General features: G+C 58.8%; 59 protein-coding genes (2 of these 59 cut by a window edge). 29 read left to right on the forward strand and 30 right to left on the reverse strand.

The features are described from left to right. On the forward strand, nt 1-92 hold the end of the coding sequence (locus RBB49_RS23155; protein ID WP_306145277.1) for an ABC transporter substrate-binding protein. Its footprint begins 844 nt before the window's first position; only the last 92 of its 936 coding nucleotides appear in the window; its start codon lies off the left edge, out of view; the stop codon is at nt 90-92. A 93-nt stretch (nt 93-185) separates the two neighbouring features. Beyond that, a complete protein-coding gene (locus tag RBB49_RS23160; RefSeq protein WP_306145354.1) occupies nt 186-1,181 on the forward strand; it encodes an iron ABC transporter permease in 996 nt (331 codons plus the stop codon). A gap of 209 nt (nt 1,182-1,390) precedes the next feature. Here RBB49_RS23160 and RBB49_RS23165 read toward each other — a convergent pair whose 3' ends face one another. Then, on the reverse strand, nt 1,391-1,864 hold the full coding sequence (locus tag RBB49_RS23165) for a hypothetical protein (RefSeq protein ID WP_306145278.1): 474 nt from the start codon (nt 1,862-1,864) through the stop codon (nt 1,391-1,393). Nucleotides 1,865-2,237: 373 nt separating this feature from the next. On the opposite strand from RBB49_RS23165, the gene RBB49_RS23170 reads away from it, so the two are divergent. After that, on the forward strand, nt 2,238-3,140 hold the full coding sequence (locus RBB49_RS23170) for a DNA/RNA non-specific endonuclease (protein ID WP_306145279.1): 903 nt from the start codon (nt 2,238-2,240) through the stop codon (nt 3,138-3,140). A gap of 65 nt (nt 3,141-3,205) precedes the next feature. Here RBB49_RS23170 and RBB49_RS23175 read toward each other — a convergent pair whose 3' ends face one another. Beyond that, nucleotides 3,206-4,435: an MFS transporter gene (locus RBB49_RS23175; protein WP_306145280.1), complete on the reverse strand. Its 1,230-nt coding sequence runs from the start codon at nt 4,433-4,435 to the stop codon at nt 3,206-3,208. Between the two features lie 152 nt (nt 4,436-4,587). Then, the gene (locus RBB49_RS23180) at nt 4,588-5,442 is read right to left on the reverse strand and encodes an SDR family oxidoreductase (RefSeq protein ID WP_306145281.1); all 855 of its coding nucleotides are present in this window, start codon (nt 5,440-5,442) and stop codon (nt 4,588-4,590) included. 197 nt (nt 5,443-5,639) lie between these two features. On the opposite strand from RBB49_RS23180, the gene RBB49_RS23185 reads away from it, so the two are divergent. Next, a complete protein-coding gene (locus RBB49_RS23185; protein ID WP_336623436.1) occupies nt 5,640-6,011 on the forward strand; it encodes a helix-turn-helix domain-containing protein in 372 nt (123 codons plus the stop codon). Nucleotides 6,012-6,019: 8 nt separating this feature from the next. On the opposite strand, the gene RBB49_RS23190 is transcribed toward RBB49_RS23185, so the two are convergent. Both RBB49_RS23190 and RBB49_RS23195 read right to left on the reverse strand, forming a co-directional pair. Then, nucleotides 6,020-6,898, reverse strand: a complete 879-nt coding sequence (locus RBB49_RS23190) for a hypothetical protein (RefSeq protein ID WP_306145283.1) — start codon at nt 6,896-6,898, stop codon at nt 6,020-6,022. A 9-nt stretch (nt 6,899-6,907) separates the two neighbouring features. Next, nucleotides 6,908-7,714 (reverse strand): helix-turn-helix domain-containing protein, encoded by an 807-nt coding sequence (locus RBB49_RS23195; RefSeq protein WP_306145284.1) that lies wholly within the window; start codon nt 7,712-7,714, stop codon nt 6,908-6,910. Nucleotides 7,715-7,823: 109 nt separating this feature from the next. On the opposite strand from RBB49_RS23195, the gene RBB49_RS23200 reads away from it, so the two are divergent. Beyond that, complete coding sequence (locus RBB49_RS23200) at nt 7,824-8,210, forward strand: MAPEG family protein (RefSeq protein WP_306145285.1); 387 nt, start codon at nt 7,824-7,826, stop codon at nt 8,208-8,210. Nucleotides 8,211-8,279: 69 nt separating this feature from the next. On the opposite strand, the gene msrB is transcribed toward RBB49_RS23200, so the two are convergent. From msrB to RBB49_RS23215, 3 genes are all read right to left on the reverse strand, one after another. Continuing rightward, nucleotides 8,280-8,738 (reverse strand): peptide-methionine (R)-S-oxide reductase MsrB, encoded by a 459-nt coding sequence (msrB, locus tag RBB49_RS23205; protein WP_306145286.1) that lies wholly within the window; start codon nt 8,736-8,738, stop codon nt 8,280-8,282. Between the two features lie 81 nt (nt 8,739-8,819). After that, nucleotides 8,820-9,788 (reverse strand): PAS domain-containing protein, encoded by a 969-nt coding sequence (locus RBB49_RS23210; RefSeq protein ID WP_306145287.1) that lies wholly within the window; start codon nt 9,786-9,788, stop codon nt 8,820-8,822. 83 nt (nt 9,789-9,871) lie between these two features. Next, nucleotides 9,872-10,036 (reverse strand): hypothetical protein, encoded by a 165-nt coding sequence (locus RBB49_RS23215; protein WP_306145288.1) that lies wholly within the window; start codon nt 10,034-10,036, stop codon nt 9,872-9,874. Between the two features lie 179 nt (nt 10,037-10,215). Here RBB49_RS23215 and RBB49_RS23220 point away from each other — a divergent pair, with 179 nt between their 5' ends. The 8 genes from RBB49_RS23220 to RBB49_RS23255 all read left to right on the forward strand — a co-directional run bounded on the left by RBB49_RS23220 (nt 10,216) and on the right by RBB49_RS23255 (nt 16,921). Further along, on the forward strand, nt 10,216-12,612 hold the full coding sequence (locus tag RBB49_RS23220) for a putative monovalent cation/H+ antiporter subunit A (protein WP_306145289.1): 2,397 nt from the start codon (nt 10,216-10,218) through the stop codon (nt 12,610-12,612). Continuing rightward, nucleotides 12,612-13,031: a Na(+)/H(+) antiporter subunit B gene (locus tag RBB49_RS23225; RefSeq protein ID WP_306145290.1), complete on the forward strand. Its 420-nt coding sequence runs from the start codon at nt 12,612-12,614 to the stop codon at nt 13,029-13,031. Before RBB49_RS23220 ends, RBB49_RS23225 begins: the two co-directional genes overlap by 1 nt. Further along, on the forward strand, nt 13,031-13,408 hold the full coding sequence (locus RBB49_RS23230) for a Na+/H+ antiporter subunit C (protein WP_306145291.1): 378 nt from the start codon (nt 13,031-13,033) through the stop codon (nt 13,406-13,408). Before RBB49_RS23225 ends, RBB49_RS23230 begins: the two co-directional genes overlap by 1 nt. A gap of 5 nt (nt 13,409-13,413) precedes the next feature. Next, on the forward strand, nt 13,414-15,018 hold the full coding sequence (locus tag RBB49_RS23235) for a Na+/H+ antiporter subunit D (RefSeq protein ID WP_306145292.1): 1,605 nt from the start codon (nt 13,414-13,416) through the stop codon (nt 15,016-15,018). Further along, nucleotides 15,015-15,491, forward strand: a complete 477-nt coding sequence (locus tag RBB49_RS23240) for a Na+/H+ antiporter subunit E (RefSeq protein ID WP_306145293.1) — start codon at nt 15,015-15,017, stop codon at nt 15,489-15,491. The genes RBB49_RS23235 and RBB49_RS23240 overlap by 4 nt, the downstream gene beginning before the upstream one ends. Then, nucleotides 15,488-15,844, forward strand: a complete 357-nt coding sequence (locus RBB49_RS23245) for a cation:proton antiporter (protein ID WP_306145294.1) — start codon at nt 15,488-15,490, stop codon at nt 15,842-15,844. Before RBB49_RS23240 ends, RBB49_RS23245 begins: the two co-directional genes overlap by 4 nt. Next, nucleotides 15,841-16,185 carry a monovalent cation/H(+) antiporter subunit G gene (gene mnhG / locus RBB49_RS23250; RefSeq protein ID WP_306145295.1) on the forward strand — a complete coding sequence of 115 codons (345 nt, stop codon included), beginning with the start codon at nt 15,841-15,843 and terminating at the stop codon, nt 16,183-16,185. Before RBB49_RS23245 ends, mnhG begins: the two co-directional genes overlap by 4 nt. Nucleotides 16,186-16,504: 319 nt before the next feature. Further along, nucleotides 16,505-16,921, forward strand: a complete 417-nt coding sequence (locus RBB49_RS23255; RefSeq protein ID WP_306145296.1) for a MucR family transcriptional regulator — start codon at nt 16,505-16,507, stop codon at nt 16,919-16,921. 62 nt (nt 16,922-16,983) lie between these two features. Here RBB49_RS23255 and RBB49_RS23260 read toward each other — a convergent pair whose 3' ends face one another. Together RBB49_RS23260 and RBB49_RS23265 are read right to left on the reverse strand one after the other, a co-directional pair. Further along, nucleotides 16,984-17,415, reverse strand: coding sequence for a SufE family protein (locus RBB49_RS23260; protein WP_306145297.1), 432 nt, complete (start codon nt 17,413-17,415; stop codon nt 16,984-16,986). Nucleotides 17,416-17,689: 274 nt separating this feature from the next. After that, a complete protein-coding gene (locus tag RBB49_RS23265) occupies nt 17,690-18,142 on the reverse strand; it encodes a DUF5330 domain-containing protein (protein ID WP_306145298.1) in 453 nt (150 codons plus the stop codon). 462 nt (nt 18,143-18,604) lie between these two features. Here RBB49_RS23265 and RBB49_RS23270 point away from each other — a divergent pair, with 462 nt between their 5' ends. The 3 genes from RBB49_RS23270 to RBB49_RS23280 all read left to right on the forward strand — a co-directional run bounded on the left by RBB49_RS23270 (nt 18,605) and on the right by RBB49_RS23280 (nt 21,436). Further along, nucleotides 18,605-20,209 (forward strand): hypothetical protein, encoded by a 1,605-nt coding sequence (locus RBB49_RS23270; RefSeq protein ID WP_306145299.1) that lies wholly within the window; start codon nt 18,605-18,607, stop codon nt 20,207-20,209. Between the two features lie 8 nt (nt 20,210-20,217). Then, nucleotides 20,218-20,985, forward strand: coding sequence for a peptidoglycan-binding protein (locus RBB49_RS23275; protein WP_306145300.1), 768 nt, complete (start codon nt 20,218-20,220; stop codon nt 20,983-20,985). 70 nt (nt 20,986-21,055) lie between these two features. After that, nucleotides 21,056-21,436 carry a DUF1491 family protein gene (locus RBB49_RS23280; RefSeq protein WP_306145301.1) on the forward strand — a complete coding sequence of 127 codons (381 nt, stop codon included), beginning with the start codon at nt 21,056-21,058 and terminating at the stop codon, nt 21,434-21,436. Nucleotides 21,437-21,481: 45 nt separating this feature from the next. On the opposite strand, the gene RBB49_RS23285 is transcribed toward RBB49_RS23280, so the two are convergent. Beyond that, nucleotides 21,482-22,453 (reverse strand): DUF2336 domain-containing protein, encoded by a 972-nt coding sequence (locus RBB49_RS23285; protein WP_306145302.1) that lies wholly within the window; start codon nt 22,451-22,453, stop codon nt 21,482-21,484. Nucleotides 22,454-23,110: 657 nt separating this feature from the next. Here RBB49_RS23285 and RBB49_RS23290 point away from each other — a divergent pair. Both RBB49_RS23290 and RBB49_RS23295 read left to right on the forward strand, forming a co-directional pair. Continuing rightward, nucleotides 23,111-23,974: a hypothetical protein gene (locus tag RBB49_RS23290; RefSeq protein WP_306145303.1), complete on the forward strand. Its 864-nt coding sequence runs from the start codon at nt 23,111-23,113 to the stop codon at nt 23,972-23,974. 163 nt (nt 23,975-24,137) lie between these two features. Next, entirely contained in the window at nt 24,138-25,709 is a 1,572-nt protein-coding gene (locus RBB49_RS23295; RefSeq protein ID WP_306145304.1) for a tetratricopeptide repeat-containing sulfotransferase family protein, read from the forward strand. 14 nt (nt 25,710-25,723) lie between these two features. Here the strand turns inward: RBB49_RS23295 and RBB49_RS23300 are convergent, their stop codons facing one another. The 3 genes from RBB49_RS23300 to RBB49_RS23310 are packed head-to-tail and all read right to left on the reverse strand — an operon-like array spanning nt 25,724 to nt 29,171. Then, entirely contained in the window at nt 25,724-26,284 is a 561-nt protein-coding gene (locus RBB49_RS23300; RefSeq protein ID WP_306145305.1) for a hypothetical protein, read from the reverse strand. After that, nucleotides 26,281-26,970: a DUF1214 domain-containing protein gene (locus RBB49_RS23305; RefSeq protein ID WP_306145306.1), complete on the reverse strand. Its 690-nt coding sequence runs from the start codon at nt 26,968-26,970 to the stop codon at nt 26,281-26,283. Before RBB49_RS23305 ends, RBB49_RS23300 begins: the two co-directional genes overlap by 4 nt. Further along, complete coding sequence (locus tag RBB49_RS23310; protein ID WP_306145307.1) at nt 26,967-29,171, reverse strand: transglycosylase domain-containing protein; 2,205 nt, start codon at nt 29,169-29,171, stop codon at nt 26,967-26,969. Before RBB49_RS23310 ends, RBB49_RS23305 begins: the two co-directional genes overlap by 4 nt. A gap of 238 nt (nt 29,172-29,409) precedes the next feature. Between RBB49_RS23310 and RBB49_RS23315 the strand changes: the two genes are divergently transcribed. Beyond that, complete coding sequence (locus RBB49_RS23315) at nt 29,410-29,871, forward strand: YcgN family cysteine cluster protein (RefSeq protein WP_306145355.1); 462 nt, start codon at nt 29,410-29,412, stop codon at nt 29,869-29,871. Nucleotides 29,872-29,880: 9 nt separating this feature from the next. Here RBB49_RS23315 and RBB49_RS23320 read toward each other — a convergent pair whose 3' ends face one another. Next, complete coding sequence (locus RBB49_RS23320) at nt 29,881-30,498, reverse strand: TetR/AcrR family transcriptional regulator (RefSeq protein ID WP_306145308.1); 618 nt, start codon at nt 30,496-30,498, stop codon at nt 29,881-29,883. 115 nt (nt 30,499-30,613) lie between these two features. On the opposite strand from RBB49_RS23320, the gene RBB49_RS23325 reads away from it, so the two are divergent. Further along, nucleotides 30,614-31,195 (forward strand): NAD(P)H-dependent oxidoreductase, encoded by a 582-nt coding sequence (locus RBB49_RS23325; protein ID WP_306145309.1) that lies wholly within the window; start codon nt 30,614-30,616, stop codon nt 31,193-31,195. 20 nt (nt 31,196-31,215) lie between these two features. On the opposite strand, the gene RBB49_RS23330 is transcribed toward RBB49_RS23325, so the two are convergent. The 4 genes from RBB49_RS23330 to RBB49_RS23345 all read right to left on the reverse strand — a co-directional run bounded on the left by RBB49_RS23330 (nt 31,216) and on the right by RBB49_RS23345 (nt 34,931). Further along, complete coding sequence (locus RBB49_RS23330) at nt 31,216-32,679, reverse strand: transglycosylase SLT domain-containing protein (RefSeq protein ID WP_306145310.1); 1,464 nt, start codon at nt 32,677-32,679, stop codon at nt 31,216-31,218. Between the two features lie 99 nt (nt 32,680-32,778). Continuing rightward, nucleotides 32,779-33,294 (reverse strand): DUF3833 family protein, encoded by a 516-nt coding sequence (locus tag RBB49_RS23335; RefSeq protein ID WP_306145311.1) that lies wholly within the window; start codon nt 33,292-33,294, stop codon nt 32,779-32,781. Nucleotides 33,295-33,357: 63 nt separating this feature from the next. Then, a complete protein-coding gene (locus RBB49_RS23340) occupies nt 33,358-34,362 on the reverse strand; it encodes a P1 family peptidase (protein ID WP_306145312.1) in 1,005 nt (334 codons plus the stop codon). 50 nt (nt 34,363-34,412) lie between these two features. Further along, nucleotides 34,413-34,931, reverse strand: coding sequence for a flavin reductase (locus RBB49_RS23345; RefSeq protein ID WP_306145313.1), 519 nt, complete (start codon nt 34,929-34,931; stop codon nt 34,413-34,415). A gap of 213 nt (nt 34,932-35,144) precedes the next feature. Between RBB49_RS23345 and RBB49_RS23350 the strand changes: the two genes are divergently transcribed. After that, the gene (locus tag RBB49_RS23350; protein ID WP_306145314.1) at nt 35,145-36,248 is read left to right on the forward strand and encodes a branched-chain amino acid ABC transporter substrate-binding protein; all 1,104 of its coding nucleotides are present in this window, start codon (nt 35,145-35,147) and stop codon (nt 36,246-36,248) included. Nucleotides 36,249-36,333: 85 nt separating this feature from the next. Here the strand turns inward: RBB49_RS23350 and RBB49_RS23355 are convergent, their stop codons facing one another. Further along, the gene (locus RBB49_RS23355) at nt 36,334-36,948 is read right to left on the reverse strand and encodes a YceI family protein (RefSeq protein ID WP_306145315.1); all 615 of its coding nucleotides are present in this window, start codon (nt 36,946-36,948) and stop codon (nt 36,334-36,336) included. Between the two features lie 322 nt (nt 36,949-37,270). Between RBB49_RS23355 and RBB49_RS23360 the strand changes: the two genes are divergently transcribed. Continuing rightward, a complete protein-coding gene (locus tag RBB49_RS23360) occupies nt 37,271-37,792 on the forward strand; it encodes a L,D-transpeptidase (protein ID WP_306145316.1) in 522 nt (173 codons plus the stop codon). Nucleotides 37,793-37,803: 11 nt separating this feature from the next. Here RBB49_RS23360 and RBB49_RS23365 read toward each other — a convergent pair whose 3' ends face one another. Further along, entirely contained in the window at nt 37,804-38,373 is a 570-nt protein-coding gene (locus RBB49_RS23365) for a hypothetical protein (protein ID WP_306145317.1), read from the reverse strand. Between the two features lie 355 nt (nt 38,374-38,728). Between RBB49_RS23365 and RBB49_RS23370 the strand changes: the two genes are divergently transcribed. Further along, on the forward strand, nt 38,729-39,346 hold the full coding sequence (locus RBB49_RS23370; RefSeq protein WP_306145318.1) for a sulfite oxidase heme-binding subunit YedZ: 618 nt from the start codon (nt 38,729-38,731) through the stop codon (nt 39,344-39,346). Nucleotides 39,347-39,377: 31 nt separating this feature from the next. Beyond that, nucleotides 39,378-39,683, forward strand: coding sequence for a PepSY domain-containing protein (locus tag RBB49_RS23375; protein ID WP_306145319.1), 306 nt, complete (start codon nt 39,378-39,380; stop codon nt 39,681-39,683). A 1-nt stretch (nt 39,684) separates the two neighbouring features. Here RBB49_RS23375 and RBB49_RS23380 read toward each other — a convergent pair whose 3' ends face one another. Next, nucleotides 39,685-40,890 (reverse strand): VWA domain-containing protein, encoded by a 1,206-nt coding sequence (locus RBB49_RS23380; RefSeq protein WP_306145320.1) that lies wholly within the window; start codon nt 40,888-40,890, stop codon nt 39,685-39,687. Nucleotides 40,891-40,901: 11 nt separating this feature from the next. Next, nucleotides 40,902-41,840 carry a MoxR family ATPase gene (locus RBB49_RS23385; RefSeq protein WP_306145321.1) on the reverse strand — a complete coding sequence of 313 codons (939 nt, stop codon included), beginning with the start codon at nt 41,838-41,840 and terminating at the stop codon, nt 40,902-40,904. Nucleotides 41,841-42,083: 243 nt separating this feature from the next. Between RBB49_RS23385 and RBB49_RS23390 the strand changes: the two genes are divergently transcribed. After that, nucleotides 42,084-42,431, forward strand: a complete 348-nt coding sequence (locus tag RBB49_RS23390; RefSeq protein ID WP_306145322.1) for a cytochrome c — start codon at nt 42,084-42,086, stop codon at nt 42,429-42,431. Nucleotides 42,432-42,579: 148 nt separating this feature from the next. Then, the gene (locus tag RBB49_RS23395) at nt 42,580-42,852 is read left to right on the forward strand and encodes an usg protein (protein ID WP_306145323.1); all 273 of its coding nucleotides are present in this window, start codon (nt 42,580-42,582) and stop codon (nt 42,850-42,852) included. A 12-nt stretch (nt 42,853-42,864) separates the two neighbouring features. Here the strand turns inward: RBB49_RS23395 and RBB49_RS23400 are convergent, their stop codons facing one another. Together RBB49_RS23400 and RBB49_RS23405 are read right to left on the reverse strand one after the other, a co-directional pair. Then, nucleotides 42,865-43,665, reverse strand: a complete 801-nt coding sequence (locus RBB49_RS23400; RefSeq protein WP_306145324.1) for a tRNA1(Val) (adenine(37)-N6)-methyltransferase — start codon at nt 43,663-43,665, stop codon at nt 42,865-42,867. Nucleotide 43,666: 1 nt separating this feature from the next. Next, nucleotides 43,667-43,903, reverse strand: coding sequence for a DUF2007 domain-containing protein (locus RBB49_RS23405; protein WP_306145325.1), 237 nt, complete (start codon nt 43,901-43,903; stop codon nt 43,667-43,669). A 258-nt stretch (nt 43,904-44,161) separates the two neighbouring features. On the opposite strand from RBB49_RS23405, the gene RBB49_RS23410 reads away from it, so the two are divergent. Continuing rightward, entirely contained in the window at nt 44,162-45,097 is a 936-nt protein-coding gene (locus RBB49_RS23410) for a polyprenyl synthetase family protein (protein ID WP_306145356.1), read from the forward strand. 59 nt (nt 45,098-45,156) lie between these two features. Here RBB49_RS23410 and RBB49_RS23415 read toward each other — a convergent pair whose 3' ends face one another. Continuing rightward, complete coding sequence (locus tag RBB49_RS23415; protein ID WP_306145326.1) at nt 45,157-46,038, reverse strand: 4-(cytidine 5'-diphospho)-2-C-methyl-D-erythritol kinase; 882 nt, start codon at nt 46,036-46,038, stop codon at nt 45,157-45,159. Nucleotides 46,039-46,048: 10 nt separating this feature from the next. Next, nucleotides 46,049-47,833 carry a tetratricopeptide repeat protein gene (locus RBB49_RS23420; protein ID WP_306145327.1) on the reverse strand — a complete coding sequence of 595 codons (1,785 nt, stop codon included), beginning with the start codon at nt 47,831-47,833 and terminating at the stop codon, nt 46,049-46,051. A 278-nt stretch (nt 47,834-48,111) separates the two neighbouring features. Between RBB49_RS23420 and ppdK the strand changes: the two genes are divergently transcribed. Both ppdK and RBB49_RS23430 read left to right on the forward strand, forming a co-directional pair. Next, nucleotides 48,112-50,784, forward strand: coding sequence for a pyruvate, phosphate dikinase (gene ppdK / locus RBB49_RS23425; RefSeq protein WP_306145328.1), 2,673 nt, complete (start codon nt 48,112-48,114; stop codon nt 50,782-50,784). A 41-nt stretch (nt 50,785-50,825) separates the two neighbouring features. Then, on the forward strand, nt 50,826-51,770 hold the full coding sequence (locus RBB49_RS23430; RefSeq protein WP_306145329.1) for an ArgK/MeaB family GTPase: 945 nt from the start codon (nt 50,826-50,828) through the stop codon (nt 51,768-51,770). A gap of 40 nt (nt 51,771-51,810) precedes the next feature. Here RBB49_RS23430 and RBB49_RS23435 read toward each other — a convergent pair whose 3' ends face one another. The 3 genes from RBB49_RS23435 to map form a co-directional block, all read right to left on the reverse strand. After that, the gene (locus RBB49_RS23435) at nt 51,811-54,090 is read right to left on the reverse strand and encodes a bifunctional diguanylate cyclase/phosphodiesterase (protein ID WP_306145330.1); all 2,280 of its coding nucleotides are present in this window, start codon (nt 54,088-54,090) and stop codon (nt 51,811-51,813) included. Between the two features lie 171 nt (nt 54,091-54,261). After that, nucleotides 54,262-54,963, reverse strand: a complete 702-nt coding sequence (gene radC / locus RBB49_RS23440; RefSeq protein WP_306145331.1) for a DNA repair protein RadC — start codon at nt 54,961-54,963, stop codon at nt 54,262-54,264. A gap of 187 nt (nt 54,964-55,150) precedes the next feature. Next, nucleotides 55,151-55,233, reverse strand: the 3' portion of a protein-coding gene (gene map / locus RBB49_RS23445) for a type I methionyl aminopeptidase (RefSeq protein WP_306145332.1). It continues 748 nt past the right edge of the window; only the last 83 of its 831 coding nucleotides appear in the window; its start codon lies off the right edge, out of view; the stop codon is at nt 55,151-55,153.

The raw sequence follows: 55,233 nt of genomic DNA on the forward strand, positions 1-55,233 counted from the left end.
GCTTCGTGACGCTGGAATATGTGGAGGCAACGCCCGGTCCGCGGAACATCAAGGCGGTGAAGAAACTCGCCGAAGCCTTCTGGGGAGAGTGAGCCTTGCTGCAACGGCCCGGAAGAAGTGACACGGCGGGCAGCCTGGACGCCAGCCACAAACGATCGTCAAGGCAGGGTTTCGGCCTGTTCCTGATGACAAGTAGCGCTTTCCTGGTCGCCTCCATCGTCATTGCGGTTTCGGTCGGAGCGGTCTCCGTTCCGTTCGGGACCGTATTCGGTGTCGTTGCCAACAAGATTTCACCGGGACTGGTCGAGGTCGACTGGTCGAAGGGAAGGGAGGCGATTGTCTGGGACATCCGCCTTCCGCGCACCCTGCTGGCCGGACTGGTCGGCGCCGGTCTCGCGATTGTCGGGGCGGCGCTGCAATCCGTCACGCGCAACCCGCTGGCCGATCCGCATCTGTTGGGCATTTCATCCGGCGGGGCGGCCGGTGCCATCCTGGCGTTGTTGCACACCGGCCTTTTCCTCGGGCTTCTGACCGTGCCGCTGCTGGCTTTTGCCGGGGCGCTGGTGGCAACGCTTGTGGTGCTTGGCGTAACGCATTTCGCCTCGGCAACAAGTGCCGACAGGCTGGTTCTTGCAGGCGTTGCGGTCTCCTTCATCATCATGTCGTTCGCGAATATCCTGCTGTTCATGGGAGATCCGCGCGCGACCCACACGGTTGTCTTCTGGATGCTCGGAGGGCTTGGCCTGGCGCAATGGAACCATCTGCTGTTTCCGCTCGTGATCCTGGTCCTGACCGTGCCTTACCTCCTGGCCAAGGCAGCGGATCTCAACGCCATGACAATCGGTGATGAAACCGCCTCAACGCTTGGCATACCGGTGGCGCGGTTCCGGCTGGTCGTGTTCGTCGCCGGTGCCCTGATCACCGGCGTCATGGTGGCGTTTTCCGGGATCATCGGATTTGTCGGTCTCATGATCCCGCATATTGCAAGGTTTCTTGTGGGCGGCAGTTACAATCGCGTGTTGCCGGCAAGCCTGCTTCTCGGGTCGATTTTCCTGATCTGGGCCGACATCCTTGCCCGGACAATCATGGCACCGGAAGACATGCCCATCGGCATCCTGACCGGCCTGATCGGCGGCGTGTTCTTCATCTTCCTCTTACGCTCGCGCGCGAAGGACAGGTAGGGGATGGCCTCTTATATGAGCGCGCGTTTATGACCGTTTTCGGCGGAAGCTTCGATGGACTTCAACCAACCACACAGGTCAGCACGGCAGATCAAGCCGCTGAACAACGATGCGTTCGTTTCGGCCCGAAGCGGGCATTGGTTCCAGCTGCGGCAGATGACCGAAAGGAGCCCTTCGCGACCAGTTTCGCAATGGTGCACGAAATATGGCTACATTCGGTCAACAAGTGCATCGCACCGGCTCCCCATGACAAACTCTAGTCCCGTTAAGAAACCCTCCACATTGCTATCTTGGCTGTGGTTTTCCCTTATCATGCCAATCATGCAATCTCCTGGTTCTCCATCCGAGATACGAATGTCGCACATAGTTGCCCATACGGTGGTGGTTCTAAAGCCAAAATTATCCATGGCTTTCTTCACGGATCGACCTTCTGTAGGCTCTTCATACAACCAGGCGGATTGTTGTTTCAGCAATAATTCTGCCTCTTCTCCCTTCACGTTGTAAAGGAAGGGATACTCGAATTTATGATCAACGCGTTCGCTCTTTACAATGGCCGAGAACGCTTCGAGGCACTCATCCGGATCCAGATAAAACCTTGAGTGTTCAGCGTCAGCGTGTCCGTAGGTCCAATTGCAAGTGAAAAAAACCGCTGCAAGCAAAAAGCAAGCTACTTCCTGGGCCAAGCCTCAATTCTCCAAAATTAGTTGAAAAACGACTAAATCATGCAGTTGATTGTATTTCAAATTCAGCTTTTTCCCATTCCAGTCATTCCAGTCATTCCAGCGAACCGCAGCAATCGTCCGCTTTCCACCCATTTCGGTCTTCAAACGCAATGAATGATGGTCTCGAACAGGCTCTCGGCAGACCTTCGCTGCCGCAAGGAAGGGGCGAATGATCCCATCCCTCCAAGCTATCCCCGCTGCTGCACAAATCTCTCATGGCGCGAAAAAATATATGTCATACAACTTTTACTTGTTCAAGTGGGTGAAATCAGCATAACCAAGATGGCCTGAGGCAACTGGGCCTCAGGGTTTGTCCAGGTATGGGGAGGGTATGATGGACGAGACTTTTCAAATTCAAAGAGAGCTGCGTTACGGAGCGCCGGTTTGCGATCAGGTCCTGATCGGGCGGCATTTCACCATCGGGTACTCGTGGTATTTCCGGCAGGCCAAATGGGTGCTGGAGATCATCAAACCCAACGAGTCCTTGCTCGGTATCGAATTTGCCGATGGCGAACGGCTCGATAATTTCCGCCCTGATCAACGCATTCCGAGACGGTTCCGAGCGAGCCTGGAGGCGTATAAGGGCAGCGGCTTTGACCGTGGTCACCTTGCCGCCAGTGCCAATTTGAACGAGACCGACATTCAGAACAGTGAGACATTTCTGCTCTCCAACATGTCGCCACAGAAGCCCGATTTTAACCGGAAGATCTGGCGTGAACTGGAAATCGCAATCCGTGAACTCAACGAGTATCACAGCGTGCTGGAAACCTATGTTCTCACGGCGCCCGTGTTTGATTTCGAAAAGAAGATCGAGGTCATCGGGGACAAAGACAACGAATTCGGGATCGATATTCCCATACCCCATGCCTTCGTCAAAAGCGTGCTTGCTGAGAAGAGAAGCGGCGAATTCATTCTGTTGACGTTCAAGATCGAAAATGAAGAGCAAGATGCCGATCTGAGCACTTTTCTGGAGAAAACCTATGACGCTGAACAATATGTCGGCGGCCGGTTTTGGGATCGTGTGTCCGGCGGTGATCTGCACAAACATAAGGGGGTCAAAGGGGAGATGTGGATGAGAAAAGACGAAATGCGGGGGCCGTGGACCGAGGCGAAGTTGTCGGCCTTGAAGGAGGAGCTTGTCGTCGATATCGCCATCATGAGAGGGCTGGAAGCATCCGTAGATGATCGGAAAGCGGATACGATCGCAAAAATCCTGGCCTCGCGAAATAGCAATTGACGTAGCTCAGAGGTACTCGCTTCCGCAGTCCGCTTCAGCTTGCCTTGCTGGTCTGGTGTGAATGCTCAGGTGACGGCGGCGCGGGGTCTGCCTCTGAACAGGATAAACACCATGATCGCCATGTTGAGGAAATTCCAGGCGATGCCGTTCATGAAGGCCGCCTGATAGGACCCGGTCAGATCGTAGATCAGTCCGGACAGCCAGCCGCCGAGCGCCATGCCGAGGATTGTCGACATCATCACCAGGCCGACACGGCGGCCAGCTTCGCGCGCCGGGAGATATTCGCGTACGATCACCGCGTAGCTCGGCACGATGCCGCCCTGCGACAGGCCGAAAATCAGGGAAACGAGATAAAGAGATGCCAGTCCATTGAAGGGAATGTAGAGAAACAGCGCGGCGCATTGCAGAACAGACCCGATCAGAAGCGTTCTGATCCCGCCGATCCTGTCCGCCAGCATGCCGGATATCAGTCGGCTGACGACACCCATGCCGGTCATCAGCGCGATCATGTCGGCTCCCGGGGCAATGCCGTAGCCGAGGTCGACGCAATAGGCGACGATGTGCACCTGGGGCATGGACATGGCAACGCAGCAGCTCAGGCCAGCGATCACCAGAAGCGCCTGAAGAGCCGTCGGCGAAAGTCCCGTCGATTGACTGCCGAAGCCGGGTCCGGACGGGCTGGACGCCAGGGCGGATTCCGGCGGTGGCCGGCGCAGGATCAGGGCGAGCGGTATCATTGTCACAAGACAGATGATGCCGATGACAAGATAGGTCTCGCGCCAGTCCGCGGTCTGGAGGTTCCATTGGATGAATGACGGCCAGAGCACACCGGCCAGATAGTTGCCGGAAGCGGCGCAGGCGACGGCGAGACCGCGGCGCTTCAGGAACCAGTGCGAGATATCAGCGACAAGCGGTCCGAATGTTGCCGCCGTGCCAAGCCCGATCAGGACACCCTGTGCGAGCGTGAACAGCAGGACATTCCGGCTGACAGCCGCCAGCCCGAACCCGGCGGCCAGGAAAATCGCCGAAGCGATCACCGGTGGCACAATCCCGTAACGGTCGACGAAACGCCCGAGAATGTAGTTTCCGATGGCAAACCCGGCCATTGTCGCCGTGTAGGGCAGGGAGGCTCCGGCCCGGTCGACCCCGAAGTCCGCCTGGACATCCGGCAGTACAATCACAACGACCCACATCCCGGCTCCGCCTATGGTGCTGAGCAGGATCGAAATCGCCAGGCGGAACCATGCGTATGGACCGTCCTGCGCGTAGGGATCGGCTGTATCCGGATTGGACATATGAAACTTTCAAGAAATATTCCCCGTTCTGCGTAGCAGGTTCGCCAAAGCCGGGCCAACAAATATCCTTGAAGTGATTGAACAGCATCTTGAATGAATGCCGGGGGCAGCCTGTGTCCCCGGCCATCGGCGTCGCACGTTCAGCTGCCGCCTTAGGACGTGCTCAGGACTTCTGCGACATAGTCCGAAAGTGGTCTCGTCGGACGTCCGATGATCCTGCTCAATGCGGTTGAGCTGTTGTAGAGTTCACCATCGGCTGTCCTGGCGCTTGCGTCGGCAATCGCCTTTGCAAAGCCATCCGGCAGGCCCGCACCGGCCAGGATCCCGGCGTAATCGTCTTCCGTCAGGTTTTGAAACGGGATCCGGCGGTTGGTCTGCCTGGCGATTTCGTTCGCCAGATCCGTCAGCGTGATGGCTTCATCGCCTGCCAGTTCCACGGCACGGGTCGAAACGTCACCACCGGCAACCGTCCGCGCTGCGGCTTCTGCATAATCGTCGCGTGCGGCAACCGAGGTCTTGCCGTCACCGGCTGCGCCGACAACCGCACCATGTTCCAGCGCTGCTGCGATGGTGCCCGCGAAATTCTCCAGGTACCAGCCATTGCGCAGGGTCGCGTGGGCAATGCCGCTTTCTTCAAGGAGCTTTTCCGTCTCTATGTGTTCCGCGCCCAGAATGAGCCGCGATTTCGGAACATTCAGGAGGCTCGTGTAGGTGATGAATTTAACGCCAGCCGACTTTGCCGCGTCGATAACGGCAGCATGTTGCGGACCGCGCTGACCGACCTCCGAGCCTGAAATGAGAAGAAGGCGATCGACGCCTTCCAGCGCTCCGGGCAGACTTGCCGGATCATTGTAGTCGAAGCGGACGACGCTTGTGCGCGTGGAGCCGAGATCCTGCGCCTTTTCGGGTGTGCGCACCAAGGCGCGAACCGGTTCGTCGGTCAGGTCTGTCAGAAATCGAATTACGCTTCTGCCGAGCTGGCCATTGGCACCTGTGACTGCGATCATTTCATAGTTCCTCAAGCTGGATTGACGAGATGTGTCGAACGCAGCTGATGTAGACTCCATACTTACTTTTTGTTAGTACGTACCAAAAGGTTAGTTTTAAGGTTTTTTGAGAAATGACCGAAAACAGGCAATCAGAAACGGCGAAACCGTCCACGGAAGCGCTATCCGATTGTAGCTCGGGTGTCGCTCTTTCGGAGATGATGCGGCGTGGTGAGCTCTTCAATCAGGACTGTCCGTCCCGGGAAATCCTCAAACACCTGACCAGCCGCTGGGGTGTTCTGGTGCTGATTGCACTGCTGGAGCGCGATCAGAGATTTTCCGAGCTTCGGCGAACCGTTGGAGGTGTCAGCGAAAAGATGCTGGCGCAAACGCTGCAGACCCTGGAAGCCGATGGTTTCGTCGACCGGTTTTCGCATCCCGTCGTCCCGCCGCACGTGGATTACAGCCTGACGCCGATCGGGCGCGAGGTCGCCCTGCAGGTGCGGCAGATTGCAGACTGGATCGAGGTCAATATCGGTCGGATTCTGTCGTCCAGGGCTGAAAAAGAGGCTGGCCGGGCAAGCGCATAGTCCACCGCCTAGTTCTCACGGCAAAGCCGGCCGGTCCCGCCGTTGGTCAGTCTCATGTCGACACATCCGTTGCCCGATGATCTTCTCGATTTGACTGCTGCGGGAAACCGCACATGGTGAAGCTCCTTCGCCTGGCCATCTTCGATAGCAACGATCCTCAGTGTTCGGCGGTCATTCGAGGGAACCGCGATATCGGGTCGACCGTCTGCGTTGAAATCGACATCTGCCGAAAGGTTCTGCTCGCGTGCGCCGATCCTGTGATTTGAAAACCCGGCGATGGATGCAATCGGGACAAGCGCCTTGCCGCGCCATTCGACGAAATAGAGCGTTCCGCCGATATGCGGCGTCTCGACATAGGCAATCTGCGGTTTGCCGCGTCCGGCATAGTCTGCGATCCCGGCTATGTTGAGCCACCGGTTCGCCCTGCCGATCGGTTTCGTTGACGCCAGTTCGACAAGCCTTCCGCCGCGCAGTCCATAGATGGCAACGCTGCCGCCGGCATTTGCAAACGAGCGGATCGTGATCACTTCAAAGCGGCCATCTCCATCCAGGTCCGTGATCCTCGGTGTCCTGTCCTCGAAGACCTCGCTTTCCGGCAGATGGACTTCGAACATGCGCCCGTCGCGCAAGGCCACATGCAGCGAACCGGCTTCAATGTCATCGCCAAGGATTGCATGTCTGTAGCGGCGGGTCGGTGTGCCGTACCAGGCGGCGACCGCGTCTTTCGAGCCGGGGTTAAAGACTGCATAGCTGCCATCCGGCAGGCCCCCGGCGGGGCGTTTTTTGGCACCGGCCCAGATGCTCTCGGGGATTTCCGAAGCGCCGGACGGCAGCGACAAAAGGAACAGGCATGCAACGAAGCATGCAAGTGTGGACAGGATTTTCAAGAAACACTCCTATTCGGCGGCATCCAGATCCCGGGGCGGTTTGGCTGCGGACAGCAGGCAGTTTTCCGTCGCGGCGTCCATCGGGACCATAAGCTCGATCGTCATGCCTTCGACCACCGCGTCCTGAACCGAGGCGAGTTGCCCCAGCATGGAGGTCAGCCGCAGCCGGCTTCCGTCGGGACCGAGAACCTCGACGGGCACGAACACCGGCACGTCTTCGCGGAACGTTTCGTCCAGACCGTCGAGCAATCCGCTCGCATGTGCCTGATCCAGCAGATCGGCAAGTTCGGGATCGTCCGCCGCTTCGCGGTAAAGACGCGCTGCGAAGATGGGCGCTGCTTCCTGCCAGTTCAGGATGCGTTCGCGAAACTGCTGCGACAGGAATATGCGGAACATGTTCGGCGGTTCGTTCTGATCTCCGATCACACCGGCCAGAAACTGCTTGCCGGGCAGGTTGTGACGCAGAATGGTCCAGCGCTTGTCGAGAACGAAAGCGGGGAAGGGCCAGTTTGCCAGAAGGCGGTTTTCAATCAGGTTCAACGCCTCCTGGACATCAGCTGAGTCCTCCGCGCGGCGTTTGTAGGGGCTGGCGAAACCGGCAGTTTCATAAAGTACATGCGCCCGTGTAACCGGTAACCCGAGTTCGCGCTCGATCCGCTGGATCATGTAGCGGCTTGGCTGCGCGCGGCCGGTCTCAAGGAAGGAGACATGTCGCTGTGTCGAGCCGATCCGGCCGGCAAGGTTCGCCTGGCTCATGCCACGTTCGCTGCGAATGGATTTGAGGGAAGTACCGAAGGCAGAGCCGTGTGCGTTCATGTTCGGGTCCGTGCACCGTTTCTATTCCCTGCAAGGGAATTGCTGAGACTGGCGAAAAATCTAGGCTTCCGGCGACGTTCAATCAACACACGAACGCTGGAGCAGTTTCATGACTACCTGGATCCTCGCCGTTCTGGCTCTTTACCTCGTCCAGATCTACGCAACCGCGCTTTTCTACCTGCCTTCTGTCAGCCTTTTCAAACTGGCGGGCGGGCGCGACGCGCTGCCGGACAAGGGCAGGCTCGGCCTGCGCGCAGACAAGGCGTTGGTGAACATGAAGGAAAACCTGCCTTTCTTTCTCGTTCCCGCGGTTCTGGCCTACGTCTTGCCAAATACGGATATGGGGATGGCCATTTTGGGCGCCCAGATGTTCTTCTGGGGGCGTCTCGCCTACATTCCCGCCTATGTGACAGGCATTCCCGGACCGCGTTCGATCGCTTACGGCATCGCGTTCGTCGGCAACATCATTACCGTCGCAGCGCTGTTCGGAGGATGACGGGCACTTGCAAAACACGCTTGAAACATATGGCTTCCGAGCGAAGACCGGCTTCGGCCGGAAGCCGGTTCAGTCGTTTTTGTCCGCCTTTGCAGGTCTTCCACCGCCGTGAACGAAATTCATGGCGTGACCATTCAGACAGTATCTGAGGCCAGTCGGATGCGGGCCGTCGGGAAAGACATGGCCAAGATGCGCATCGCACTGATTGCAGCGAATTTCGGTGCGCACCATTCCATGAGACTTGTCTTCAAGTTCCCGGATCGCTTCCGGGTGCACCGATTCAAAAAAGCTCGGCCAGCCACAGCCGGCGTCGAACTTGGTGTCCGACATGAACAGGGGGGCATCGCAACAGATGCAGTCATACCGCCCAACAAGCTTGTTGTCCCAGTAAGGACCGGTAAACGGACGTTCGGTTCCGGACTGGCGCGTGACGTAAAACTGCTCCGCTGTCAGCTGGTTCATCCATTCAGCGGTCGTCTTTCTCACCTTGGGCGCTTTGTCTTCCGTTTGGGTGATGTCGTCGCTCATACTGAACTTCCCGATTTTTCCTTGGTTCGCGATAACATAGGTGGCAGCGCCAAAAGCTCAAGAAACATCGACGGTTCGTGATTAGCGCGTCAGCGTCTTCATGAGAGTCTTGACCCGGTTCCCGCCTTCCTGGCGTGCCTCGAATACGCAGGTTTCCGCCGCGGACAGAATAAATTCGTGGCTTTCGGATATCCCGTTCTGCTCTGCAACAGTACAGACAGCGCCGACAGACGCAGTCACGACGCCGTCGCGCGAGCCATCGGGAATGGCCAGATCCTCGATGGCGACCTGGATATAAGCGCTGATCGTTTCGGCTCCCATCCCGTGGGTTCTGGGAAGCAAAAGCGAAAACTCCGCGGTTGCCGTGCGCGCGGCGATATCGGCCGGCCTTCTTGCGGTTTCCTTCAGTGTTTGCGCCACCTTCACCAGACACTCTTCCGCTGCCTGGTTTCCGGTTTTTTCAACAAGTGCCTCGAAGCGGTCCAGCGTCACCTTGATGAGGCTTGTGTGCGTCTTTTCCCGAAGCGCAAGCGCCCATTCGCGCTTGAGACTGTCTTCAAATGCATTCCGATTGCAGAGCCCGGTCAGTGAATCGGTTTGCGAGGCGGCTTCAAGCAACCCCTCCAACTCGCGCACTCTTGCAATGTTCTTGAAAAACAGGGCGAATGCGAACGCTTTGCCATCGGTATCGTTCAATATGTGCGCGGCAGCATGTACCCAAACCGGGGTCCCGGTCGCAGAGCGCAGCAACAAATCCGCGTCCGGCAAATGTCCGTCCGGATCGCCATTGCCCGACAATATGCGATGAAGAGCACCGCCATCCTTGCCGGCAGCTTCAACCTGCACCAGGTCGCCGAGGTGTCCTTCGAGAAGATCGAGCGGCCAGCCGAAATGCGTTTCCGCAACCGGGGAGGCAAACAGGAGCGAACCTTCGAGGGACACAATGAGGACGGTGTCGCTGCCTAGTTTAACGATTTCGCCAAAGTCTATGCTGCGTGCGTGCTGCAGGTCATTCCCGGAAGAAGTCGTGTCTTTGTGGTCCAACGCCATAACTGCCTCGCTCAGCAACCGGTCGACAAACAGCCGCCCTTGGCCTTGCTCCTTCGAAAGGGAACGTTATTTGGACTTTGAAATCAAGTGGCAAGGATGACGAGGGGGTCGGGAACCAACGCACCGTAGGACTGTCTGATGCGGCGGGCGAGGGGAATGCAACTCTGGATACAGTCTACCTTGCCGCCTGACGTGGATGAAACCCTTGTCAGCTCCCGGATGTCGGCGAAAATCACAACCAAAGTCATGTCTGAGCGTTCCAAAGTGACTAAAGCGCAGAAAAATCCAATGAGAAATGCTTGAAGACACGCAATCATGAACCTAAGACATGTCATAAGTCTTCCGGCCCGCTATGATTTAGCGTCTGGGTGTTGATTCGAACCGGTCAACACAGGCCGTTTTATTAAAAATGTGACGAAAGATCGGTATGACGCCTGCAGTGATCGACGACACGACTTTGTACGCCGTACTCGCCCCGTTTGCTGCCGCGGTCGTCGCCCCGTTCCTGACACGCTGGCTCAAGCATAACGCGGCCTGGCCACTGGCGCTGGTTCCGGCGCTCATATTCCTTCATTTCGTGGGGTTCATCGGCCCAGTCTCCCAAGGTGAGACATTCGTTGCCGCGAAAGCCTGGGCGCCAAGCTATGGCGTCAACTTTTCGGTCTATGTCGACGGCCTTTCAACGCTCTTCGGGCTGCTGATCTCAGGTATCGGCACCTTTATCATTCTCTATGCCGGCGGCTATCTCAAAGGACACCCGCAACAGGGAAGGTTCTTCTCGTTCCTGTTCCTGTTCATGGGGGCCATGCTCGGGCTGGTGCTTGGCAACAACCTGATTTCGCTTTTCATTTTCTGGGAACTGACCTCAATAACGTCCTTCCTGCTGATCGGGTTCGACCATCTGAGGGCGGCATCGAGACGTGCGGCGATCCAGGCCCTGGTCGTTACCGGCGGCGGCGGTCTGGTACTGCTTGCAGGCTTCATCGTGATCATCTCGGCAACCGGCGAAATCGAGATGTCGGTGCTGCTTGCCTCTCCAGACATCATCAAGGACTCCGGCCTCTACCTGCCGATCTTCCTGCTGGTGCTGGGCGGTGCATTCACGAAATCGGCGCAGTTTCCGTTCCATTTCTGGCTGCCGAACGCCATGGAAGCACCGACGCCTGTTTCCGCCTATCTGCATTCCGCGACAATGGTGAAGGCGGGTGTCTATCTTCTGATGCGCATGCACCCGTTGCTCGGCGACACGGTTCTCTGGACGACCGTGCTGCCCCTGTTCGGCGGCGTCACATTGCTCGTGGGAACGATCCTCGCCGTGCGTCAGACCGATCTGAAGCTGATGCTGGCCTACACCACGGTGGCCTCGCTAGGCCTTCTGGTGATGCTCACCGGGACGAGTTACGAAAAGGCTCTGGAAGGCGCGGTTCTCTATCTGCTGGCGCATTCGCTCTTCAAAGGGGCGCTGTTCATGGTGGCCGGGACCATCGATCACGAGGCGGGTACGCGAGACGTCACCAAACTCGGCGGTTTGCGCAGCTTGATGCCAATAACCTTCGCAGCGGCCTGTCTTGCTTCGCTCTCCATGGCCGGATTGCCGCCTTTCATCGGCTTCATCGCCAAGGAAATTCTCTACTACGGGACCTCCGACATCTCGGCGCTCGGCCAACTCGGCATCATGGTGACGATCGTCGCTGTCGTCGGCAACGCCCTGATGCTCGTAATCGCGGCCGCGGTTGCCATCAAACCGTTCCTCGGCCCCGAGGTGGAAACACCCAAACACGCACATGAGGGGCCGGTTCTGCTTATTGCCGGTCCTGTCTTTCTTTCTGTCACCGGCGTTATCATGGCGCTGTTTGCGCACACCACCGGTGTCTGGTTCATCGGCCCGACCCTGTCTTCGCTTCTGGGCGAATTCACGCAGATCGACCTGCACCTGATCCCGACCAAAATCAATGCTCCGGTGATCCTGTCCTTCATCACGGTCGGTCTCGGGATTGCTCTCTTCACCCAACTAGACCGGATGCGCAGCATGATCGCGTCGGCGCTTGATGCGATCGGTTGGGGGCCGGACAAGGGGTTCGACCAGGCGGTGAGCGGGATCGTATCCCTCGCCACCGCGGTTACACGCGTGCTTCAGACCGGCAAGATGCAGACCTACATGCTGCTGACCTTTGTCTTCACGGCGCTCGCCGTTCTGCTTCCGGGGTATCTGTCCGGCAGCTTCCCGGCGCTTCCCAAGCTTCCGGAGTACCGCTTCTACGAGTGGGGCATTCTCTTGATCGCGGTTCTCGGTCTGATCGCCGTCCTCATTGCGAAAACGCGTCTGACGGCAATTGTATCGCTGGGCGTCCAGGGCTTCGCTGTCGCGCTGATTTTCATGATGTTCGGCGCACCGGACCTGTCTTTCACCCAGTTCATGGTGGAAACGCTGTCGGTGGTCATTCTTGCTCTGGTGATGACGCGCCTCAATCTGTCGCCCCGCGATCACAGGTCTCTTGCATCAAGCGTCGTGACCGGTGTGGTGGCGGTGGCGGTCGGGCTCGGGCTCATGCTGACGCTGCTGGCAATCACCCAGCAGCCGTTTGACAGCAGGCTCTCCGAATTCTTCACTGAATTCAGCCGGTCCATCGCGCATGGGCGGAACATCGTGAACGTGATCCTTGTCGACTTCCGCGGCTTCGATACGCTCGGGGAAATCGCGGTTGTGGTTCTGGCGGGGCTGTGTGTCCTGGCGCTGATCCGCATCAAGACCAGACCGTCCGACGAGGCATTGGCCAAATCGACAGCTGGTCAGGCCGAGAAACAAACCGTGGAGGCGCGCTGATGCGGACGGTTATCTTCCGGACAATCGCGCCTTACCTGGCTGCCCTGATGGTCCTGTTTTCCATCTTCGTGCTCCTGCGCGGGCACAACGAACCCGGCGGCGGTTTCATCGGCGGGCTGATCGCGGCGTCCGCTCTGGCGATTTTCGGGATCGCGTGCGGTGTGGCGTCTGTGCGCCGCGCCATTGTCTTTCACCCGATGAGCATTTCGGGCTTCGGGCTCTTCATCGGTGCGCTGGCGGGGGTCCTGTCCTTCTTCAAGAACCAGGCATTCATGACCAGCCAATGGCTGATCTTCGACCTGTTCGATGTCGAGATCGCGCTTTCAACGCCGCTTGTTTTCGACATTGGCGTCTATCTGGTTGTCGTCGGTGCGATCGGCTCCATTGCACTGGCACTGGAAGAAAGGGAGGCCGACTGATGGAAACCGGTGTCGCCATTCTGATCGGGCTTTTCTTTACCGTTGCCGTCTACCTGATGCTGTCGAAGCATCTGGTGAGGATTTTGCTCGGGATCGCGATCCTTGGAAACTCGGTCAATATGCTGATTTTCACGAACGGCCGCCTGACGCGGGAAATTCCGCCGCTGATCCCGTCCCATCTCTACACCCCGGAAACCGCGACCGCGAACCCGCTGCCGCAGGCACTGGTTCTGACCGCGATCGTGATTTCCTTTTCGTTTTTCGCATTCCTGCTGGTTCTGGCCTTCCGGGCCTACCAGGAACTGGGCACCGACGAAGTGAACAAGATGCGCGTCGCCGAACCTGAAAACGACCCAACTCCGCCACAAGGGTACTAAGCTTTATGGCCGGTTCTTCTGTTTCCGTCGACTATGCCGAGGCAATGATCACCACGCCGATTGCAGCGGGTGACTGGCTTATCGTCGCGCCGTCGCTGATCACGATGGTCGGCGGTGCCCTGTGTCTCATGCTTCGCAAAAACACGGATCTTCAGCCGAAACTCGGGGTCTTTCTGCTGGGTCTTCTTGTCCTGGCGAGCCTCGGGCTCTTGATCCGCGTTCTCGACCAGGGTGTCATTACCATGGTGATGGGCAACTGGCTGCCGCCGTTCGGCATTGCCGTCACCGCAGATCCCCTGGGTGCGACCCTGACCTTCATCGGCTCCGTCGTTGCCTTCTGCGCCGGTGTTTTCGCTATGCAGACAGTCAGCAGTTCCGGTCGAAGATACGGGTTTTATCCGTTTCTGCTTTTGCTGATGACCGGTGTCTGCGGGTCGTTTCTCACCGCCGACGTCTTCAACCTTTATGTCTGGTTCGAGGTCCTTCTGATTTCGTCCTACGGGTTGCTCATTCTTGGAAACGAGCGCATCCAGCTGGATGGGGCGGTGAAATACGGGGTGCTCAATCTCGTCGGCACCAACCTTTTCCTCATCGCAACGGGCCTGCTCTACGGCATTTTCGGCACGCTCAACATGGCGGATATCGCGGTCAAGGTCGACGCACTCGACAATCCGGCTTCAGGCGCGCTGGCAACCGTTGCGGCGCTTTATTTCCTTGCCTTTGCCATGAAGGCGGCCGCCTTTCCGGTCAACTTCTGGCTTCCGGCTTCCTACCACACCCCCAATATTGTTGTTTCGGCGGTGTTTGCAGGGCTCCTGACCAAGGTGGGGGTCTATGCGCTGATCAGGATCTTTGTGCTGATCCTGCCCGCATCGCTCGAGTACATGGCGGATGTCATAGGCATCGTTGCGATCGCAACACTGATAACCGGCGCTCTCGGTGCCCTGGCGCAAAGCGAGATCCGGCGTCTGCTCGGCTATCTCGTGATCGCCGGTATCGGTTCCATGCTGGCCGGTCTTGCGATTGCCTCGAGCGGCACACAGGCAACACTCGCAATCTCAGGCGCAATCTTCTACGCGGTCCACTCGATCATCGTGATGACCGCGCTCTACATGGCCGCCGGCATCATGGGCATGATGGGAAGCTCCTTCAATCTCCGCGAGCTCGGGGGGCTCTATCACAAGAGCGTTGCCTTCGCGGGCGTGTTCCTTGTGCTGGCATTCGCGGTTTCCGGTCTGCCGCCCTTCTCGGGATTCTGGCCGAAGGTCATGCTGGTCGACGCGGCATTCCAGGGAGGCCGGTTCTGGCTGGGTGCGGCGATCCTCGTCAGCGGTTTCCTGACAACTCTCGCCATGGGACGTGTCTGGATCTACGCGTTCTGGAGGGGAGGGCCCGAAGGCACGGCCGATGGGCAGAGCGTTGATGTGACCGGCGCAGCGGAAGGTCAATTGAGCAGCGGTGCACTCTGGCTCCCTCTGGGCGTGCTGACCGCTCTTGTGATCTATTTTGGTCTGCAGCCTGAGTGGATGATCGAGCTTGCCACGCAAGGTGCAAGCAGCGTGGTCGATCCGTTCGGGTATATCCGATCAGTTCTTGGAGAGCAGGGATGACGAGCCTCTTTCTCACAAATATCCTCATGGCCCTGGCCTGGGGCGCCGTCACCGGCAGTTTCTCGGAGATAAACCTGGCATTCGGATTTGTTCTGGGCTCGGGTGCCCTTTACCTGATCCGTGAGCAGGTCGGCACGTCTGCGTATTTCCGCAGGATCGGCAAGGCTGTCGGCCTTGCCGCGACGTTCGTCTACGAGCTGGTCCTGTCGGCATGGCGCGTCGCGATGATCGTGCTGCGGCCGAAAATCGAGCTGCAACCCGGCATTATCGCCCTTCCGCTGACCGTCGACACGGATTTTGAAATCACGATGCTTGCCAACCTGATCACGCTGACGCCGGGCACGCTGTCGGTCGACGTTTCGGAGGATCGCAAGACACTCTTCATCCACTGCATTGATGTCCCGGATCCCCAGGCAACGATCGACGACATCAAGAACGGATTTGAACGCAAGATCATGGAGGCGTTCAGATGACCCCCTTCGAGCTATTCGCGTCACAGTTTCTCGACATCGCGGTCAACATCTCGCTCGGCATTCTGACCATCTCGTTCATTGTCATCGTGTTCCGGACGGTGAAGGGACCGGGTCTGCCCGACCGTGTCGTGGCGCTGGACATGCTGGTCGCCGTCGGGATCGGTTTTATCGCGGCCATCGGTGTTTCGACCGGCATCTATCTTTACATTGACATTGCGATCACGCTGGGTCTGGTCGGGTTTCTCGCGACCGTCGCCTTCGCGCGTTTCATTCTCAATCGTGGAACGGCAGGTGACGAAACTATCATGGACGAGGTTGAGGAAAGCATCAAACGCAGGGAGGCGGGGCAATGAGCGCTGTCGTTGAAATCATTTGCGGGTTGATGCTCATAACAGGTGCCTGCTTTGCCTTTGTCGCTTCGCTCGGGCTGATGCGCCTGAAGGATGTCTACATGCGCACGCATGCTGCATCCAAGGCGGGAACGCTCGGGTCCGGACTCATGCTGCTCGCGCTTGCGGTCGAAGCGGGAGACCTTTCGGTGGTCACGCGGGCAATCGCGGGAGTTGTGTTTTTCCTGCTGACAGCCCCAATTTCGGCTCATTTGCTGGCAAAAGCTGCTTATGCTGCAGGATATCGCCCTTGCGCAGATACCAAAATTGACGCCTTGGCAGAGACTGTTCGACCAAAGGATTAAATTTGCACGGACAACAGTCCTGCGAACACAAAGGAATGTCGTAAGGGAATACTATTGCTCACTTGTCGAATTTGGTGTTTTGGAAATAGACGTTACCTATAGAATTCGATTTTTATTGGCATGATTTGATTTTTATTTGATTTTCGGGGTTGTGCCTCATCGAGCACAGCGATATAAGGCTGAGACTAAAACCTGCAAAGTAGAATCGCTTCTGATTAGATATTCCGCAAGTAACGTCATTTTTTAAGCGTTTTCGGAACAAATTACTTGCAGGTCTATACCGATGGAAAATTCGAGTTTGGAAGAGAACGGGTGAAAAATGACTGATAATCCGGTGGATGCTAATCTGATTGATCTTACGGCTGACATCGTCTCCGCTTACGTGAGCAACAATACAGTTGCCTCGACCGATTTGCCGAGTCTGATCAACGAAGTACACAGCGCACTGCAGAAAACGGCGTCTGCGTCCAGCGAGCCGGAGCCGGAGCCGCTCAAGCCAGCCGTTCCTGTCAAGAAGTCCGTCATGCCGGACTACATCATCTGCCTCGAAGACGGCAAGAAGTTCAAGTCGCTGAAGCGCCATCTGCGCACGCATTACAACATGACCCCGGAAGAGTACCGCGACAAGTGGGATCTGGGCGCCGACTACCCGATGGTTGCTCCGAATTACGCAGCGGCGCGCTCGGAACTGGCAAAGAAAATGGGTCTTGGCCAGCAGCGCAAGCGTTCCAAGTAAGGATCGCGTATTCATTCCGATCAGTCGGACGTTACAGGAGCTGCCCCCGGGCAGCTCCTTTTTTATACCGCGGCGAGTGCGCTTTGCGCATCGGACCGAATGCGTCCAACCATGGATCTCAGACCATTGGACCGCTGCGGCGTCAGATGCTCCTGCAATCCGAGCTGTGCGAAGATGCCTTCAACGTCGGTGTCGAGGATTTGCTGGGCACTCTTGTTGCTGAAGAGGGACGTGACAATGGCGACGAGGCCCTGAACGATCAGGGCGTCGCTGTCACCCCTGAAGGTGAGAACGGGCTCTCCGGACTGACCGCTGCTGACCTTCGTGATCAGCCAGACCTGCGAAACGCATCCACGCACCTTGTTCGCGTCGGTTCGCTCGGATTCGGAGAGTTCAGGCAGTTCCCTGCCCAGATCGATCAGATATTTGTAACGGTCTTCCCAATCGTCCAGAAAATCGAACGTTTCAAGGATTTCAGCAATATCGGTGGCCATGACACTCGTCTTTTCAGGTCTCTTGCGCCTTCATATAGCTTGCGTGACGCAAAGTGCAAATACTGTGCGATGTGACCTGATGTCCGGGAGCGGGACGTCGCATTTGAGGGAAAAGAAAAATACGCCGCAGATGAAATGGGCAGCTTTCCATCTGCGGCGCAGCGGTACGAGCCGCTGAAGTTTAGCCGTCGTTGCTGCTCGTCGCAGCAGCGCTCAAGCGGGGCGCAATGGACCGTTGATCAGGCACGACACGCCCGGAACAACGGCCTTTGGCTCAGGTATTGCGGCCTGAGCCGGGTTTGGGCCGCGGAATCGGCCCGGTGACAGCCTCCTGTTTGGAGCCTGGATTCCTGGAAGGAATGATCGCGGAGTAACCGTTCCCGGCGGCGCCGGAGACCGTTGCAGAAGCAGGTGAGGTAGAGCCGGTCACAAGACCGTCCTCGGTTTCCCCGGACCGGTTCTTTGGTTCGAAATACTGGTAGACGATGACGGCGCCATCGCGTGCACGGCTGCCGATCGCGCTCAACGCGTTGCCGCCGGTCTCGCAGGCCTGGGGATTCCGGCTGCAGAAACCGCCGATATCGGAAACCGTTGCCTGGGCCGCGAGGAACGCGGAAACCGGATCGACCTTTTCGGTCCGTTCGGGTGTGCTGGTTTGGTCGGATCCAAGCGGAATCAGCACCAGCACCAAGGTGAGCCAGAAGGCCGTCCTTAGAAGAAACAACATTTTGCTACCCATGGTCAGTTCGAAGGTACACGCCGGTTTTTTGTGATGGCGCGTTTGTTATGTTCGAACCGTAGCAGGGACAAAAGAATCTCAGGTTGAATGGGTGAAGGCAATTTTCGTAAAATAAAACATGCATTTAAGGCAAGTTTTCTGAGAATTTGATTCAAATTTTATCAATCGGGTTTCATGTCATTGATTGATACCGCTTTTTTGGTTTTTTTCACGCGTTTGAAGTCATCCTTTATCGTTCATTAAGCGCTGCAGCTGACAATGGCCACCGAGACATCGAAAGCGGAATTTTCCGTGGGATTCGTGTGGTAGTATAGAGTGCGTAACCCTCTGAAGAAGATAAAGAAAATCTGGGAGATTTGGTCGGTAAGGGTCGACGGGATGATTCATCCCGCAGCTGCTGCCGATAATTTTTTGGCACCAGTTCACCGCTCGCTGCTCACAAGCTGCCTTTTGAGCGGAACGGTCGCGCTCTTCATCCTGCCTCTGCACCTGGCTTTGGCGGGCCCGCCGCATGTTGCAACAATCCTGGTCCTTGCCTGGATGCTGAGCCAGTGGCCGATTGCCCATTTTCTGTCGCGCACCGGCGCCATGAACGTGACCATCGCACTTTCTTCCGGTCTTTTTGCCAGCCTTGTCGCCGCAGTCTGCCTGATGACGGGTGGCGACAGTTCCTTTGCGCTGCTGTGGCTCCTGATCCCTCCGGTCGAGGCGGCGTTTGCCACGAACCGGAAGGTCACCATCGGCGTGTCCTTGTATTGCTGCGCGCTCTTTGCAGCTGTCACGCTTTTGTCTGCCGGCATTCCGCAATCCATGACGTTGCCGCCGGAGGCGGGGCTTTTCGCGTCGATTGCCGCCTTTCTCTACACGGGAATGCTGGCCTCCAGAATCTCGCTCGACCGGCATCGCGCCAGCGCCGAGGTCCTGAAGTCCGGCACGAAACTTGATCGGGTGTCGAACACAGTCTGCGAAGTCCTGCTCGAACTCGACACGGATGGACGGCTTTCGGTTCTGGGTGGGCCGGTCCGGAGAATCTTCGGGCTGGAGCCATCGATTTCGGACGAAGATTGGGTGTTTCAACGGTTGAACGTTGCCGACCGCCCGACCTATCTGTCCAGCCTCGCCGATGTCAGGGAAAGCAGGGAAGATGTGCTGCTGGACGTCCGCCTGCGCCTGGGGTCCAACAAGCCCGGTGAAACGGGACAGGCGGAATATTCCCGGTTTCAGTTGCGTCTGCGCGCCGCACAGGCAAGGCCCGATGACGCGAGACGGGGTTCCGTCATTATGGCGCTCCGGGAAAGTGAAGAGCAGGCCGCAGAAAACACCCCGAAACAACAAGCGCATCCAGCCGCAAGCAGTGCCCACTGGAGCCTGATCGAGGAGGCCGGAGCGCGTGCGCGCGAACAGGTTTCCGCGATTGTCGATCTCGCGGCGCTGGTCGAACATGAAGGCAAGTCTCTTTCGGAGGGGAGCTTGCACCAAACGGCACAGCGGATCCGCTCCGCGGGTGACCGCAGCGCGCGCTCCCTGAATGCGCTTCTTGAACTGGTGCCGGCTGCAGATGGCCACGCGCAAAGCGAATTCTGCAAGGTGGATGTGGCGGATTGCCTGGCACACAGCAGCAATCTGATCGGTCCTCTTGCCGATCGTCTGAAAGTGTCGCTTGACATGGCTGCAGCCGCCGATCTTCCGGCTGTCTTGGTCGAGAGGAAAAAGTTCCGGCAGTCTCTTCATCTCATTCTATCCGAATGCGTCGAGACGGCAGGCGCCGGGGCGGTCATTCGTGCGGAGACCGTTTCGGGTGCATCCTGTATTGAACTGGTCATGACTGTCTGCAACCGGCAGTCCAGCCTCAACTGGACTGCCGGAAAGTCGAAGCCGGTTTTCGAAAACGCTGCCAGGTTGCTGAACGAGGCCGGTGCGGATCTGAGTATCCGCTCCTCACTCGGCAGTGGAGAGCGCGTTGTCATCGTCATTCCGGTCAGAGCCGAGAAGGGCAGACCGGCGCGAAGTACAGGTGCTGTCGACTCGTCCACGCCGTGGGCAGAATCGGCATAGGCGGCATCATGGCAAGAGCAAAGAAACAGAAGAATACGCCAAAACCCCAGGAAACCCTGATGGCCAGGGCCGGGCATATTGCGCTCGACAACCCGGTCGCCGCCGGTGGTGCAGTCGTCATGGGGCTGACATCCTGCCTGATCATCGCCAACGCGATCGGACTGCAGCCGGGGCGGCATCCTGCGCCGCTCTTCAGCACGCGCGAGCGCGCCGCAGAACCGGTCTTGCCGGAGCCGAGCGGGCGCAGCAATGATCTGCAGGTCCAGGAGATCTCCACGCTCGTGCTTGATTTGCAGATCTCGCTGCGACGCATCGGCCTCTATGAAGGGCCGCTCGACGGGCTGAGCGGACCGGCGACCGAACGGGCGATACGTGCTTTTGAGCGCAAGGCGGGGCAGGCAGAAACAGGCAGGGCCAATGAGGCTCTCCTTGCCCTTATCCTGCTGCATGGAGATGCGCCTCAAACGTCTTTCGTTCCCATTCCGCGTGCGAAACCGGGTGCGGGCAGCAGCCCTAGCCCCAGCACAAGCCCCCGCCCCGGCATTTCGACGTCCGACGTTGCCGAGACCGAGACCGACCCTCATTTGCAGAAAATACAAAAGGCTCTTTCGGACCTCGGGTACGGCCCGCTCAAGGCCGATGGTGTCATGGGGGCGAACACGACCGCGGCCATCAAGCGCTTCGAACTGGACCGGGGACTGCCGCTGACAGGCGAACCCGGTTCAGAGACCATCGAACGGCTTGAAATGGTCAGCGGCCTCAGCTTGTCGGGATGATGGATCTGGTATAACCGTGGCCGGGCCCGGCAAATGCCGGAAGCGTCAATGCGGAAGCCGGGGTTTTTTCGTGAGGGTCACATCTGAGTTCTTCGTGAGCGCGCTGGTCCGGAGGCTGTTTGCCGAAGGCGGATTTGCGGCGGTTTCCCGGCGCGGGGCAGAAGAAGCGGGTGCCGTTTTTGTCAGCGTGGACAGGCTCGGCGGAACTTTCGACCTTTACGGGCCTGCGCCCCAGGCCTTTTTCAGCGAGCAGCCGCAAGGGCGCCTGTTCGAGTGCATTCTCTCAAACGTTGACGGCGAAGCCGTAAGCGAACGCCTGCAGCGCGAAGCCCGGATGGATCCGGACTACTGGCTCGTTGAGGTCGAAGCGCGCGATGGTAAAATCGACCTGCCTTTGGCCGAAGACGGCGAGGACAAACCGTCTCCCGGTGCCGGTCTTTTCAGGTTCTAGCGATCCGAGGTGATGGCCTCGTTTATGGGACCATCACTCAAGCATTCAGGAAGCGGATTTTTTCCGGACATCGGTACCGCGTTTTGCGAAGGTTTTCTTGTGGGCCGGTTTCCTGGTGCCGGCTTCCTGGTATTGCGAGGAATGCCGCAGCGACGGTTTCTGATTGCCCTGGTCGTGCAGGATCCATTGCGCCACAAGCGCCTCGGCAGCTCCGTGGCTCAGCGTCCTGTGCATGCGCAACAGACCGCGCAGGTCCTGCAAAGGCGTCTCTTCGCCCAACATCCTGATCAGGATTGTCGTGGTCGGAAACTCCGGCAGACCCAGCGCCTTGAGTGCGATCGTGAGCCCTTCTGCCTGATCCTGCTGCAACAGGAGATCACAGCTTGATCTCGACAGTCCGAGGCCTTGGCCGAGGAGGGTCGCGAAACGGCGTCTGTTTTGAAGAAGCGCTTCCTTGACGAGTGCCTCCTGAAGCCGGAGACGATTTGTTTCTGGTCGTTTTGGCATGGTTCCACCCGGTGTTTGGGCCTGTTTCACGAGGCTGGTCATTTCAGCAGCGGCGATTGCCTGCTTTTTCAAGGGAGCTGGCAGATAAAGGAACTGGCCCATCAGGCCATCAGGGCTGAGTGCGTCCTGCGCGGCAAGCTCAAGTCCGAGCGAAGCGATGATGTCGCTTCTCCGGCACAGCTTGGCCTTGTGGGTCGCATTCAGGGTCAGGTCTTCGCGCCCCAGCAAGATGCCGATTGCGCTGGCCTCGGCATGGTCGCACAAGGCCGAAATCACCGATTCGCGCAGGGACGGGCGCGATGCCACTGCCTTTCGCAGGATCTCGGGGCCGTTTTGCGCGCTTTCCACGAGAAGATCCACAGGAAGGCACGGACTGTGGCGCAAGGCCGGTGCCGCGGTTGCGGGATCGGTGTGCCGCGCCAGGGCCTCCTGCACTTCGTCGGGTATTTCGGGGTGTCCGGCCAAGAGCGCGGAAATCTGACGGCTGTCCTCGACGTTTGCACTCGGCAAGAGGTTTCGCGCCAGCTCAAGGAAAATCCGTTTTTCTTCAATGTCATGCTTCTGCCGACCAACGAAAATTTCGGTGGCCGGGAGCAGAATGTTCCGGTTGTCCGCGCGCGCAGAACGCTTGTCACGCGGCGACTTCGATGGAGGCTGCTGTGGATTTAAGCTTTGGCTCTGTCGCATAACACCCGACTAAAAATACGAAAGACCGTTCAACCGTCTGAAGTTGTTTCCTTCAAAATGGACCAAAAGCGTTAGCATGCTGTTAACCCTGACGGCTTCTTAATGATTCCCGCACCAAGTAATGCGTCGCCCGTTTGACCGTTTTCGATCGGTAATACACCGCTGCGAAGACCGGAACTGAAGGAGGAGACGATGGGCACTTTGCTGGATTTTTCATCCGCACAACGGCCCACTGCACGTGTGGGTCAGCGTTCCAGAGAGCAGCAAACCGCAAGCCGGGAGGCTTTTGGAGAGGTTATCCTCTTCCCAGGTGTGCGCTACGAGCGCCACGACCTTGATCTTGCCGCACGAATCGCGACCATCGGAAGAGCAGCTGGACCTGCTGGGTCTGACAAGGACTGACGGTCCAAGCCTTTCCAGCCGCACAGAGGCGAACCGAAGCCTCTCATCGCAAAGACAAGCGGTCTGGAGACATGCCCGATGGGCAATGGCAATGCAGCAGTTGTGGCATTCGGAGCGTGCGAGCGGCACGGTGCGTCCGCGCGCATTGTTCGTCTGGTCACCTGCATGCTTGCCCTTCTTGTGGTTCTCGCCGGCTGTACGCGGCCGACAGGCGACTTCGACAGGGCGAGACCGTCCGTTGTTCACGATGACCTGATGCCGGCCGTCGGCGAGAATGCGGCCCGTCTTCGGGGCGACCCGGTTTCCAAATTCAATTACACCAATGATGAAAAACTTCTGCGCGACCGTGGCTGGACGCTGATCCGGCCTCCGTGGACCAAGGACTGGATCGGCGGAACAATGGTCGAGCTTTCGCGCACACGGGTTCTGCCGGAAACAGAAGGGCGCGTGCCTCCGGATCTCTATCTGATCTATCTGCGGTCGGACAAGTTCCAGTCTTCCGATGCGCGCTACGACAAGATTGCCGCCGACGCGACCGGCGATGCCGAGCTGGTCATGCCTTTCTGTGAGGTCGCGCTGCGTGTGCAAAAGGCCGACGACGAGCGCCTCAGGGTGTTGCGCAATCAAAAGGTGACGACACAGGAAACCTACGATGGGGCCAAGGCCCGCGTCTGGGAAAACCGGGTCATGGTCAAGTGGGTCGGGCAGGCGCTCCGATATCGGATCATTGCCTACAAGAAAGCGCTCAAGGGTCTTGAGATCGAAACGCCGAGCAGGGACCGGGTCTGGAAGGTCAACAATGCCATCCGTGAACTTGAAGGCCAGGTTCGGCTTGCGGAGGCAAGCTGCGAAGCGAACAACCGGTACGGTCAGGAAAAACCCGCCAAGAAGTCCAGGATCTATACCGGCTGGAGCACGGAACGGGCTCCCGTGAAGAAGTAGTGCTATCGGTGGCGTTTCGTCCGTTTCCGATTAAGACTGCCAACCGGATTGAACTTTTGACGTCCCGGCATTATTGCAGTGGCAAGGAACCGGCACGTCAGTATGCTTTGCAGAGCCTGTCCAATCCGCCGGTCGGTCGTTCCTCTTTGGTCCGGGAGCCAGCATGAATCAGAGACTTAATCAGCTTGTTCAAGAAGCGCTCGCACATCAGCACGCGGGCCGCATTGCCATTGCGCTGAACATGTTTGAAGAAGTGCTGCGTCTTGACCCGAAAAACCCGCAGGCGAACTTTTCGCTCGGGATTGCGGACTATCAGGAGGGCAGGATCGGTCTGGCGATCGAACGCTTCCAGATTGCCGCGAAGAAGGCTGGAAAGCATCCCCAGGTCCATCAACTGCTCGGCCTTGCGCTGTTGAACGCAGGTGATCTCGACGGAGCACTGGCTTCGCTCAAAAAGGCGGTATCGCTTGCACCGAAGGAGGCGGGTTTTCTTGCGCAACTCGGTGACATCTACCGGGCGAAGCGGCAAGCGGTTCTTTCCAGGCAGTCGTATGAGCGCGCGCTGAAACAGGATCCGGAAAACGGATACGCGCTCGTGGGGATGGGGCAGCTTGAGGTTACGGTTGGGAAAATCAACGAGGCGATCGGCTGGTTTGAAAAAGCCATCGCATGCAAACAGGAAGTGCCAACGGCGGCTCAATGCCTGAGCCTTGCCAAATCATTCAAGGAAAAACCGGCGCTGCTTGACGAGATCGAGGCGCTTGCGAAAGACGGCGTTCCAAGACCGGGGCCCGAGCAGGCAAACCTGCACTGGGCGGCCGGCAAGATTTACGCTGATATCGGCGATACCGCGCAGAGCCTCGAGCACTACCAGAAAGCGCGGAACAGCCACTATCCGCCCTTTGATGCCGCAGCCTATGAAGAACGCATTCAATTCATGAAGACCGTGTTCGACGAAGCGTTTTTCGCCGAACGCCAGGACGTGGCGGACACGTCCGAAAAACCGGTCTTCATATTCGGACTGCCGCGGTCGGGAACGACCCTTGTCGAACAGATCGTCGGCTGTCATTCGCGGGCTGCCAGCGGCGGGGAAATACAGTTTTTCAGGCATCTTCAGGAGAACATGGGCCTCAAGGGAGCGCCAAGCGCCGCGCTTGAGAACCGTCTGAAGGCCATGGATCCGAAGGAATACAAGCGTGTTGCGCGCAAGTATCTGGGCATTCTCGACGGCGTAGACCGGCGTGCGGACCGTGTCACGGACAAGATGCCCCACAACTACGAAATGCTGTGGCTGATGAGCCTGATTTTTCCGAAGGCGACCTACATTCACTGCCACCGGGCACCTGCCGACACGTGCATCTCGCTTCTGTCGCATCCGCTTTCTCCCGCGCACAACTATGCGGTCAGCCAGGAGAGCGTCGGCCGGTACTACCGGACCTACGCCTCGCTGATGGAGCATTGGGAAAAGGTTGTTCCTGCCAAAATCCACACCCTGACCTATGAGGCGCTCGTCGCAGACCAGCGTGCCGAGAGCGAAGTTCTGCTTTCTTATGCAGGTCTGGACTGGGAAGACGGATGCCTGGAATTCTACAAGAGCGAAACACCGGTCACGACCTTTTCCAACACGCAGGTGCGCCGGCCGATCTTCACGTCCTCGCTCGGCCGCTGGCGCGGCAAGGAAAGCCATTACCGGGAGCTTTTTGACGCCCTGGGGTCCTACGCGCCGCAGGATTGATCAAAACGGATAATCTAGCTGATTACGCCGCAGCTCGCCGCCTGCAAGGCCCGGTCGATGCTTTCGGCCTTTGATTGGTGCGGAACATAGGCCCTGAGCAGCGCGAAACCGCTGATCTCGTCGGTCTCTATGACAATCAGGTCTTCCAGGTTTTCCGGCGGGTTTTCCCGCAAGATCGAGAGCTGTGCGGGTGTCAGGACCAGCATGGAAAGCCGGTCGGCGCCGGCTGTCCGGTTGTTCAGGCTGTAAAGGGCTTCGCCTGCCGCGTTGAACAGGCCAATCGACCAGAATGTCGTCGGGATGCCCGCGTCGAACAGGATCGGGCCGTCGGCAAGCTGAAACCTGCAAGCGGCGTGTTTCATGGCCGGGTCGAGGTCGGGCAGGGCTTCTTCCAGCGGTCTGACGTCCGGAAGCAGGTTGAACTGGCGATCCGGCCCGTGAGTGGCGACGTTGTCATACGCGCTGTGCTGGACGTTCAGCGGAATGCCGAACACAACAAGAATGTGGATGACGACCGCGAGAAACAGGATCGCGATGGCACCGAGTGTCGTGGAAAAGCGGCGTGACAGGGTCATGGACAGGCGACCCTCTCAATGACGGGTAACGAGATACCGTCCAGGGCTGCTCCCGTCGTCACGGGGGCATCGTATAGACGCAGAACGAAACGCAGTCCGTCGCTTGCATTTGCCCCTTGCGCAACGGGGAGCCAGTTGCCCGAGTGGGGCTTGCTTGCGGCGCTGATCGTGAAGGAGCCATCCGGGTTGCGCAAAAGGTTCTGGCTATCGACCTGGACCCGGCCCGGCAGGGTTGCCGTCAACCGTCCATCTCCATCGGTTGCAGTCAGCGTCCATAGCCTTGCAGCCGGGGTCTGGCCGGAAATCCTGTAAACACAAGTGGGGTCGAGCAGGTTGCCGGCCTCGTCCTCGCGCGCAACCAGGGCAAGGCCCTCACCGGAGGCGAGCGGCACAACCGCGCCACGGGTGTAAATTGCGACCGAGTAGGGATCCGCCTCCGCCGTTCCGGCCTTGGGGTATGCTCGCCAGGCGCCGATGGAAACCGCATTGAGAGGCTGTTCCCGCTCGATCATCACATAGGCGGACCCGATCCCGAGCAGGGTGCCGACCGCAACGATGATCGTCAGAAACAGCAGCGTTCGGATCGGCCGGCTTCGATGCGGCCGGATCGCAAGCGGGAGTTCCTGCACGCTGAAATCGGTCTCCGCGTAACCGGTTCCGTCAGAAGCTGGAGAGGGGACCGTCATTGTGCCGCCGCGAAATCAGTCGGTGCGTTTTCGCCGCCCGTTTCGTTGTACGCACTGTCCTTCTCGATGAGGTTCTGCAGGTTTCGCCCGATTCTCAGCAGGAGGCCCTGGGTCCGGCGTTTGAGAACGCGCGGCTGCGAAAACACGGTGGTCGCCTCCGCGACCTTTTTCGTGGATGGCCTTGAAAGACGCGGCAGGGTGTCAGCGTCCACGCCGGGCATACTGGCAAGCTCGATGCCGTTATGGGCATAGTTCATGTATAGCTGCCAGGTCATCGCCGGCAGGCTGCCGCCCGTGACCCGCCGGGTGGACGTGAAATCATCATTCCCGACCCAGACCGCCGTTGAGAAGTTTCCGGTGTATCCGACAAACCAGGCGTCCCGGTAGGCGTTGGTCGTGCCTGTCTTGCCGGCGGCAACCACGCCATCGATGCGCGCGCGCCGGGCCGTCCCGGCTTCGACCACATTGACCAGGATGTCGTTCATCATGTGGACCTGTTCTTCCGGCAGCACGCGCTTGGGTTCCGCCGCAGCCTCATCCCGTTCCCTTCGATAGAGAAGATCCCCGTCGCTGTTACGGACTTCCAGGATCGCATAGGCCGGGGCCGCGTAGCCGCCGTTTGCAAAGGTCGCATAGGAGGATGCCATGTCGATCGCGGTGACTTCCGACGAGCCGATCGGGAGCGAGATCGAGTTTTCAAGCTCGTGCGTCAGTCCCATCGCATAGGCGGTTTCGATGATCTTCTCGCGTCCGAAATCAAGAGAGAGGCGCACCGGAATGGTGTTGATCGACTTGGTCAGGGCCGTCTTGAGCGTGACCGGGCCCCGGAAACTGCGTGTGTAATTCTTCGGCGACCAGTTCCCGATCGAAACCGGGCGGTCGGGCACGATGCTCTTGGAGGTATACCCGTTCAGGAAGGCGGTCATGTAGACGAACGGCTTGAACGAGGAGCCGGGCTGGCGCAAGGCGTTGACGGCGCGATTGAACTGACTTTGGCCGTAGGAGCGCCCGCCAACCATGGCAACGACGGCACCGTCCGGGATCATCGAAACGAGCGCGGCCTCGCTTGCATCGCGCAATTTGCCGTTTTCGCGAAGCACTGTTTCCACGGCAAGATCGGCCTGCCGCTGAAGGGCCGGGTCCAGCGTCGTGCGCACGGTCACGATCCGGTCGCGGGCAAGAGCCGGGTTCCGGCGGGCCAGTTTCTTGACCTCTTCAAGCGCCCAGTCGAGGAAATATTCCGGCAACTGGTCCTGCGACCGGTCAACCGCGATTGCCGGGTTGCGCCTGGCACCGATAACCTGTCCCTCGGTCAGCAGTTCGGCCTGAACCATGTTGGTCAGAACCTCGTTGGCGCGGGCCCGGGCGGCGGGCAGATTGATGTGCGGGGCGAATTTCGTCGGGGCCTTGTAAAGCCCTGCGAGCATTGCACTTTCAGCGAGCGTCAACTCGCGTACGTTCTTGTTGAAGTAGAATTCGGCCGCTGCGGTTACCCCGAACACACCGCCACCCATATAGGCGCGGTCGAGATAGAGTTTCAGAATTTCCTGCTTGCTCAGATTGGCTTCCAGCCAAAGGGCAAGATAGGCCTCCTTGATCTTGCGGCTGAGACTGCGCTCATTGGTCAGAAACAGGTTCTTCGCAAGCTGCTGGGTCAGCGACGACCCACCCTGGACAACACCGCCGGCGCGCGCATTTTCAACCATGGCCCTGAACGTGCCGACGGCATCGATGCCGAAATGGAAAAAGAAACGGCGGTCTTCGGTGGCCAGGGTCGCCTTGATGAGGCTGTCGGGGATTTCTTCCAGCGGGACACTGTCGTTGAGTACGATGCCCCTTCTGCCGATCTCCTTGCCGAACCTGTCCTGAAAGGTGACCGCGAATTCGTCCGTCGTTTTCCAGTCGGCGTAGCGGGTGGCCTCGAACGCGGGCTGGGCAAAGGCGAGCACCACGAAGAAGCCGATCAGACCGAGCGTGAGCCCGTCGGACGACAATTCGGAAAGACCGCGCCAGATACCCTTGGCCCGAAAACGGCGCAGAAACGCGTCATAGCCTTCGAGAAACCGGCGGATCGCTGATCCGCTTTTCCAAAGGGCGGTGTCGACAAATGCGTCAAGCGACAGGAAGAACCGCCTGATACGGTTTTTCTTACCTGGTGCATTGTCGACGGACTGGGCGTTCGGTACGGGCTTATCCGGCACGCGTTCAGATTCTCCTGATTATATGCGCAGCACCAAACTAGCGCGTTTTTGCGCAACTGGAAACATGCAGCCTGTTCTCAAATGGATTGCTCCCAGCTTATTGATGCCCCGACGTGAAACGCCAGATCAACCGGTGACGGTGAGCGCGGACGTTGCGGCATTGCGGTTTGCGTGATACGCGCTCATGTCATTGGCGCGAAAGGTGGGTGAGAGCATGGGTTCCACTCTGGACAAGACCCTGAACAAAAATGCTTTCTGGAAAACAAAATCGCTTGAGGACATGACCTCTCGGGAGTGGGAGTCGCTTTGCGACGGCTGCGCCCGCTGCTGTCTCAACAAGCTCGAGGATTGGGACAGCGGAGAGATTGTCTGGACCAACGTCGCCTGCACGCTGCTTGATGGCGAGAGTTGCCGCTGCAAGGACTATGACAACAGGGCAGCCACGGTGCCCGACTGCATTCAGCTGACACCGGACGAAGTGAACACCCTGACCTGGCTGCCGCCGACCTGCGCCTATCGGCTTGTGGCGGAAGGAGAGGATCTTTACTGGTGGCACCCGCTCATTTCCGGAAGCAGGGAAACCGTGCACCAGGCCGGCATTTCAGTGCAGGGACGCACGGTTCCCGAAGACGGGATGGAACTGGAAGACTATGAGCATCACGTGGTGACCTGGCCGGGAGAACTCCCCGAAGACCCTTGATGCAGGCACTCAGGCCTGTAACAGAAAGGCCTCGACATGCCGGCGCAATCTCGCCTCCAGAATGGCCACGTCCGTGATCTGGTGACTTTTGAAAAGGATTGCGCCGTGGATCATGAAGGCGATCAATCCATCCACCAGTTCTGAGGGAAGCCTGTCCTTGCGCAAGGCAGGCTGAAGATCTGCCGAGGCCTGCCACATAGCAAGGAACGCGGCGAGATCGGCATCAAGCGCGTCGAGTGTTTCAACGAACTCCTCGGCGCAGTTCGCTTTGGTGACGCCAATATTGTCGAGGAACAGCCTCAGGATCGTCGGACTGTCCGTGATCACGGCAATCAGGGCCATCATGCGCTGCATCAGCGCTTCGACAGGATCCTGCGGGAGGGTCTGTCGTGCCGGGCTGTCCGCTTCGCCGGCGCGCAGCGCTTCAAGACGTTCCAGAAGCACATGAGACAAAAGACCGTCCATATCGCCGAAATGAGAGAAAACGGTTCCCTTGGCGACGCCGGCTTCGCCGGCAACAGCTTCGGCGGTCAAACCTTCCAGTCCGGTTTTCCGGCTCAGATCCCGCGCTGCCTGAAGCACTCTGGCTCTTGTCGCGATGCTGCGCTGTTGCGGCTTGCGTGTCATGCATCCTCGTAAAAATTGACCGCGGTCAAATATATCTTGATTCCCGAGCATAATGATGACAAAAAATGACCGCGGTCAATTTTTCTGGCCGATCTTGGCTATCGCGAGTGAGAACATGACGAGAATACTGATACTTGACGGAAACCCGGCAAAAGGGTCGTTCTGCGGCGCTCTGGCCGGCGAATACGCCCGGGAAGCTGAAGCCGAGGGCCACAAGGTGCGCACACGCCACCTGTCGGAGATGGACTTCAACCCGGACTACGGCACCTCGGATTTCGACAAGGGGCCGCAACTGGAGCCTGATCTTCGTGACTTCTGGGACGATGTCACCTGGTGCGAGCATATCGTGATCGTGCACCCCTTGTGGTGGGGTGGCCACCCCGCGAAGCTGAAGGGCCTGTTCGACCGAGTTCTTCTTTCGGGAAAAGCCTTCAGATATGTAGAAGGAAAGGCGCTGCCGGAAAAACTGCTGACAGGCCGAACCGCGCAGGTTCTGGTGACCGCCGATACGCCCGGCTGGATCTTTCGCTGGATCTACGGTGCCGGTATCCGCAAGCAGACGGAAAAGCAGATCCTATCGTTCTGCGGATTCAAACCGAGGGGTTACCACGTCTTTTCACCGCTACACGGATCAAAGGAAGCGGACCGGAGCAAGATGCTGTCCCGCGCCGCCGGGCTTGGGAAAAAGGCGGCCTGACCGGTCGGCGCCGCTGTACCCTAGTCAGCGGCGGTGCCGGCCTGCTCGTGTTTTCGCGCGTTGTGAAAGACGACGTAGTACTGATAGATGTTGCCGACATATTCGATGGGCTGACGTCCGATCTGAGCCGCCACGATCCACTCCACGTTGCCGAACCACTTGTCGGGGTCATAGCCCTCCTGTTTCGCCTTTTCCCTCAGTTTTTCGAAGCGGCTCGGACCGGCATTATAGGCGGCGAGTGCGAAAAAGGTCTGGTTGGCCTGTTCGCCCTTCAGGTCGGCGAAATACTGATCGGCGATGTAGCGCAGGTATTTCACGCCGGCATGCACATTCTTGTCCGTGTCGGCTGCGATCCCGGTGATGCTGATGGGTTTGCCTTCAGCCGTTGACGGCTTGATCTGCATGAGACCGACGGCACCCGCGCTGCTGTGTGCCTTGGGGTCGAACTTTGATTCCTGGAAGCTCTGTGCGGCGATCAGGAGCCAGTCGAAGTCGTATTCCTTGCCGTATTTTTCGAACAGACCGGTGAATTTATCCAGATCCGCCTGATAGCTTTCATCCCTCATGTCCCGGAGGTATTCCGCCTCCTGCAGGTATTTCTTGAAAATGATGTTGCCGAGCAAAGTGCCTTTCTGGACGCTCGCGGCAAAACCGTTGATTTCCTCAAGGAGTTTGGGTGCGGTCTTGCGCACGGCAATCGCGATCTCGCCGTCGGTGCGCACCGCCGCTTCGGGATGGATCTTGAGACCTTTCAGGATCTCAAGCCAGAGTTCTGCCTTGTGCTGATCCACGATGGTCATCGGTATGGTACCGGCGGCGATCATCTCCAGAATGTCTTCGTCTTCAAGCCGCTCATCGGCGCGCTCGATACGGATCGTCTTCGTACCGTCGCGGGCAAATTTCCGGTTCAGGTCTTCAAGGCTTTGATAATAGGAGGCGGAATTCCGGACATAGACGGTCTGACCGGCAAGGTCCGCCGTCGAGGTCAGGTCACTCACCGTGTCCAGCGTGACAGGAACCTCGTGCACATCTTTGAGCAGCGGAACAGAAAAATCGGCCAGTTTCAGGCGTTCTTCGGTAATCGTGAGGTTGCCGATCGCGATGTCGCCCCGGTTGCCGGCAAGGTCCGTGAACAGCCGCTCGCGGGGTGTCGGCATCAGAACAATCTCGAAGTCCCGGACCTTCTTGCCGTAGGCCTTGTCGAGGAACTTCTCGAATTCGGACATCAGGTCGACGGAGACGCCGCGCTGCACGCCCTTGTCGATGAAGAAGCCGGTCTTTGAAAACGGTATCAGGACACGCATGTAGCCGCGCTCAAGAATTGCGTTGAAGTCGCCGTCAAACGGTTCGCTGAGCGTCTCCTGCAGTGTTTCTGCAAGTTTCTTGTCGCTTGCAAGCGCCGACGCCAGGTAAAGAAACTGCCCGGCGATGAATGTTGAAAACGTGAAAATCAAAGACAGAAAACAGGTTCTCGCAATGGCCACTGAAACATCCCCCCAACGTTATCCAAATAGCCTTGGGAGGAGTTAAGCCAATCAATCGTCTGCGATCAAGCGCGCTTGCAGGTTTTGGATGACCCAGCGTTACTTAGTGAATGTGAGATCGACGGTTCCGATCGTGAAGCCGGCTTTTTTCACTTTTGCAGTATTGCGCACGGTCCGGCGGTCCACCTGGGTCAGCGTGTCGTCGAAGGAAAGGAGGAGCGGACCGTTTTCGGTCTCAAGTTCGGCGATGTAGGCAAAACGGATCGCGCCGCTGGCATCGGTCGTCACGTTGGTCGGCGCGATGACATCCGCGCGCTGACCGACATAGCGGCCCTCGGCGACCTTCTGGAAAAACCACGTCTTGGTGTCTTTCTCACCGTCCTCGTAAACGAAGTCCTCGCGAAGCCGCAGCGTGAATGTGCGCGGGTTCCAGGTGCCTGTGAGATAGACCGTGAAGGGTCGGTAGACGCCTGCAATCTTGCTCTCAAATACACCCTTTCCGACGGTCTTGCCGCGAAAGAAGTCTTCAAGCACGAGGGGGCTGGCTGCAGCCGGAATTGCCGTGAAAGCAAGCAGGAAAAAGGCAATCAGCAGGTGAGGGCGGAACCTGAACATTGGGCATGACCTTTGATCGTCTAACGTGCCCAGACTACGGGTGAAGCCCTGCTTCAGATTTGTCTACGCGCCAAATTTGTCCTGCCACGTGGGAACAGGATCTCCGGGGGCGGCGGAGGCGCTGTAGATCCCCCGGGCAATGGCACGCGCGAGACAGGATGCCGCCGCCGCTCCAAGCCGGACCATGTCCTCAAGGCCGCTTTCCAGTTTGCGCTGCCCGGTCGACAGGGCAAAAACAAGATCGCCGTCCAGTGGTGTGTGCGCAGGCCAGAGCGCCCGGGCAAGACCGTCATGAGCCATGACCGCCAGCCGTTTGGCTTCTCCTTTCGTCAGGACCGCATCCGTTGCAACGGCTGCGATCGTGGTGTTGGCACCGGCCTTGAGCGCATCGAGCTTGGTTCGCACCTCGACGGCATCCAGGGGAAAGGGCGCCGTGATGCCACGTCCGCCGAACTCTTCATCGACCTCGAAGGGCGATGCCCAGAAGTGCGGACCATCACCGATCGTTGCGCGCCCGAGCGCGTTCACCGCGACAATCGCCCCGACGGTCACGCCATTGTCGAGCACCTGGGAGGCGGAGCCCAGGCCGCCCTTGAGATTTGCGGTGGTTGCGCCGGTTCCGGCTCCAATCGAGCCAAGCGCAAAATCAAGCGAAACCGCATCAAGCGCGGAGCGGCCAAGATCGCGGTAGGGTGCCGCCTGGCCCCAGCTCTTGTCGCCGCCGTTGAGGAGATCGAACAGAATGGCCGTTGGAACGATCGGAACCCTGACGGGGCCGACTTCGAAGCCGTATCCGAGTTCCGCCAGCCGTCCCTGAACGCCGGCACCGGCATCGAGGCCGAATGCGGATCCGCCCGCAAGCACGATCGCGTCGATTTTTTCAACCGTCTGCTCCGGTTCGAGCAGCGCAATCTCCCGTGTTCCGGGGGCACCGCCGTGAATGGCGACGGAGGCCACTGCCGGTTCGTCGGGAAGCAGGACCGTTGCTCCCGACTTCAGATCCATGTCGGACGCGTTGCCGATCTTGAGACCGGGTACGTCTGTGATGAGATTGCGGGGGCCGGGCATGCGGGGAAAATCCAAACCGTTAATCGAAGCGCAGTTTGATCCGGCGGCGTTCAGGTGTCGAGGCTTTTGTAGCCTCTGCGGACGTAAATGAGCGATTTGCCAGGATCGGTCATGCGCAGGTCGACAACGGTCCCGACGATGATCGAGTGGGTGCCCATTTCCGAGACCGAGTAAATCTCGCAGTCGACGCTCAGCCGGGCGCTGTCGAGCGCCGGGCAGCCGGTTGCCAGCCGTGTCCAGTCGGCCCTGGCGAAGCGCTCGGGCATTTCGAGACTGTCGCGGCCGGCAAAACTGTCGGAAATTGCCTCATGGTCATCGCTCAGCGTGTTCAGGCAAAAGCACCGGTTCTGCAGCACGGCGCTGTGGACGCGGGTCTGGCGGTTGAGGCAGATCAGAATGCTGGGAGGATCGTCGCTGACCGAACAGGCGGCTGAAACCGTCGCCCCCTGTTGCCCTCCCGGGCCGTCGGTGGTCACCACGTGAACAGCTGCCGCGATCCGGCTCATGGCCTCGCGGAAGCTTTGCGTGTCGAGCGGCAGCCGGCCTTGCTCTGATGCGGGAATGGTCATGTGTTCGGCTCCTGGGCCGGCCTGGGCGGAATCGGTTATGGTCTCTGTATCGAGGCCGAGTTTAGCCATATGGCTATGGCATTCCTAGGCAAAATAGGGCGAAACGCTGTCCCGCAAAGACAAGGCCTGAAATTCGATCCCTTTATCCGGATTGAGATTTTTCGCCTTCGGCGATAGGGATGGACATTAGCTTCCCACGTGCTGGAGAACCGGATGACACAGCGGCGATTGACATTCATAGCGGCTTTTCTCGTTGCCGGGCTGACCGCTGGTCAGGCCAGTGCCGAGATACCGATCGCGGTGGCGGGGCCGATGGACGGGCAATTCCGTGACCTCGGTGCGCAGATGCGGACCGGGGCGGAGCAGGCCGTCGCCGACATCAACGCAGCCGGTGGTGTCAATGGTGAAAGGCTCTTGCTCGAGGTGGCAGACGATGGCTGCGATGCGGACAAGGCCGTGGCCGTTGCCAACCAGCTTATCGGGAAGGACGTTGTGTTTGTCGCCGGGCATTTCTGCTTCAACGCCTCCATACCGGCAAGCGACGTCTATGCTGGTGCCGGCATCGTCCAGATCTCGCCCGGAACAACGTTGCCGATTTTCACCGACGAACGGCCCGGCGAGGGCGTGTTTCGCCTGGCTCCGAGGGACGATCAGCAAGCCGAGGTTGCCGGGCAGTTTCTGGCTGACACGTTCTCCGGCGCGCGCATCGCCCTGCTGCATGACAAGACCGCTTATGGGAAAGGCCTGACCGACGCGGTCAAGGCTGTCATGAACGGCCTTGGCAAGTCGGAGGATATTGCTCTGGGATACGATGCGGGCGAGGACGACTACCGCTACCTCGTTTCGCAACTCGGGCTTGAAAATGTGGGTGTGGTTTTCCTGGGCGGTTACCACCCCGAAGCGGGCCTGATCAAGCTCGAGATGGACCGGCAGGGACTGGATGCCGTGCTGGTTTCGGGTGATGCGCTGATGACGGAGGAATTCCTTGCAGTGGCGGGCGAGGCGGGCAACGGCACGCTGCTGACCTATCCGATCGACCCTCGCGACATAGAACAAAGCGCTGCGGTGATCGATGCACTTGAGGAGGCCGGAAAATCCGCCGACCGCTATGCACTGGCAACCTATGCCGCGATCCAGGCCTGGGCGCAGGCGGCCAATGCCGCCGGGGGAACAGAGCTCCAGGGCGTTGCGGATGCACTTTCGACCCAGACGTTCGAGACCGTACTGGGGCCCGTCGAGTTCGATGAGAACGGTGACGGCAACCAGCCGGGCTACGTCATCTACGAATGGCGTGAAGGGGCTCCGAAGCTGCGTTGAGACTGGCTGAGAGGTCTTTGAAGAATGAACAAAGGGGACGCAACCCGGTGAGATTGGCGTCCCCTTTCGTTTCAGTCCCGATCGATCAGGTGCGTCGGCCCGTTCCGCTGATCTTGATGTTGACCTTGTCGGCGTAGATCGGCAGACCGGCTTCCATGCCGTAGAAACTGCGGAAGAAACCGCCTGAAACCGTGAAGCCGACGCGGCCGTTGCCCTTGTTGCCGGTAATCTGAACCTCGAGCTTGGTCCGTTTGGTTTTGCCGCGCAGGGACAGAACGCCCTCGACTTCAGCCGAATACTTGCCCGTGATCCGGATGCGGGTGCTCTGGAATTTGGCGACCGGATACTTGGCGACATTGAACATGGCGGAGCTTTTCAGGAAACCGGTCACCTTGTCGTTGTTGGTTTTCACGCTGGAAAGATCGATGGTCACGTTGACCCTGCTTTTCTCCGGCCGGTTCTGGTCCAGAACCATCTTGCCCGATACCTTGCTGAACTCTCCCTGCACCGGACGGCCGCCCAGCACCCGAACCGAAAATCCGGTATCGATATTGGCAGGCGTCAGTGTGTAGGTTCCGGAAATCGAACCGGCAGCAGCCGGAAGCGACAGTCCGGTCAACAGGGCAAATGACACTATGATCGACTTAAGGGTGTGAAGCCCATTTGCGGTACGGGGACGCCGGAAACGAATGTGGCGCATGTGACTGTTCCTTCCTTGAATGGCGGATCTTGTCCGGTCTTTGCGAATTGAGACAAGGTGACCCGAGTGCGGCCTTCCATTGCCTCTGTTCGTTCCAAATGCCGTTTCCGGGCGGTTCTTCATAGTGACGGCTGTCACACCCAACGCATCGAACGCCCACATTCTACGTCGTGTATCCGGCACGGTTTCACCGATGCCGCAGGTTTGACCGCGCCGTGATGCACAGGTCCGGGAATTAACCTTCAGTTAAGAAAGTAGCGCCGCGCAGCTTCTTTCAAGGTGACAGGCACGGTATTTTCCCCGTCAAAACCAGGGAAGAGTTATGCGTCGATATTCCTGTATCCGGATCGGGAGCCTGCTTGTTGCTCTCGCAGTATTATGCGGTTTTCAATTGCCGGCTGCGGCAGCCGAGCTTGTCGGTTTTTCCGATCACAGGTTCCGGCCCGGTACGATTGTGATCAAGAATTCCGAAAAACGGCTCTACCTGGTCCTGCGCGGAAAGAGGGCGATCCGCTACAGGGTCGCGGTCGGAAAACCGCGCAAGGCCTGGACGGGGCAGGCGCAGATCACCGCCAAATACATCCGGCCCGACTGGTCTCCTTCGCCGGAAGTGCGCCGGGATTTTCCACATCTGCCGGACGTCATAAGGGGAGGTGCACCGAACAATCCCATGGGATCGGCCGCGATGACGCTTTCCAACGGCAACTACGCCATCCATGGCACCAACAGGCCGGGTTCGATCGGACGTGCCGTGTCCTACGGCTGCATCCGCATGGCCAATGCGGATATCGAAGACCTGTTTCAAAGGGTGGGTGTCAGGACGCCGGTCGTGGCCTTGCCGTGACGTTACAAAACTCAGTGCTGATTGGTGACATTGCCCGATAACACCGCCTGATAGAATCCGTCCCAGCCCTCGGGTTCGGATGTGTTCGTGATGTATTCTCTTCGCGCAGCCTCATCCATTTCTCGAAAAAGCCTAATCCAAACAGTTATCATTCTGTTGCTTTCAATCAGTTTCCAATCTCGGGAACCAAATGAAACGCCGGGAAACATGTCCCAGACCGGCTTGAGTTCCGGTGGATTTTTCGTGGCGCGATCGTTTCTCGATTTGCTCGACAATTTGGCATAGAAACCCGGCCAGTCGTCCCGATCCGGCTCGGGAAATCGTTTCATATAGGCAGACCTGCTTTCGACGCTGATCGTCGCGAACCAATCAAGCCAACCGAACTTGTATCCTTCGCCTTCTCCCATTCTCCAATGGATGCTTCCCCATTCCAAACCGGGGAACGCATCCCACAGAGGCGTCAGGCAGACACTTTCACAATCGGCGGCAGACGGCATCAACTCGAGAACGAAAAAGAAGTCATAGAGTTCATCGGGAACATCCCCGTCAACGACTTTCCAGCGTATCGTGTCAGGTATCACTGTTCTAAATTCTCTTGTTCGTGAAGTGGCTTCGACTGTCGCCGCATGTGAGGATAATTCGTCACGCGTTACAAGTCTGAATTGCATGCATCTGAGTGCCGTCATGCTTATCCAGGGACAGCATGACGCATTTAGTTTCGAAAGTTTGAAACTATGCTCGCCATCGGGTTCCATAAACCCAGCATAAGGCCCTGCCGGTTCCAAGTGCCCCAACGCTGGGCCGGCGGGGTTCCGCTCTTACGAGCCGCGTTCGTTACATCTTGCGACAATTCCGGCTTCAATCCGGGACATCTTTGCGACATCTGGCGTGTAGCCTGATTGGATCGAGGGTTGATTCAATGGTCGGGTAGAGACGGTGCAGGGTATCAAAAACATACTGAATTCCAGAGCGTTCATCTGGGCTCTTCTGGCAGTGCCGTCGATCCCGATGGTGCTGGCGCTTGCCAATGGTGCCGTGTCTGAGGACGGACGCCCGGCGACCGAATTCCTGCTGCATCCGACTGGCGAATTCGCGGCACGCTTCATGATCATCTCGATGATCATTTCTCCCTTCCGGCTGATGTTCCCCAAAAATGCGTTCTGGTTCTGGATGCTGCGCAGGCGCCGTTACTTCGGTGTCGCGGCATTCCTTTATGCGCTGTTGCACACAGTGCTCTACATCGTCGACATGGGCTCCTGGCAGGCCGTTCTCGGTGAGTTCTGGGCGCTGGGAATCTGGACCGGCTGGCTGGCTTTCTTCGTTTTTGTTCCCATGGCAATGACGTCGAACGACGCATCCGTCAGACGTCTCGGCCGATACTGGAAGCCCCTGCAGCGTTTCGGCTACCTGGCCGCAGTGGCAACGCTTCTTCACTGGATGTTCGTGCACAACGAATTCGGCCCGGCCCTGGTTCATTTTGTTCCGCTGGCTCTCCTTGAGGGCTACCGGGTCTACCGGTTCTACAATCCCGTTCCAAAACCGGCTGCTGCCTGATCGGCACCCCTGATCTTGAAAGGACGAAACGATGAATTTCACGCTTCACACGGCAACGTCGCTGCTGAGTTGCTTCTTCACCTTTCCGGTCTGCGCAACGGGCATGTTCGAATGCGAAGCAACGGAAAAATCGGCCTGGCTCTCCGAACAGCAGGTTACGGAGCGGCTCGTCAGCGACGGCTGGCAGGTGCGCCGGATGAAGGAAGACGGCGGTTGCTGGGAGGTTTACGGTACCACGCCGGAAGGAAAGCGGGTCGAGGTCTACGTGCACCCGGTGTCGGGAGAGGTCCTGCTCATCAATCAGCGGGGCACAATCCTCTACCGGAAGGAAAGCTAAGTCAGAGCCACCTGCGGGGATCTTTGGAAGCGTTCTTCCGCTGATCTCCGGAAAGGGCATTGGCAAGGTCCGCAACCGCGTCAAGGGAATGCGCGGCACGGAATTCGTCGACATGAGGCAGCATGGCCCTGATGCCCTTCGCCTTTGCCTCAAAGCCATCAAAGCGCAGCAGCGGGTTGAGCCAGATCAGATGCCGGCAGGACCGGTGCAGGCGATCCATCTCTCGCGCCAGATCCTCGTCGGTATCCCGTTCCAGCCCGTCCGTGATCAGGAGAACCGTCGGTTTTCCGGAAAGCACCCGGCGCGACCAGTGCTTGTTGAAGTCGTGAAGCGCCGATGCGATGCGGGTTCCGCCGGACCAGTCCTCAACCCCGGCCGAGCAGGCTTCAAGCGCTTCGTCCGGATCCTTCATGCGCAATTGACGGGTGACATTGCTCAGCCTGGTGCCGAAAAGGAACGTGTGCACATCGCGGCGCTCGGCGGTCGTCGCGTGCAGGAAATGCAGGAGCAGGCGCGAATACTGGCTCATCGAGCCGGAAATGTCGCACAATGCGACCAGCGGTGGCCGTTTCTCGGCCGGCTTTCTGAACTTCAGGTCAATGATTTCTCCACCGGCGCGCATGGAGGCGCGCAGTGTCTTGCGCGGGTCGACCCGGCCCCGGGCCGCTGTCGTCAGGCGGCGCAGCCTGATCTTGTCCATGGGCATGGCCATGGAACGCAGAACCTTCTTGGCTGCGGCGACCTCTTCCGCGGTCATTTGCGCAAAGTCCTTTGTCTGCAGCAGTTCCTTGCCGGAGACGGTGAATTTCGCGTCGACCTCGATTTCAGGCACGGTCTCTTCCGCGACCCGTTCCTTGGCGGCCTGGAAGGCCTGCGACACACGGGTCTGTCCGGCCTTCGGTTTTTCCGGTGCGCCACGCGGCGGTGCGACGGGCGAGAGGATCGACAGCATCTTCTCGATCAGGCCGCGGCTCTGCCAGTAAATCCTGAATGCCTCGTCGAACAGAACCTTGTGTTCGTGCTTGCGCACGAAAACCGCATGCAGCGTCCAGTAAAGGTCGTCCCGGTTTTCGATCCCCGAAACCTCGACGGCGTTGACGGCGTCAACGACCGACGCAGGACCCACGGGAACACCCGCCTTGCGGAGTGTTCTGGCGAAGTAGACGATGTTGTCGGTAATCCTGGAGCGGATTTGGGTTGCGGCCATGGGTCCGGCGCTCAAACCGCCGGCATCGGCTGAGCCTGCGGCGCTTCCTTGCGGATTTCGTCGATCATGTGACGGACCTTGGAGCCGCGCACCCTTTCGATGTCGTCCTGGTACTTCAGAAGAACACCAAGAGTATCGGACGCAAGATCCGGGTCGAGCGCCAGTTCATTGAGTTCCGACAAGGCCGTGGCCCAGTCCAGCGTTTCCGCGACGCCCGGCTGTTTGAAAAGGTCTTCGTCAGCCCGGAGCTTCTGGACAAAAGCGACCACTTCGTTTGCAAGCCGTTCTGCCGCGCCGGGCACCTTTCTGCGGACGATTTCCAGTTCGCGCTCGGCATCGGGATAATCCACCCAATGATAGAGGCAACGGCGCTTCAGGGCGTCATGTATCTCGCGCGTGCGGTTGGTCGTGATGATCACGATCGGAGGTTCCTCGGCACGCACCGTGCCGAGTTCCGGAATGGTGACCTGGCTGTCGGCCAGCACTTCCAGAAGAAAGGCCTCGAAGGCCTCGTCGGCCCGATCCAGCTCATCGATCAGAAAAACCGGGGCACCATTCATTGACGGTTCGAGCGCCTGCAGGACCGGGCGCTTGATCAGGAACCGCTCGTCGAAAATCGACTTGGACAGGTCGGCATGTTCCGTGTCTCCAGATGCTTCGGCAACACGGATTTCGACCATTTGCGCCTGATAGTTCCATTCGTAGACGGCGGACGCGATGTCCAGGCCCTCGTAACACTGCAGGCGGATCAGGTCGCGTCCGAGCGTGGTGGAGAGGACCTTGGCAATCTCGGTCTTGCCGACACCGGCTTCGCCTTCAAGAAACAGCGGTCGCTTCATCTTCAGCGCCAGGTGCAGCACCGTTGCCAGCGATCTGTCCGCGACATAGCCCGCCTGGTCCATGAGATGAAGCGTATCGTCGATGGAAGCGGGAAGGGGTGTCGGGCTCATGGCGTCTCCTGGGCGTTTGTTTTCCAGCATCATATAGGACGGACAACTCCAAGGTCAGCCCGGACCAAAGTACGGCAAGGCACGGACACATCGATCAAAACTGATTTTTCCGGCCACCTGAAGGACCTAACACGTGGCGCCCTTGGATTGAAACAGGTCTCAACCGCATCAGGAGATGACCTAATGTGCACGGCCCCGTGAAGCAACTATGTTTCTCCCGTGCGATTCGAGGGAGGAATGGTCGTGGCAGGACGCAATTTGGTTCTCATGAGTGCTCTGATCATGCTGGCAGGACATGCAGCGCATGCATCCGATGGGGCTTATCCCTCCGACCCGGCAAGCCTTGCGACTGGAGAGGAGCTTGCGCAGATCCATTGCGCAACCTGCCATGCCGTCGGCAAAGACGATGAAAGCGCCCAGCCGGGAGCTCCGGCATTCAGGGACCTGTCGAAACTCTATCCGCTGGAAAGCCTGGAGGAACCGCTGGCGGAAGGTATCGTGACCGGACATGAGAACATGCCGGAAGTTGCCTTTGAAGCCGATGACATCGATGCGTTCCTCGGGTATCTGACATTGATCCAGGATCGTTGATGATCACAGTAAATCGCAAAGTCAATTTGTTAGCAGTTGTTGCTAAATGCTGCTAAAATGCTGTTTGTAAACAGGAATTACCAAAAAGTCGGGTTTGGTTAACCGCTGTTCCGTGACACTCTTTCTTGGCAACAAAGAAAGGATTGGCATGAAAACCAGCTCAGACTTTGAAAAGCGCTTTTTGGGATACGGCCTGCTGACGGCCGAGATCCTCTACCGGCTCCCCGATCATCCGAAATTTCTCCAGAGCTTTCTCTGGCAGACTGAGGACCTCGCGCCGCAGTTTCCCGAACTGACGAAATTTCTGGATTTCTGGGAACGGGAGATCGAGGGACGGATTCATTCTGTCCGCGTTGCTCACCAGAACCTCATTGATCCGGTGGATTTCCGTTTTGCCGATGGCGAAATCCTGATGCATTGAACGCGGACGCTGTCAACGCTCCGTCAGGCCCAGTCCGAACCCGTCACGCATGACGCCCCTGGCCTGGCTGGTAAAGTCCGATCCGCTGCCCTCGTGCAGAACAAATCCCGGAAGCAATCTGAGGGGAGCCTTGCTGGCGCGAATGGAGCGGACCAGCACGCGCGTTGCAGGGGCTTCGGGGCGCGGCCGCAACGGAATGACGTCGGTTGCGCCGAAACGCCCCTTTAGAACCGTCAGGAGTTCCTGCAGGCCGTCGGCACGGAAGATCACTGTCAGGCTGCCACCCTCGCGAACGATGTCGGTCGCGGTTCTGGCCCAGGGTTCAAGACCTCTTTCGTCGAGAACATGTGCGTCCGCGCGTGCCGCGTTGGGTGATGCGCGAAACCTGTCGGCTTCATAATAGGGCGGGTTCATGATGGCGTGATCTGCCATGGAAGGAACGAGTCCGCCGGCATGGCGGATGCTTCCCTTGGCAGTGATGTCCGAAGAAAGCAGGCGGATACGTTTGGAAAAATGCGCGTTTTCCGGATCGCCGAGTGCGCGCCCGGCCAATGACATGACGGTGTCGTCGATTTCCACCAGCGTCACTGTTATGCCGGTAAGACGCGCGGCGGCACAAAAGCCCGCCGTCCCGACGCCTGCACCAAGGTCAACCACATGACCTTCCGTGCCCTCCGGCAGAGCCGCGGCCAGATACACGGCGTCCATTCCCGCGCGGTGCCGGCCTTTCCTGGGCTGGTACACATGCACCCGACCACCCAGGAAGGCATCGCGTGTCACGTTTTCGCAATCTGCTTCTTCTGAGGAAACCATGTCAGCCCTGGTCTCTTGCAGGCCGAAGTTCGTGCTCCAGTCCCGCATCCCGGACAAGTCCGCGCGCCTTGTGGATCTGGTCGCTGTCCACCAGGATGCGCCTCGGGATCATGGCAAGCGATCCCTCCATGATGCTCATATTCCCATCTGCGACAAAATGCTTGATTCCGGCCTCCTCCAGGATCGATTCCAGGAAGGAGATGAGGACCGGGTCGTTCGTTCTGATAAGTTCTTCCATAAGTTATCCGGGTTTATCGGCCTTGAAGAGCGGGATTGCCTTAAAAACCCCTGCAAACTGGTTTACAGCAAAATCACGTGTTTGTGGCATTTCAACAGTTTGTCAACGCGCACGCATCTTGCCCCGGAGCCCGTAGCGCCATATTGTCCGCTCAAATATTCGAGGAGTGCCGTAGTGGCCGTTGTCGCAACAACATATTCTGACAGTCAGTCGCGCCGTCCGAGCATACAACCGCTCGTCGATCTCGTTTCGCCGGGCATGGCGGATGTGAACGAACTGATCCTGTCCAAGGCCGGCTCCAACGTGGAATTGATCCCGGAGATCGCCAAACATCTGATTTCGTCAGGCGGCAAGCGCTTGCGCCCCATGCTGACACTCGCATTTGCGGACATGTTCAGCTACCAGGGCAGCGGGCATGTGGTGCTGGCGGCAAGTGTCGAATTCATGCACACGGCCACGCTCCTGCACGATGACGTTGTTGATGAAAGCGACATGCGCCGGGGCAAGCTTGCCGCGCGCAAGCTGTGGGGCAATCAGGCCAGCGTACTTGTCGGCGACTACCTCCTGGGCCAGGCCTTCAAGATGATGGTTGATGTCGGCTCGCTTGAGGCACTCGGGATCCTGTCATCCGCTTCCGCCATCATCGCCGAAGGCGAGGTTCTCCAGCTGGGTGCAGCAAAGAACATCGCCACAACGGAAGAAGACTATCTGCGTGTCATCGAAGCCAAGACGGCAGCGCTGTTCGCGGCTGCTGCCGAGGTGGGACCGGTGATCGCCGGCCAGAACGATGCCATGAAGCTGGCGGCCCGGACCTACGGGCTGGAACTCGGATACGCGTTTCAACTGGTCGACGACGCGCTTGACTATGGCGGGTCATCAGCAGATCTCGGCAAGGATATCGGCGATGATTTCCGCGAGGGTAAGATCACGCTGCCGGTGGTTCTGGCGGTGGCACGCGGGACCGATCAAGACAGGCTGTTCTGGAAACGTTGCCTTGAAGGCGAGGATGTCGAGGATGGCGATCTGGAACAGGCAATCGAGCTTTTGCGGAAATATGATGCGCTTTCAGAAACCGTCAGCCGTGCGCGCGACTATGGAGATAAAGCGCTGAAAGCGCTCGAGTCTTTGCCGCAAGGGTCGTATAACGACGCGCTGGCGGATACCGTGTCGTTCTGCATTTCCCGCGTCAGCTGAGCAGCCGGGTATCCGCAGCGGGCGCTCGGCCCGAAACGTGCCGGGCCAGGCAAGGCTGATCAGGCCAGTCGGCCCGAAGCTATCCACCAATCGGGATGGCGCGTGCGCAGGGACCGCTCAAGTGCCATTTCCCGACCGGCTTCACACAGGCCGAAAACGGTTGCACCAGACCCAGACATTCTTGCAAAGACGATGTCATCCTCGGCACCGAGCGTGTCAAGGATCTCACCGATTGCCGGACAGATTTCGATCGCGGGTTGTTGCAGGTCATTGCGGCACAAAGCCAGCATGCCGGTGAGATCTGACAGGGTTTCGAAGCTTTCCGGAAGAGGGGGGAGTGCAGGATTGCTGCGGGTTTTCAGGGCTTTGAACACGGCCGGTGTTGACACGCCGACCTTTGGATTGACCAGAACCATGCCGCATTTCGGCATCTGCGGGGCAGGCGACACATCATCGCCGATACCGCGCATCAATTGTGGCTGAGCCCAAAGGCAGACGGGGACGTCAGCCCCCAGTTGCAGGGCGAGCCCGTGGAGACGGTCATCGTCAAGATAGATCCCGGAATGATCTTCCAGCAGCCTGAGCGCGGTTGCCGCATCACTTGATCCGCCGCCGATACCCGACGCCACGGGAAGCCGTTTACTGAGCGTCATTTTGAGTTTCAGCGGACCGGTGCCGGCTGCTTCGGCAAAGAGAGCGGCAGCCTTGAGGACAAGATTGTCCTCGGTCGGGCCTTCCAGATCGTGGGCAAACGGGCCTTCAACAAGGAGCTCCAGCGTCTCGGATGCCTCAATCGACAGGCGGTCGCCGATCTGCGGGAACACCACCAGCGACTCGAGCAAATGGTAGCCGTCAGAGCGTTGCCCGGTGATGTGAAGCGCCAGATTGACCTTGGCGCGCGCAAGCCCGGCCGCCGGCGCAGCTCTTCTCAATACTGACATTCCGGAACTGTCAACCGCCGTTGTTGTCGCTGTCTGCCTTCGCGGCATCGGTGACGGACGGTTCCTTCAACCCGTTGGCGATCTTGTCCAGGATTTTCGGCAGGTCTTTCTCGGTCGGACCCAGATCCCGCGCGTGGTTCCACTGGAACCTTGCCTCATTGCGGCGTCCGACCATCCAGTAGGCATCGCCGAGATGGTCGTTGATGACCGGGTCGGCAGGCCGCAGTTCAATTGCTCTTTCGAGTTCCCTGACCGCTTCCTCATACCGTCCGAGCCGGTAATAGACCCAGCCGAGACTGTCGACGATGTAGCCGTCGGTTGGACGCAGCTCAACGGCGGTCTTGATCATTTCCAGCGCTTCATCAAGCTTGAGACCCTGGTCCACGAGGGAATATCCGAGGTAGTTCAGAACCAATGGCTGGTTTTCATTGAGCTCAAGCGCCTTGCGGAAATCAGCTTCGGCCATGTCCCAGTTGCCGAGCCGTTCGCGCGTGATCCCCCGGAAATACATCAGCAGCCAGTGCTGGGGTTCCAGTTCGGCGATCGTGTCGATCCCCTGGGAATAAACGGTTTCGGCTTCATCGTAGATTTCGTGAGAGCGAAGTATATTGCCGAGCGCGATCACGGCCTCAAGATCGGCCTGATCCACTTCGATCAGCGCTTCGAGATGGCTGCGGGCCTCATCGACCTTTTCCAGGGCATTGTAGTTCAGTCCGACCTGGATTTCGGCCTCGCGCTTCAGCACGCTGTCATCGGGAACGCGCATGAAGGCGTCGATCGCACGGGCCGGCTGCTCCATGCGTTCAAAAACGCTTCCGAGCGCAATCGCGGCAAACTCCGCTGTCGGGTCCATGTGGAGGGCGAGTTGCAAGTAGGAGGTGGAGAGTTCCTCACCGCCGTCGCGCCCGATAACAGCGCCCAGCCCATAGAGGATTTCAGCCATTCCCTGCGCCGGGTCCGACACCATCGGCGGGACGACACTGCCACTTTCAAGGAACGCCCTTGTTTGTTCTATCTTGGGATGGCCGCGGAACTGCTGATCATACTGGTCGAGAGCGGCAATGGCGTCCTGTTGGCGGCCGTTCGCGGCGAGGATGCGCGCGTAGGCATCGACAACGCGAATTGCCGCCTGGTCGAGCGCATAGGCGCCTTCGATCGTTTCCAGCGCATCCTGGTTCCTGCCGGCAGCGAATTGCAGATGGGCCTTGTGCGTTGCCTTGAAGACTTCGAACCAGTCCGGTCCGCGCAGGTTGTCGATCAGTTCGATCGCCTCGTCGGCCTGGCCTTTGCCGTACAAGGACCAGGCGCGCGAGATGCCGATGGAAAGCTGGGCGAGGGGCCCGTTCCGTCCCTTCGCAAGCGACTGATCGGCTTCGTCATAGTTTCCGTCGACGATATGCTGACCACCAAGCGCCAACTGGGCAAGAAAGTTCTGCAAGCCGGCGTTTTCGAGCTCACCGGCATAGTGAACCGCTTCTTCGACGTCGCCATTGGCCAGCTTCAGAAGGAATGTGCGTTCCAGCAACATCGTGTTGGTCGGATCGGCCGCGAGGGTCTCTTCATAGAAGGCAGCCGCGTGTCCGTAGTCTTTCTGGAACCCGGCAAGGCGCCCGGAGAGGTAGCTGCCGGACAGCGTCAGCGGCAAATTGGACGGTGTGCCGAAGACCTGCGCCTTTGAGTCCGTGTCCGCAATGGCGCTGAATGGTGCGAATGCGATTGTGCTCGCCAGCGCCAGAACCTTCAGTCGTGAACCTTTGCGGTCAATCCGGGAAACGACGCCGGCCAAATCAGTCATTTTTCCTCGCATGCTCGATCGATGGGCAATCATTTTTTCGCTTATCACCTTTGAGAATGGCGTCTTTAAGGCCCAGCGGCAAGGCATGTGCGAAACTTTCTGAGGGTTTAAATCCATTTGATTTTGCTCTGCGTTGGAAATTGCTGTTGTTCTATCGAAACAATGCGGCTTTCCGCCAAAAAAGGACTTGAAGACAATCCTTTGCCGTAGCAGGTATGTGCGGCGCAACAATGAGCTGGGGACGCCGCGTCCCCGGTGCCACGCGAGGAGAATGTCAGATGGCCAAGTGGGTCTACAGTTTCGGCAATGGTGATGCAGAAGGGGCCGCTGAGATGCGCAATCTGCTTGGTGGAAAGGGCGCCAACCTTGCGGAAATGAGCAGCCTCGGCCTGCCCGTTCCACCCGGATTCACGATCACCACGGAAGTCTGCACCTGGTATTACGAGCACGAAAAAACCTATCCGGATGCACTCAAGCCGCAGGTGGCCGAAGCATTGGAAAAGGTCGGGGCCGCGACGGGAAGGTCATTCGGGGATGCCGAACGACCCTTGCTCGTATCGGTACGCTCAGGCGCACGGGTCTCGATGCCCGGTATGATGGATACGGTTCTCAACCTTGGACTGAATGATCAGACCGTGGAAGCGATTGCCAAGGAAGCCGGCGACCGCAGATTCGCCTATGACAGCTACAGGCGCTTCATCCAGATGTACTCCGACGTGGTGCTCGGCCTGGACCACCACGAATTCGAAGAGATCCTCGAAGACTACAAGGAGCGTAACGAACTGGCGCTCGACACGGATATCGATGCCGATGCCTGGCTCGGTATCATCGAGAAGTTCAAGGCTCTCGTTGAAGAAGAACTCGAAAGACCTTTCCCGCAGGATCCGCAGGAACAGTTGTGGGGCGCGATCGGCGCCGTGTTCAGTTCCTGGATGGTACCGCGCGCGGTCACCTACCGACGGCTGCACGATATTCCCGGCAGCTGGGGCACAGCCGTCAACGTGCAGGCGATGGTCTTCGGCAACATGGGGGAAAGCTCGGCGACCGGAGTGGCCTTTACCCGCAATCCGTCAACCGGCGAGAACCTTCTGTACGGTGAGTTCCTTGTCAACGCCCAGGGTGAAGACGTTGTTGCCGGGATCAGGACACCGCAGGACATTACAGAGCGCGCGCGCAAGGATGCCGGGTCCTCCAGTCCGTCGCTCGAAGCTCTCATGCCGGAAGCTTTCGCTGAATTCCAGTCCTACTGCGCGAAACTGGAAGCCCACTACAAGGACATGCAGGACCTGGAATTCACCATCGAGAAGGGCAAGCTGTGGATGCTGCAGACCCGTGCGGGAAAACGTACGGCAAAGGCGGCGCTCAAGATCGCCGTTGATCTGGTCGAAGAAGGCCTGATCACGCAGGAAGAGGCGATCGGGCGTGTCGAGCCAGGTGCACTTGATCAACTGCTTCACCCGACAATCGATCCGGATGCCGAGCGTGACATCGTGACAACCGGTCTGCCGGCATCGCCGGGCGCTGCTTCGGGTGCGATCGTGTTCACGTCCGATGAGGCCGAGAAAGCAAAGGCGGAAGGCCGCAAGACCATTCTGGTTCGCGTTGAAACCAGCCCGGAAGACATTCACGGCATGCATGCGGCAGAAGGTATCCTTACGAGCCGTGGCGGCATGACGAGCCACGCTGCGGTCGTTGCGCGCGGCATGGGCAAACCGTGCGTCGCCGGTGCCGGAATGCTGCGGATCGACTACCGCAACGGTGTCATCAATGCCGCAGGCAGGATGCTGAAGGAAGGCGACATCATCACCATCGACGGGGCGACCGGCCAGGTTCTCTCTGGCGAGGTCAAGATGCTGCAACCGACGCTTTCCGGCGACTTCGGCACGCTGATGGGCTGGGCCGACAATGTGCGGCGCATGACCGTCCGGACAAACGCCGAAACACCACAGGACGCAAAGGTTGCGCGCGAATTCGGGGCCGAGGGCATCGGCCTGTGCCGGACGGAGCACATGTTCTTCGAGGGCGAGCGTATCATTGCGGTGCGCGAAATGATCCTGGCCGACACGGAAGCAGGCAGAAGAGCGGCGCTGGCCAAGCTTCTGCCCATGCAGCGCAAGGACTTCACGGATCTTTTCGAGATCATGCACGGACTGCCGGTCACCATCCGGCTGCTCGACCCGCCCCTGCATGAATTCCTGCCCAAGTCCGAAGAGGAACTCGGTGAAGTCGCCAAGGCGATGGGGGCGGATCCGGAGCGTTTGCGCGACCGGGCGCTGGTGCTGGAAGAATTCAATCCGATGCTCGGGCATCGCGGCTGCCGGCTGCTGGTCTCCTATCCTGAGATCGCGGAAATGCAGGCGCGGGCCATTTTCGAAGCTGCTGTAGAGGCGGCCAAAAAGACGGGTGCGCCCGTCGTGCCGGAAATCATGGTTCCGCTCGTCGGTCTGAAAGGCGAGCTGGATCTGGTCCGCAAGAGCATCGAGGCTATGGCAAAGGCAGTTGCGGAAGAGACCGACACGGAGCTGACCTACCAGATCGGCACCATGGTCGAATTGCCGCGCGCGGCGCTGAAAGCGGCCGAAATTGCCGAATCCGCCGAGTTCTTCTCCTTCGGCACCAACGACCTGACACAGACGACATTCGGGATATCGCGCGATGACGCGGCGTCGTTCCTCGGAACCTACCAAAGCCGCGGCATTCTGGAGCAGGACCCGTTTGTGTCGCTCGACCCGGAAGGTGTCGGTGAGCTGATCAAGATCGGCGTCGAACGGGGCAGATCAACCCGTCCCGACATCAAGCTCGGCATTTGCGGGGAACATGGCGGCGATCCGGCATCGATCTCGTTCTGCGAGAGTGTCGGGCTGGATTATGTGTCGTGTTCGCCGTTCCGGGTTCCGATCGCGCGTCTGGCATCGGCACAGTCGGCACTCCGGCACAAACAGTCCGGCTGAATCGCGCGCGGGCTCTTTGCAACCCCGGGCGTTCTGGAGGCATGTTGACGGGTTATCCTTCTCCTGAAGAGCTTCGTGCGGGCAGCAAGCGTCTGCTCGCCCAGGTCCTGACCCGTCTGGAAACGACGGCGCAGGACAGGGACACCGCTGCGTTTCTGGACAGTTTGTGCCTCGATCCCAAAGGGTCGGTCCTCGGACTGACAGGCCCGCCCGGCGTCGGAAAATCCAGTCTGACAGACGCCCTGATCAAGGCTTATCGGGGAGAGGGCAAGCGGGTTGCCGTGCTCGCAATCGACCCGTCGTCTTCGGTGACGGGCGGTGCGCTTCTCGGTGACCGGACACGGCTCAAGACCGATCCGCTCGATGATGGCGTTTTTGTCCGATCGATGGCTGCGCGCGACCGGCTCGGCGGGCTCTCCGACCAGGCGGTTGCGGCCATTGCGGTGCTCAGGGCGGTTGTCGACAGGGTTATCGTGGAAACGGTCGGTATCGGACAATCGGAAGGCGATCTGAAACATGCCGTCGACACCGTGCTTTTGTGCATTCAACCGGGCTCCGGTGACAGTCTGCAGTTCATGAAGGCCGGGATCATGGAGCTACCGGATCTCGTTGCAGTAACGAAGTCCGATCTTGGAACGCTCGCACGCAGGGCGTCTTCGGATGTCACCGGTGCGCTGTCGCTTGCATACACGGGAGGACAGGGCTGGAACGTCCCCGTTACCGAGGTGTCTTCCCATACCGGCGCCGGAATTGCGGACCTGGTTGCCAATGCGGACGCCCACCGGGTTTATCTGGACAAGACGGGACTGCTCCCCAGACGCAGGCAACAGCACGCTGCATGGTTCATGGACATGGTGCGTACCGAATTCGGGCGCGCGGGACTAGCCATGCTGTCCGGTGGAGATTGGGGTGAGCGCGCCGCCGAAACGCCTTTCGGGAGCTTCCTGGACTTTGCCGGGGAGGTCGCAAGGCGGCTTCAGTCTTGAAGCCTGTGGCTTCTGCGTTGGCCGTTCAGCGTTTTGCGGGTCACCCTTCCGCGCGTTGCGCCGGATACTGGACGCTCTCGGCAAGCTGCTCGTTGTTTTCGTTGTGAAAGTCTTGCAGGAACTGGCTCAGGGCGACGCTCGTCAGCGGGCGTGAGATGAAGTAGCCCTGCATGCGGTGGCAATCGTGCACCTGCAGGAAACGGATCTGGTCGATCGTCTCGATGCCTTCTGCGACGATGGTCATGCCGAGCGCCTTGCCGAGCTGGATGATCGAAACGATGATCGCTTCGGCTTCCGGGTTGCCGTTCATGTCGGACACGAAATCGCGATCGATCTTCAGCGTGTCGAACGGGAAACGGCGCAGATAGCTCAGGCTCGAATAGCCGGATCCGAAATCGTCGAGAGCCACCTTGATACCAAGGCTTTTCAATCGTCTGAGTGCTTTCAGAACCGAGTCGTCCCGGCCGGCGAAGACGCTTTCGGTCACCTCGATCTCAAGCCGTTGCGGCGGCAGATCGTTGGCTGCGAGGATGGCCATAACCTTTTCGACAAACCGCGGATGACGGAACTGGTTGGGCGAAACGTTGACCGACACAACAACGCCCGGCCAGTCATGCGCACGTGCGCAGGCCTTGTTGAGCACCCAGATGCCGAGATCGTCAATCAGGCCGGTTTCCTCTGCAACCGGAATGAACTGCGACGGCGGAACGACCGTGCCGTCTTCCTTGGTCCAGCGGGCGAGGGCCTCCACGGAAACGATCTTCTTGGCGTCCGTGTCGGATTGCGGCTGATAGGCAAGATCCAGCTGATCGTTTCTGAGCGCCAGACGCAACTCCCGGGACATTTCGTCCTTGGACTGGACGTGATGCTCCATGGTGGGTTCGAAGAACGAGCGGCGGTTGCGGCCGTTGGCCTTGGCATCGTAGAGCGCTATGTCGGCCTTGCGGAGCAACTCGTCCGGGTTCTTGCCGTCGCGCGGTGCGATTGCTGCGCCCATAGAGAGGCTCGCGAAGATCTCGCGGCGGCCGATCTTCACCGGTCTGGCGATCTCGTCCTGCACCTGGTCCAGTATGTACTCCAGCCATTCGTCGTTTTCGCAGTCGCTGAGCACCATCGCGAATTCATCTCCGCTGATGCGCGCCACGATGCCGTTTCCGGGAAGCACCTGCTTCAGGCGGCTGGCGACACCGACGATGACCTTGTCGCCGGCGGAGTGTCCCAGCGTGTCGTTGATGTCCTTGAAGTGATCGAGGTCGATATAGACGACGGCGGTGTTGGTTCCGTTTTGTTCACCGTCTTCCAGGATCTTCGTGAGGAGTGCCTGAAAACTGGACCTGTTCGGCAATCCGGAGAGGGCGTCATGGCGAGCGGCGTGAACGGCCTTGGCCTCACTTCTGGCAAGACGCTTCGTCATCTGGCGCGTGAACAGCGTGACCGCGATGACAACGGCCGCGATCAGGAAGGCCGCGACGGCCAGGAACGGGTTGATCCGCTGAAGCATCTGGGTTCCGGGCCGGCTGGCCTGCCAGGCTATGACGCCGATGTTCTTGCCGCGCGGCGATTGCAGCTCATAGGTGCCGACACCGTTGCGATCGTTCTGGTCCTGCGCCAGCACAAAGCCCTGCAGCCGGGACATGTCCGAAATGTTGTTCAGCTTCTGACCGCGCAAGGGGATGAGGCTGACAAGGACCGCCGGTGCCTTGCGTTCGCTGAATATCGACTGGATTTGCGGCACGACCGCAGCTGCCGTGAAAAGATGCGGCTCGCCCAAAAGCGGAACGATGCCGGTTTCCGCGATCGAGTGATGGGACGTCTCGCCCCGGGGTGCGAAGCGATAGAGACCTGACGGGGTTGGCTGGAATGACGTGATGTAACGTGCCCGCGCCTTGGCGATCGCGGGCGCCATTTCGTCGATCAGGCCGGGCGTCATCCAGTCGCCGTCACTGTCGTCGGAAAAGACGGATGCGACGTTGAAATCTGAATCAAACAGGACCGAGTTCGAAAAACCGTGGTTGCTGGCGAGCCAGTTCATCATGTTGTCGCGGATCCAGCGCTCGTTCGCCGCCGGGTCCTTGACCGCGCGGAAAGCCTCATCCCAGATCACGACACCGGTCTGCTGCTTGGCGATATAGTTCTGCGTGAGCTGAAGAGCGCCGCCGACCAGTTTGTGCTGGGATTCTTCAGCGGATTCGTCCGACAAGCGCGCGGACCAGTTCATCAGGCCGAAAATGCCGGCAACCGAGGTCATCACCACGATCAGCATCGGGAAGATGATCGCACTTGCGATTTGACCACCTGAGTTTTTGATTGGTCTGTTCATGCATAGGCCCAGTTGATGTGGGCCAAGTATTGACGAAGCAGGTTAAAGAAAGTTCCCAAGATAATAGTAAAATAACGGTAAAATTCTACGAAAGTTGGTCGGACTGGTTTTGGGCCATCCAAACGCCCGTATTTCAAGCGGTTTTGGATTTTGAACAATCGCCCGGAGGCATCAGATGAGCTGAAGTTCGCGAAGGCTGACGTTCTTCCTCAGGCCGATGATCACGTGATCATGTATCTCTATGCCGAGTGGCGTTGCGATCTCGATGATCATCTTCGTCATCTGTATGTCCGCACGCGACGGGGTCGGGTCGCCTGAAGGATGGTTGTGAACCAGGATGAGTGCGGTCGCCGAGTGCTCAAGAGCCCTGCGGATGACTTCGCGCGGATAAACCGGCGTGTGATCCACTGTCCCGGTCTGTTGCACTTCATCGGCGATCAGGCCGTTCTTGCGGTCCAGAAACAGGATGCGGAATTCTTCAACGGTGTTCAGTTCCATGGAGGCGCGCAGATAGTCGATCACTCTTGGCCATGAATCGAGCAGACGGCGCTCCAGAAGCTCGGACTTGTGATAGCGGACGATCGCGGCATGCACGGCTTTCAGCGTGTCGATGCTGACATCAGAGAGGCCGGAAATTTCCGACAAGCGCGCGCGCGGGGCCGCAAGGGCAGCCGAGAACGAGCCGAAACGCTGCAGAAGCGCCTTGGCAATGGGTTTTGTGTCCCTTCGCGGCAGCGCTGAGAACAGGAGAAATTCCAGAAGTTCGTAATCTGCGAGACTGTCCTCGCCCGACTTGCGGAACCTCTCCCGCAATCTCTGGCGGTGCCCCTTCGTGTCCTGCGACTTTTCCGACGGTTCAGGATTTGCCGCCACTTTGCTTCTCCGGCCGGGTGTGGCGACGTGCACATGCGCCCCATGATTGCAGTTTCTGCCGGAGCCTATGTCAAATTGAGCTGCGATGCCAGAGCGATGGGTGCTCGATCGACCTGGCGGAGCGCGGCAAAGAGCCCACCGATCCGGAAGGGCCGGTGATTAAGAACCTTGTCGGATGCGCTCGGCCTCAGCCGTCCTGGCGTCCGGGCTTGTGAATGCCGTTTGGCGAGGTGGTGAAGATCTGGCAGCCATCGGCGGTGATGCCGATCG

The sequence above is a fragment of the Roseibium sp. MMSF_3412 genome, from assembly GCF_030733265.1.
Lineage (GTDB): Bacteria > Pseudomonadota > Alphaproteobacteria > Rhizobiales > Stappiaceae > Roseibium.

Excerpts from the sequence above, each read along its gene's own strand:
- ppdK (WP_306145328.1), top strand. The coding sequence starts at position 48,112 with ATGGCCAAGTGGGTCTACAGTTTCGGCAATGGTGATGCAGAAGGGGCC.
- RBB49_RS23230 (WP_306145291.1), top strand. The coding sequence starts at position 13,031 with ATGGAAACCGGTGTCGCCATTCTGATCGGGCTTTTCTTTACCGTTGCC.
- mnhG (WP_306145295.1), top strand. The coding sequence starts at position 15,841 with ATGAGCGCTGTCGTTGAAATCATTTGCGGGTTGATGCTCATAACAGGT.
- RBB49_RS23185 (WP_336623436.1), top strand. The coding sequence starts at position 5,640 with ATGATGCGGCGTGGTGAGCTCTTCAATCAGGACTGTCCGTCCCGGGAA.
- RBB49_RS23170 (WP_306145279.1), top strand. The coding sequence starts at position 2,238 with ATGGACGAGACTTTTCAAATTCAAAGAGAGCTGCGTTACGGAGCGCCG.
- RBB49_RS23215 (WP_306145288.1), bottom strand. The coding sequence starts at position 10,036 with ATGACTTTGGTTGTGATTTTCGCCGACATCCGGGAGCTGACAAGGGTT.
- RBB49_RS23385 (WP_306145321.1), bottom strand. The coding sequence starts at position 41,840 with ATGAGCCCGACACCCCTTCCCGCTTCCATCGACGATACGCTTCATCTC.
- RBB49_RS23420 (WP_306145327.1), bottom strand. The coding sequence starts at position 47,833 with ATGACTGATTTGGCCGGCGTCGTTTCCCGGATTGACCGCAAAGGTTCA.
- RBB49_RS23235 (WP_306145292.1), top strand. The coding sequence starts at position 13,414 with ATGGCCGGTTCTTCTGTTTCCGTCGACTATGCCGAGGCAATGATCACC.
- RBB49_RS23380 (WP_306145320.1), bottom strand. The coding sequence starts at position 40,890 with ATGGCCGCAACCCAAATCCGCTCCAGGATTACCGACAACATCGTCTAC.
- RBB49_RS23290 (WP_306145303.1), top strand. The coding sequence starts at position 23,111 with ATGGGCAATGGCAATGCAGCAGTTGTGGCATTCGGAGCGTGCGAGCGG.
- RBB49_RS23300 (WP_306145305.1), bottom strand. The coding sequence starts at position 26,284 with ATGACCCTGTCACGCCGCTTTTCCACGACACTCGGTGCCATCGCGATC.
- RBB49_RS23325 (WP_306145309.1), top strand. The coding sequence starts at position 30,614 with ATGACGAGAATACTGATACTTGACGGAAACCCGGCAAAAGGGTCGTTC.
- RBB49_RS23255 (WP_306145296.1), top strand. The coding sequence starts at position 16,505 with ATGACTGATAATCCGGTGGATGCTAATCTGATTGATCTTACGGCTGAC.
- RBB49_RS23260 (WP_306145297.1), bottom strand. The coding sequence starts at position 17,415 with ATGGCCACCGATATTGCTGAAATCCTTGAAACGTTCGATTTTCTGGAC.
- RBB49_RS23435 (WP_306145330.1), bottom strand. The coding sequence starts at position 54,090 with ATGAACAGACCAATCAAAAACTCAGGTGGTCAAATCGCAAGTGCGATC.
- RBB49_RS23245 (WP_306145294.1), top strand. The coding sequence starts at position 15,488 with ATGACCCCCTTCGAGCTATTCGCGTCACAGTTTCTCGACATCGCGGTC.
- RBB49_RS23320 (WP_306145308.1), bottom strand. The coding sequence starts at position 30,498 with ATGACACGCAAGCCGCAACAGCGCAGCATCGCGACAAGAGCCAGAGTG.
- msrB (WP_306145286.1), bottom strand. The coding sequence starts at position 8,738 with ATGAGCGACGACATCACCCAAACGGAAGACAAAGCGCCCAAGGTGAGA.
- RBB49_RS23355 (WP_306145315.1), bottom strand. The coding sequence starts at position 36,948 with ATGCGCCACATTCGTTTCCGGCGTCCCCGTACCGCAAATGGGCTTCAC.
- RBB49_RS23410 (WP_306145356.1), top strand. The coding sequence starts at position 44,162 with ATGGCGGATGTGAACGAACTGATCCTGTCCAAGGCCGGCTCCAACGTG.
- RBB49_RS23430 (WP_306145329.1), top strand. The coding sequence starts at position 50,826 with ATGTTGACGGGTTATCCTTCTCCTGAAGAGCTTCGTGCGGGCAGCAAG.
- RBB49_RS23360 (WP_306145316.1), top strand. The coding sequence starts at position 37,271 with ATGCGTCGATATTCCTGTATCCGGATCGGGAGCCTGCTTGTTGCTCTC.
- RBB49_RS23335 (WP_306145311.1), bottom strand. The coding sequence starts at position 33,294 with ATGTTCAGGTTCCGCCCTCACCTGCTGATTGCCTTTTTCCTGCTTGCT.
- RBB49_RS23195 (WP_306145284.1), bottom strand. The coding sequence starts at position 7,714 with ATGAACGCACACGGCTCTGCCTTCGGTACTTCCCTCAAATCCATTCGC.
- RBB49_RS23210 (WP_306145287.1), bottom strand. The coding sequence starts at position 9,788 with ATGGCGTTGGACCACAAAGACACGACTTCTTCCGGGAATGACCTGCAG.
- RBB49_RS23295 (WP_306145304.1), top strand. The coding sequence starts at position 24,138 with ATGAATCAGAGACTTAATCAGCTTGTTCAAGAAGCGCTCGCACATCAG.
- RBB49_RS23305 (WP_306145306.1), bottom strand. The coding sequence starts at position 26,970 with ATGACGGTCCCCTCTCCAGCTTCTGACGGAACCGGTTACGCGGAGACC.
- RBB49_RS23220 (WP_306145289.1), top strand. The coding sequence starts at position 10,216 with ATGACGCCTGCAGTGATCGACGACACGACTTTGTACGCCGTACTCGCC.
- RBB49_RS23180 (WP_306145281.1), bottom strand. The coding sequence starts at position 5,442 with ATGATCGCAGTCACAGGTGCCAATGGCCAGCTCGGCAGAAGCGTAATT.
- RBB49_RS23340 (WP_306145312.1), bottom strand. The coding sequence starts at position 34,362 with ATGCCCGGCCCCCGCAATCTCATCACAGACGTACCCGGTCTCAAGATC.
- RBB49_RS23345 (WP_306145313.1), bottom strand. The coding sequence starts at position 34,931 with ATGACCATTCCCGCATCAGAGCAAGGCCGGCTGCCGCTCGACACGCAA.
- RBB49_RS23415 (WP_306145326.1), bottom strand. The coding sequence starts at position 46,038 with ATGTCAGTATTGAGAAGAGCTGCGCCGGCGGCCGGGCTTGCGCGCGCC.
- RBB49_RS23400 (WP_306145324.1), bottom strand. The coding sequence starts at position 43,665 with ATGGTTTCCTCAGAAGAAGCAGATTGCGAAAACGTGACACGCGATGCC.
- RBB49_RS23265 (WP_306145298.1), bottom strand. The coding sequence starts at position 18,142 with ATGTTGTTTCTTCTAAGGACGGCCTTCTGGCTCACCTTGGTGCTGGTG.
- RBB49_RS23175 (WP_306145280.1), bottom strand. The coding sequence starts at position 4,435 with ATGTCCAATCCGGATACAGCCGATCCCTACGCGCAGGACGGTCCATAC.
- RBB49_RS23405 (WP_306145325.1), bottom strand. The coding sequence starts at position 43,903 with ATGGAAGAACTTATCAGAACGAACGACCCGGTCCTCATCTCCTTCCTG.
- RBB49_RS23200 (WP_306145285.1), top strand. The coding sequence starts at position 7,824 with ATGACTACCTGGATCCTCGCCGTTCTGGCTCTTTACCTCGTCCAGATC.
- RBB49_RS23160 (WP_306145354.1), top strand. The coding sequence starts at position 186 with ATGACAAGTAGCGCTTTCCTGGTCGCCTCCATCGTCATTGCGGTTTCG.
- RBB49_RS23395 (WP_306145323.1), top strand. The coding sequence starts at position 42,580 with ATGAAAACCAGCTCAGACTTTGAAAAGCGCTTTTTGGGATACGGCCTG.
- RBB49_RS23350 (WP_306145314.1), top strand. The coding sequence starts at position 35,145 with ATGACACAGCGGCGATTGACATTCATAGCGGCTTTTCTCGTTGCCGGG.
- RBB49_RS23240 (WP_306145293.1), top strand. The coding sequence starts at position 15,015 with ATGACGAGCCTCTTTCTCACAAATATCCTCATGGCCCTGGCCTGGGGC.
- RBB49_RS23275 (WP_306145300.1), top strand. The coding sequence starts at position 20,218 with ATGGCAAGAGCAAAGAAACAGAAGAATACGCCAAAACCCCAGGAAACC.
- RBB49_RS23225 (WP_306145290.1), top strand. The coding sequence starts at position 12,612 with ATGCGGACGGTTATCTTCCGGACAATCGCGCCTTACCTGGCTGCCCTG.
- RBB49_RS23375 (WP_306145319.1), top strand. The coding sequence starts at position 39,378 with ATGAATTTCACGCTTCACACGGCAACGTCGCTGCTGAGTTGCTTCTTC.